Raw genomic sequence first — 55,282 nt, 5'->3', positions numbered from 1 at the left:
TTGTTGACTTAGCTAGGTTTTATGACTTGTGTGTACACGGTAGCAGAATTGGGGGGGACTTAGATTTAAGCCCCCCAGAATTGAGGGATTTAGGGGGCTAGACAACTAGAATTTTAAACAAAATTTCAAGTGTTATGTAATTCTTAAATGGGTTCTTAGAGGATCAACGCATCAAATGCTGCGCGATCTGGCAAAATATCAAAAACCTTATCCATTTTGGTTAATTCCAAGATGATTTTGATCTGATCGTTAAGAGAGCAAAGATATAACTTAGCTCCTTTTGCTCTTACTCGTTGCAGCGTTGCTACCATTGCTCCTAGACCAGAACTATCCATAAAAGAAATACTCGTAAGGTCAAGCAAAATTGACTCAACTCCAGCCTCAAGGCGATCGCTAACATCTTGACGAATTTGACCGCCTCCAGCACTATCGATAATACCTTCTGGCTCAAATACACTGATCGATTCATTCATTGTTTAATCCTCACTAAATCAATTTGCATGAAAACTGTTTATACTTTTGGAGATTCTTCTTTCGGTTGCCACACAGCTGCTTTGACAACGACACTGAGTAAACAAACATTATATATTGCCCAACTGCTATTGAGAAGGTGAACCCAAGGATCTGACAATGTGCCCATCATAAAGCGAATTAAGCTCCATGTCATTCCCACAACAGTGAGAGCAATAATTGTTAATTGTGGCACAACGAGGTAAAGATAATTACCTGATTGCCTTTGTTTAGGAGTGACTTGAAAACTCAGTGGTATTCCTGAAAAAACACTCCAAACTGATTGGATAAACAATGGGAACAGTGCGATCGCATATTGCTCAGAGCGCCATAGCTCTCCCGCAGGAATTCCCCAAGTTGCGGCAAGGAAGGTTAGGCGATTGATCACGAAAGCAGGAAAGAAATGAATCGCAAAGTCTGCGCCATAAGCGCTGACAGGAATGATATCTGTAAAGAAAAAGATGATCGGACAACAAATAAAAATTAGAGTGAAGAATCCAGAGAAGTAGCTATACATGGTCTGGAAATATTGCAAGCGCTGCCAAAAAGATAGTCCAGACTTGGTTAATGGATTTTCTTGTAGGAGTACTTGAATAGTTCCTTGCGCCCAACGCAGCCGTTGCTTCAGCGTCGAAACTAGATCGTCAGGAGCTAACCCTTCAGCTAGTAGCTCATTATGATAAACCGATTGCCAGCCAGCGCTATGCAGACGCATGGCTGTATTCATATCTTCAGTAATACTACTGCTGGACATACCACCAATTAAATTGAATTCGTTAATGCGATCGGAATCTTGCTCTAAAGCGGCAGAAAAGTATTGCAAGCCGACATTCAGCAAAGCTTCTCGGCGCAGAATAGCATTAGTCCCAGTATAAAAAGCTGAGTTCAAGCCATCTTTGCCCTGCTGAATTGGTCCATAAAATAAATGTGCCGAATGTCCGTAAGGATCGCCTTCAGGTAAATTGTAGAAGTCTTGTGGGGTTTGGACAAAAGCGATGCGATTACCTTCATATTTACCAGTCCATTGATTGAAACTATAAAAGTAGGGTAGGACACGCTTGAGAAATTGGGGCTTAGGAATGTGATCGGCATCAAGGGTAAGAATAAATGAACCATGAGTCTCTCCAGAAAAAATAGCATGGTTAATATTGCCAGCTTTAGCATGGTGGGGTTGACCTTTGATCTTAGTTCGTCCAATGTAGCGACATCGAATGAGATCGCTTGATTCTCTCTCCTTTTGCTGAATCTCTTTTTCGAGACGTTTCTGCTCAATTAGAAGCCGATCGCTTACGCTAATGCCCGTTGTCGCCTTACCATTCATAATTACAAAGACATCGCGAAGGGTCAGTAAAAACTTGACCGCAGGATGCGATTCCGCTACATTTTGCAAAAAATCATCAGCTTCTTTGGTGTTGGGAAGAAGTTCTTGCAATTGATATAACCTTGTTTCTAGCTCAGCTCGCTCGTTTTCAATACGAGCAGCTTCTGCTTGATTTTGGGGCGATCGCAAATCTTCGATCGCTAGCATTTGTGACATTGCTCGCATATCATCAGATTTACCATCATCAAGGATATAAACGCGCAATTTATTAACAGGATACTCAATATTAAGAGCCGCTTTAGCTGTTTCTTCGACCATCTCTACAGGTTCGTTGTAGCAAGTGATAAATATATCGACAGTGGGAAAATCATTTACAGCTAAAGATGGACGTAATTGGTCAAGCGATCGCACTTCGCGTTCGAGCGGTCTCCATAGCCCAATAGTGAACATCGCGCCGCCGATAAAACTATAAAGCTCTGCCAGAATTAAAGGAATCGATATCCAGAGCACATTGAAATTTATGGAATGGTTAAACCGCCAGAATATATACCATGCTCCTAAAATAATATTGATTTCGGCAAGGTAGCGAAATAATAAGGTGCGATCCTTTAGGCGCGATCGCATATTGCCGATAAAGCTTGGAGCGTTCTCAAGAATCGTAGTGGGTGAAGTCATAAACTACCTGCCTTTAGTCATCAAAGATGAGTTGATATGTAAGAAGATCGAGAGAATTAAAACTTGATCAACGATTTAAAAAATTGAGGCATATTTTGAGGCTTGATGTATCCATATGTTTGGTCAGCAACGCTCTCCCTATAGTTTCTAGTTGTGGTTTGACTTTGGGAGCTTAAAGCCCAATCACACTCTTTTTGGATATTGAAATAGATGATGGCTTGTACAGATTGAGAAGCAGCAAAATATTTGTAAGTGTCATACAACCAATTGTCTTTGGCTATGTTGTTGGAATTTTGAGGGCTGTAGTAGCTACTAGAAGCCATTTGGGCAATAAAAATTGGTTTGTTCGGGGCAAGCTTCTCCATTCTCTTGATATAAGGCTCATAGGCAAGTTCAGGTTTGTCCCAGAGTTTTCTTTGATTAAGTGGACTAGGGCAATAACCCCAGTTATAGCCACTAAAACCGACGATATCGACTTGAGCATCACTTGGGTAATAGTTCTCGAAGTCGTGATTGCGAACGCGACTAAACCCATTGGGAGCAAATACCCAAAGTACAGATTTTGAAGGAACTCCAGATTCTGCAAAGATTTGCTGAAATCTTTTATAGGCTATTTTGAAATTTGCAGGATCAAGGCTATAAGCCTCACCACTGATATTCATCTCTTGCAATGGAGCAATGAACATCATCCGCCCATCGCCTTTTTTTGTCCAATCGGCAACAGCATTGGCAACTCTTCGCAAGTCTGTATCTAAATCACCTCTAGCGATCGCAGCTGCATTATACGTGGATTTGAGGTTAATGAATGCGGTATAACCATTTTCTCGAAGGAGTTCCAATCGATGCCCAATGTTGTAGTTAGGATTTTCATCTTGAATATCCATAAAGATGCCAGCGATCGCATGTTTTTTGCCAGCCGCTTCTTCTACTTGCCGTAGTTCGCGATCAATTATTTGTTGTTCACCCGCATAACCAGTGGTATATAAGCCAAGTAATATCGGAGGTTTAGTCGCGATCGCCTGATCATTATTACTATTATTATTTGGCAATACTTGAGATGGTTTCTTGAGGGGCAAGTTACCAGAAGGGTTAGCTTGTGAAGTACTTGCACTAAATAAAAACAGACTTAAAATCGGACTCAAAATCGGACTAAATAAAACTGCTGACTTTAATAATCTATTTTGAGATTGCTGCTTTTGACTTCGTGACAATATAGGGCTTGTTGATGATTTGGTCATGATTGTTATCAGAATCTTGTTAAAGACATAGTATGGATTTTTTAATAAAGTTAGGACTTACGCAGAAATTGCTAAGACCCTCACCCCTAGCCCCTCTCCCAAAAAGGGAGAGGGGAACAAGAAAATTTTCTTACTCCCCTTCTCCCGTTCTGGGAGAAGGGGTTGGGGGATGAGGGTCTTAGCAATTTCTGCGTAAGTCCTAAAAGTGTCAGATAACAAGCGGAACACTGCCTCTTGCCTTGAACAATATGCTTTCGAGAACGATCGCATTAGTATTGACATCCATAACGTTATTCACTCCTAAGTTAGAATCTTCAAACTTTCCTGATAGATAACCGCGATCTTTGTCAGCTAGAGAAATTACAGTTTCGCGGAGCTTAATTGCATAATCATCGTTCTTAAGAACACTCCAACCAAAGGCTGCCTTGGTGCTGACAAATTTTAATTCGGGATGGGGATTACCTCTACTATCGATCGCTTGCCAAGGTTGTCCATTCACAAAAGCGCTGTAGTAAAGAAAGTAAGGCGGTCGATTAATTGAATCTTCATTGATACAAGTAACAATTTTGGTGCGTTCATAGCGTTGCTTTTGCAGTTGATAGAGGGTTTCTGCTTGACGCTTACCCATATCATTCCAGCCAATTTCTAAACCCCATAGTACATAAGGATCATTGGTGAGATGATTGCTTGCGCCTGAGTTTTGGAGATCACGGCGATCAACTTCTAAGCTAATGCCATCGACTGTTACAGTTTTTATCGGTGGATTATTCAGGGCATTTACAGCTTCTATTCCCCAAAGTTTGAGGCAGTTTGCAGCATATTGCTCATAGCCAAGTCTCCCTTCTTGAAGATATTGCAAGCGATCGCTAGAGTCAGGATGTCCACCATAGAGCAAACCATCTTTGACTAATTTGGCTAATTCCCAACGCTTGACGATGTTATTAATGCGATCGCGATAGGCGGGATGATGAACCCGAACAACATGTAGCGCTCCCAAGAAGCGGGCTGTATCTAGAGCTGACCAACCACTGATGCCATTAGGATCAGGAGTGTTATCAAGCTGATACATCGCGGCGGAGACAGTGCTATAGGCTTTGTTTGGTAAGCCATGCTTGGGTAATGACAACTTTTCGAGGGTATTCAGAACAGTGTCGAGACGTTGCTGGAAAATTTCTGGCGAAATGATGCCAAGCTGCTGGGCAGCATGTAAGCCGAGTAAAGCACTGCCTTGATCCCAAAGCGTTGTCCATGCATAGCCATTAACCGCATTGACCAGTCCTGTTTGCGGATTAGAGTTATTCTCAAAATATTTCCATGCTTGCCTTGCGGCGATCGCATCGGCTTCTGATAAGGCGATCGGCTGCGCTTTGAGTGGTGGCTCAATTGGCTTAACTACTACTGGAACTGGATCTGGTTGTTTAACAACAGCAGGAATATCTGGGGCTTTCTCTGGTAATTGCGTGGGTAATTTCTCTGGTAATTTCTCTGGAGGTTTGGGAATACTAGCAACTTCAGCATTTAGTGAATCCCAAAAAGTATTAGTTCCATCGGTGACAAGTTTTGCGGTTGGAATTTTGCTAGTTGGTAATCCTCGGCTCATGTCGTCGGAGGCGATCGCTTGCCACCAAGGAGAGTTATTTGATGTAGGACGTAGCAAAGGCTGGCGATTGGTTGCCCGATAGAGCATTGCTTGCAAAATCAGACTATTAGTATTGGCGGTCTGATTGTTTTCGCGATTGCCAGAGCTTTCGTAAAAACCCTCGTAAAAGCCAAGTTGGGGATTATAAAGATCGGTAACAGACTGCCAAAGTTCACGACTATATGGATCGTCAGGAAAAAGCGCATACATTGCAAAAGCTACACCTGTGCTGACAAGGCGATCGCCTTTCACCGATTTACCCTCATCATCAAGGTTTGCCCAGCCCTGACCATTACCAACGATCGTGCTATGCAAAACAAATGGAGGGGTATTGATCGCCGCCGTATTGGCTGCGGTGAATAACTTTGTGCGCCGATAGCGTTCTGCTTGCGCTTTAAAAATCGGCTCTGCTAAAGCCCTCATCTGAGGATCGAACCCAAACTCTAAGCCGTAAAGTAAAAATGGTTCACTAACCGTATAAATTGGTTCCTTTGATTTTGGTGCATCATTTCGTTGCACAGGAACTTCCATACCTTCGATATTAGCTTTGGTATATTGAGTTCCGACTACGGAGCGATCGACATCAAAGCCCCATAGTTGAAATGCTCTAGCAGCATATTCGCTATAGCCTAAACGAGTTTCAGGTAGAGCGCGAGCCAAGCTGCGTCCTGCGTTATCTTTAGTGACCGTACCGCTAACCAGAGCGCGATCGCGAACTACACGCAAATATGACCAATCCAGTAAAGTGCGATCGACAGCATCTGTATATTGAGGGTAGCAGGACTTTAATCCATACAAAGCCGATAGAAATCGCCCCAGATCGGCTGCCGACCAGCCCGTGCCATCGGTAGGATTGCCACCATAGTCTACGGGTTGCAATGACCAAGGGTCGTAAGCGCGGTTAGGTAATTCGCCGCCAACTAAGGGAAGTTGCTTGACCGTTCCCAGCAATTGCCGCACATAGCGATCGAATTCATTTTCAGGAATGATCTCTAAGACCCTTGCCGATCGCAAAGCCGCGAGGTAATCTCCTAAACCCCAGAGCGTTACCCCTTTAAAATCACTGCGATCGTTAATTAAACCCGTTGCTTGGGAATTAGTCCGAAAATATTGCCAAGCAGCGAGGGCATAACGACGTTCAGATATCGACAGAGGCTGGCTGAGCTTTGGGCAGGGTGTGGACTCCGCAGGAACTGGCGCGATTGGCTCTGGTATTGCTGCGGCAATTGCGTCGGCGTTATCAGTTGCTTCTGAACCAGTGGACGCTGGAGTTGCCTTTAAATCATTGCGATCGACGATAGGACGATTTCCCTTAGCTTTGTAATAGAGGATTTCTAAAATCAGCCCGTTCGTATTTCCCGTCAAAGACTTGTTAGGAATCTTTGAGGCTTCATAGAGACCTGCATAAAAACCTTCATCCTTTTCACTGCGTAGTCCTTTGACTGCATCAAAAATCTTTTTTGCATAGGCATTAGTCGGATAGAGATAGTGCCAACCAAATGCAGCCTTTGTACTGATACTCCGAAATTGTGGGATCGGCTTATTCTCATCGGTGATCGCCGCAAAGTTTACCCCATTGGAATAAACCGTGTTGTAAATAAAGTAAGGTGGCGCATCAAGGTTGTCTTCGGTTACAGCAGTTAACTGACCTGTATTGGAATAGCGGCGACGTTGTACTTCCAATACTCTACCCGCATAATCTGCTAGCTCTGAATCCCAACCAAACTCAATCCCATCAAGGATATACGACTCGCTGACCACATAATTATTGGCATTCGTACTTTGGAAGTCACGCAAATCTACAGGGATTTGGATTCCATAAATGTCCACAAATTTAAAGGGTTGAGAAGATTTGGCTTTGTCCGCTTTAAATCCCCAGAGTTCGTAACCACGCACGGCATATTCTTCATAGCCTAGTCTTCCTTCTTGGACTAGCATAGTTTTTCCGTCAGGTGCGATCGTTGCTCCATAAAGTTGATCGTTTAGCAATGATTGTGCTAGTTTCCAATTACCCAAAATCCCCTTCATCCAGTCACCATATTTAGGATGACAGGTACGAATGATATGGAACGCTGCGAGGATTCTGCCAATATCTAAAGCTGACCAACCGATACCGCGAGGAGTGGGGTTATTGCCATAGTCCACCATCGCGCTGTTAGCAGTGTTGTAGACCTTATTGGGCAGAGCGCCATCAAATAGTTTGAGTGAACCTAAAGATCCCAGAAACTTATTGAACTTTTCGTCAAATTCTTTTTGAGAAATTAAGTCCAGCCAACGGGCTGTATTCAGAGCCACTAAATAATTACCAATATCCCAGAGCGTCGCTGAAGGATAGCCCCCCGTCGCATTTACAAATCCTGTAGCAGGTTGATAGTTCTTCGCGAAATATTGCCAAGCGGCTCTAGCATATTCCTTCTCTTCACTATTGAGCGGGGCTGGCAGTACCGCACAAACGTTACCTGAACTACTAGGGATCGCGCGATCGCGATTACGTTGATTTTGCGCGATCGCCATCTCAATTTGTACTTGCGAACATAAGATCGCCAGCATCACACCAATAATAAAACCCGATACTAATCTGACCCAGCGTGGATAGACGCTTAAGGAGAAATTCCTGCCCATACGCTTAACGGTTGTCCCACTTTTTTATAGAGCAAACTTTCTAAAATCACACCGTTGTTATTGGCTGTCAGCGACTTGTTGGGTTCACCTAATGCCTCATAAAAACCGTTGTACCAACCCAGATCAGCCTTGAGATTTGTGACAACAAATCCAAATAGCTTTTGGGTATAAACATTGTCGTAAAGGACATGCCAACCAATCGCTGCCTTGGCACTCAAGAATCGCAAATCATTTCGAGTTTCGCGAGTATCTGTAATCGTCGCCCATGCGTTCCCATTCACAACCAAAGTGCTGTAAACAAAATAGGGAGCGCGATCTAAATTATCTTCAGTAACAGCCGTAAGTATCTTAGTGGCTTTATATCTCCCTTCTTGGGCAGCCAATACGCGATCGGCATAGGCTTTGGGTAGTGACTGAAAACCAGTTTCAATGCCATCAAGGATAAATGGCTCACTCAAAACATAGTTGTTCGCCTCAGAGTTCTTATAGTCCCGCTTGTCATAGGGAACTCCCTGTCCATAGAGATCAACAAAGGCAACCTGAGATTTTGCATCGATAGCCTTAGAAACATCCAGCCCCCAGAGCTTTAACCCATAGGCCGCATAGTTCTCATAACCCAATCGACCTTCTTGGTTATAGGACTCCTTGCCTTTACTAACACTAGTGCCATACATCTGTCCATTTTTGGTTAGGCGTTCTACTTTCCAGCTTTTCCAAACTGCTTCCGCATCTTCAGTGAGATTAGGATATTTAGTCGCAACGATCTTCAACCAAATCGCCATTCTACCGATATCCAGAGCTGACCAGCCAATTTCTTCTGGCTGATCCAACTTTCCATAGTTAACTGGAATCAGCGTTTTAGAGTTATAGACTTTATTGGGTAACTCGCCTTTATATAGTTTTAGTTTAGCTAAAGTTTGCAATGTGCGCCGCATCTTTTTCTCGAAGTCTGCTTCAGTCACAAAGTCAAGCTCTTTAGCGCTAACCAAGGCAGCGATCGCTGCCGCCTGATCCCATAGCGTGACTGCGGGAAACCCATCAGCAGAATTCACTAAGCCCGTGTCTTCATTCCAATTCTTTTCAAAATAACGCCATGCTTGCTTAGCTGTCGCCATTTCTTCGGCGGTGAGTTGACCAACTTTGGGCGCGATATATGGCGGATTGCTAATTTCTTGCTGCTCTACAGCTACGGCTTGCCCCACTAGTTTCACGGATTCATTATCAAATTTCGCGATCGCCTGAATTTCTGATTCTGACAATGGCTTTGAAGCGTTAGTAGGTTTTACAGTCGGTTGCGCTATAGGCTGACTTGTTTTTGGGGTTGGTGTCGCGATCGCGGTTGATTTAGATAGTAAAGGCTGTTTAAGATTGCTGGAAAGTTGTTCCATCCCGAAAATAATTGCGATCGCGGTGGCAACTCCCCCAAAAGTTGCTAGAAAGACCCATTTTTTTGGTGGTGGCTCAAAATCGTTATTCATATTTGAATTCCTGCAATACCCCTTAAGAACATGATAGAGATCGATAAACGTCGCATTGCGTCACTAATTATAATCATAGGACTAAACATCATCAAAGTATCATCAGAATTTCATTCGTAATTGTCCAGTGATGGTTTCGCTATTAGAGCTAAGTCCGGTATCTGGCTTGCGAACATTGCTATGTGCATACCCAAAATCCACCTCAATGCTTGGAGAAATCTTTGCAGTACATTTAGCTTGATAACTCTTTGCAGGTGAAAAATTACCTGCTCCTCTCTGTTCTCCAGCATTAAACGCTAACCGACAATTTAAAAAATTAAATATATCCCCTTGCCAAGATAGTTCACCTGTATACACTAGAAAATCTCTTGGTGAAAAATAAGTGTTTGGTGCAGATTCCCGTTCGTAAAACCAAGTAAATAAATTAGCGGCGATCGCAAATTGTCCCCATTTGCGCTCCAACCGACTGAAAGACTGTTGATCCGTGTTGCCATCGCTGTAATCACCCCATCTATATAAAGAAAATAAAGTTGTATGGGGATCAATTTGCCAATAAACATTAGGTCCAAATCTCCGAATCTTAATTTGGTTTTCAATTGTGTTTACATTCGATTTGTAAGGCTTTTGTTCAAAAAATCCAAATAAAGTCATACCGTCAAAAACTGATAGATTAGCATTCACCTCTATATTTGCTGTGGTTGGTACGCGATTGAAGACATCAATTCCTCCCCGCACATCAAGATTTACTGACCCAATTTTTTTTGCGACTCCGAACTGTAATGGAACATTATATATAGAATCTTTTTTAGCTAACTTAAAAGAATTAAATCCTGTTTGGAAGCTGATGATAGTTCCATCTTTAAATCGCCATTTCCAAGTGGGTTCAAAAATCTGGTTGACTTGTCCAGTTTTATCATCATCACCTTGAAAATTTGTCGTCATGCTATCAAGTACAGCATAATCAGTCATTACTGACTCCAGTTTGGGAGGCGAAATAAATTCTTGCACAGGAATCGTCTCTGGCTCAGGCGTTTGCAAACTAGGATTCAATCGATTAGGTGAAGCTAGAATACGATCCTGACTTCTATTTAGTGATTTTTCAATCTCTTGAAGAGGCAAAAAGTTTGAGCTATCTTTAATAACGAGAAGATTGACCTGATTGTTTTGTTCTTGATATGTTCCTTTTTTGACTTGCTTATCTTCTGCTCTCAATGAAGAAGCTATACTATTAATTGAGACACAAATTATAATTGAGAAAGATAAAAGTTTAGAAGAATTACTCATTACTATTTTGCCAATGCCTTGAGCCTCTCATTCCTTAGCAGTAGCATTCCCTTATAGAAATTAGCTCTCAAAATACAAAAAATTTTTTTAAAGGTCGTGATGAAATACTAGTATTCAATAATCATACTTTCGTAGGTTGCCCCACGAGTAGTTTGAATTCGCTCAATGGGCTTGGCTTTAATCTTATGGACAAATTGCGCTTCCGTCATCTCAGCGTTTACCGCACTATTCTCCACATCGAGATCTAGTTGAGCGAGGTTGCGATCAAGTTCAGCAAGGCGATTGACTATTTGTTGCTGGCGATCGCATACTCTTACCAATTCTTCTTGCAGACGCTCTTTCTCATTGGCGAGTTGATGCATCTGAATATATAACGCTGAAGGTGTTTTACGCAGGGGCATTGAACGTAACTTCGGCTGGATTGGTCTTCTAGATGCACGAGAGATAGTCATAGGAATTAGTCCTGATATTTATTGATTTAAGGAAGTGCGGCGTTTTGCACAGCACTTCCTTTACCTGTTTCGCAGTAAAAAATTTTATGATTTAGTTGGACTAGGCTCAAAGAATACTTTATATAAAATAAATCCGACTAGCGCCATAATGCCAATGGAAATCGCGGCTGTAACTAGTCTAAAGACAAAACTCAGGATTGTAAAGGAAACTAAGCCGATTACCATGATCGCCGCAACTTTGGTTGCTCCAGTCAGGCTATTGACCCAAGTAATTAGGCTGCCTAAGCCAGTTTTAGCTGCATCAACACTTTGACCAATGGCAATACGTTCTGGCTCAGCGCGTTTGTTGGGATCATGTGGTTGACTACTCGCTTGTTGTTTGTTGCCCATCACTTCGCGCTCTAGCTCACGAAAGCGTTCTTCTAGGTTATCGGGTTGACTCATAGCAGCAAATGAATAAAAAACTATGTTTCATTCTACTGCATACCTTAGAAAGCAAAAAAATTTAAGACGTCCCTAAAACTTATACTTTTAGCTGTATAGCTGTAGCTACTTTGTGTTATAACAAAAACAAAACCCAAAAGAGAGTTGCGGCGCTTCGCGCCACAACTCTCTTTTGGGTTTTATATCTTAACTCACTTGGCTATAGCCATAGTGAGTTAAGATGTATCTAAAAATTTAAAGGCTCTATGATTGCAAACATAAGTCTAGAGAGCTATCCCGAATTTTGTTACAAATTGTTAAAATAATATGTAAACTAAAGTCTACAAGATGAGTCTCCCCAAATCCTATGCCTGCAACCAAAAAAGACTTTGAGTTAGATCGTTATGATATCGATGCGATCGCTAACTACTACCGCAACCAACCTTTGCGAGTCTGGTGGCGCTGCATAGTGATTTTTGTACCACTAATCTGGTTGTTTCTGAGACTGCGCCTCAATGCCAAAGCCTCAGCAAAAGAATTAAAAAAATTAGCGATCGAATCACGTAAGTTACTAACCCGCTTGGGTCCAGCATTTATCAAAATTGGTCAAGCCCTTTCGACTCGTCCCGACATCGTGCCACCCGTGTTCATGGACGAACTCGCGGAACTGCAAGACCAATTACCTCCATTTCCCAATGAAATCGCCTTCCAATTTATTCGCGATGCATTGGGAGGGGATCCATTGGAAGTTTATGCGGAAATCTCAGACAACCCGATCGCGGCTGCTTCCCTCGGTCAAGTTTATAAAGGCAAGCTCAAAACAGGTGAACTCGTTGCCATCAAAGTACAGCGTCCTGACATTGCTGCGGGCATTGCCCTTGACATGTATATCCTACGCGGTATTGCCGTATGGCTCAAAAAGACTTTTAAATTCGTGCGCACAAATTTAGCGGCGATCCTTGATGAGTTTGCTAGTCGCATTTTTGAAGAAATGGACTATACCTTTGAAGGTCAAAATGCGGAGAAGTTTGCTAAATATTATGGAGAATTAGAAGGTATTTATGTTCCCAGAATCTATTGGCAGTATACCGCTAGACGTGTATTGACGATGGAATGGATTGAAGGCATAAAATTAACCAATGTGCAGAAGGTCAAAGCAGCAGGCTTTGATAGTCGTCGCATTATCGAAGTTGGCGTACAGTGCTCTTTACGTCAGTTACTTGATTATGGCTATTTTCACGCCGATCCTCATCCAGGCAACTTACTAGTAATGGGTGATGGCAAACTCGCCTATTTAGACTTTGGGATGATGAGCCAAGTTTCGGCTGAACAGCGTTTTGGACTAATCGAAGCGATCGTGCATTTAGTCAATCGTGATTTTACGGCTTTATCTAAAGATTATGTGCGTTTAGGGTTCTTGACAGAAGATTTTGACTTTGGGGAGATCGTGCCAGCTCTATCGGAAGTCTTTAATCCACCTGAAGGTCAGAGCTTGACCCAAATGGATTTTAAAGACATGACCGATCAACTTTCACAGATCATGTATGACTATCCTTTCCAAGTCCCAGCTTATTACGCACTGATCATCCGATCGCTAGTTACTTTAGAAGGAATTGCCTTGAGCGTCGATCCTAACTTCAAGGTCTTAGCTGTCGCCTATCCCTATGTGGCAAACCGTTTACTAAATGACTCTGCTCCAGAATTACGGATGGCTCTGAAGGATTTACTCTTTCGCGATGGTGAGTTTCGTTGGAATCGTTTAGAGAATTTGTTGAGCAATGCTCAAGAGAATCCCGACTATAACTTGAGTGGAACTCTCGACAAAGGAATTGATTTCTTGCTGTCAGATCGCAGTGAATTCATGCACGATCGCATTATTGATGAAATTGTTAAAGGTATTGAAGTTGAGACAACCAAGCGTTTGCCAGAAAGATTTCGCACTTCTCTAATTGGCGATATTGTGATTGATCCTAAAGTCAAAACAACAATATCTACAGCTGAGACACCTTCAAGTTTGGGTTATATTGCCAGACTATGGACAATTCTCCAAAAAGATAAAGCGATCGCACCCACTGACATTCTGCCCTTAGCGACCCGTATCCTCAGCAAGCGACAAACTCTCACCATTGGACGAGATGTTATCTCTAAACTAGCCCAGCGATCTCTAGTGCGAGCAGTCCGTGGAGTTCTATTACGCGACGAGAAGAAATATCAAGATCAGCAGCAGCAGGATTTAGTCAATAATTCTGTTAGCAATCCTCTAAGCGAAGAACGAGAACTAGTTGGCTCTGGTTTAAGACGACCTGTAAATGGTCGTAGTTGGTAAAAACAAAAGGAGCGTTTAACGCTTCTTTTGCCTAGCTCCTTTTCGGTTTAAAAGAAAAGTTCTATTCCTGACTCTGTGCAAGCAGTCTCCAGCAAATCACTTAAACTAAGCTCCCCAGCCCATTTTTGTAAATACTCAAAATCTAAGCGATCGCCTTGAATTTTGAGTACACCTAAAACATCGCGCCATTGCCTCTGCGACTCATTCTTAGTCATCCGATACCAGACTAGCTTTTGCAAAATAATATCTTCGGGAGTGGGCAACACCAGCATTTGATCGGGGTTTTGCCGAACTAGTTGCGATCGCCGACGTTGGAATTCAATTTGAGGGAAAGGATTATCTTTAAGTACAAAAACATCTATTTTCCCTAGAGAGTCATTATCGATGAGATTAAAAGAACGTTTAAGCCTAATTGCATCTCGAACCGCATCTTCAGAAACATAGAATCTCGGTTGAAGAGCTTGCATTAATGGAATTAGTTTCCCTATTTCTAAATCTGCAACAACATCCACATCTTCGGTTGCTCTCGGCTCTCCCATCAATGTACTTGCAACCGAACCACCGACTAAATAGGGAATATCTAAATTATTAAAAATTGCGGCTATATCCAGCGCTAGTGAAATTGGATCGGTAAGCATAAGCGGTTGAGCGTATTCAGAAATATTTTGATAGACAAGATCGGAAAAATTAGATTTTAATGTAGCTTTAGCAAATTCATATCGCAATTTCCATGAGTTTGCATTAGGATCACGTTGTTGAAGACCTATTAAACAAAGTTCTAAGCAGCCTTTTGTCCAACTGGTTACCCTTTCAGCTTTTTGAATTAGAGTTAGTGCTTTCAACCGACTAAACAGATATATCTCTGCATCAATGCTGGTATCAATGGATTGGGTTTTGTATCCCATTGGGGAGCTTAGCATTTGATTTTACTGTCCATCTGAACTATGGCAAACAAGGGTTAATATAAACGAAAAGCACCCTGTAAATTATGCTAACACAAGCCGATCTTAAGAGTGAGCTAGATGCATTGGCTAGTCCAACAAAAGCGATCGCGCTTTCTCGTTTCTTTAAAACGGGTAAAGGCGAATATGGAGAAGGCGATCGCTTTTTAGGTATTACTGTGCCAGAACAACGGCAATTAGCCAAAAAATTTATCAGTCTTGGCTTTGATGAGCTTGAACAACTTCTACAAACAGACATTCATGAATATCGTCTTACCGCCCTGTTGATTTTCACCTATCAATATCCTAAAGCCGATACTTTTAAACGAGAAGAAATCTTTGCGTTCTATCTCAAACATACCAAATGGATTAATAATTGGGATTTAGTGGATGTCACATGTCGTCAGATTTTGGGTGTACATTTGTTGTGTCAAGATCGCAATATTCTATATGAACTAGCCCGATCGCAAAATCTTTGGGAACAGAGAATCGCGATTGTTTCCACTTTGGAATTTATCAAAAATCAACAGTTTGCCGATACTATCCAAATTGCGATCATTCTTTTAAAACATCCCCATGATCTTATACATAAAGCGGTCGGTTGGATGTTGCGCGAAGTTGGCAAGCAAGATCGCCAAGTTTTAGTTGGATTTTTGGATGTCTATTATCAACAAATGCCCCGTACGATGCTGCGCTATGCGATCGAGCATTTTGATGAATCAAAGCGAAAAGCATATTTGTCAAAGCTCAAGAATTGAGTGACGGCACGAAGTGCCGTCACTCAATTCTTGGGCTTTCGTACATCTTGGCAATATTGCTTAATTGCTTCCGTAATTATGCTATTTAAGTCCACATACTTGTGGGCAAAGGGTGGTTGCCAATCGGATAAGCCTAAGACATCGTGAGTTACCAGAATCTGTCCATCACAGCCTTGACCCGCACCAATACCAATTGTAGGAATAGGAATCAGTTCCGTAATCTGGGTCGCTAACTCCGCAGGAATATTTTCTAATATAAGTGCAAAAATACCAGCTTCGACTAAAGCTTTAGATTGACGTAAAATTTCTGCGGCTGCATCAGGTGTGCTACCCTGAACTCGATAGCCAATCCGATGTACCGATTGCGGTGTTAATCCTACATGCCCCATCACAGGCATTCCCGCCTGTACCAATTTGCGAATAGTTGCAACCATATCGGGATAGCCACCTTCGAGTTTAATCCCGCGTGCATCGGTCTCTTTAAAAATACGCCCAGCAGATCGCATTGCCTCTTCAGTACTAACTTGATAGCTAAGAAATGGCATATCGACAATTAGAAAAGCATTCTCGACCCCACGTCCCACTGCTTGGGCATGATGGATCATTGCATCGAGAGTAACAGGCAAAGTGTTTTTATATCCAAGCGTCACCATCGCTAAAGAATCCCCCACCAAAATTATATCCACGCCTGCTTTGTCGAGCAGTTTAGCGATCGCATAGTCACTTGCTGTCAGCGCCGCGATCGGCTTTTTTTGCTGTTTCCATTTTTGCAATTGGGCGATCGTTACTGACATCGGGGCATTCCTCGTGAGTGTTAATAAAGAACCAATTTGTTGTGGCGCGGCTTCGCCGCGCCACAACAAATTGGTTCTTTATTTTATAGAGCTAACATCTAATGTAAACTTTTTAAAGCAAACGCAAAAGATTTATCGAGTTCGGTACGAGAAGCAAACATTATGCAAGTTGGTCAAAAAGTTCGTGTTCGTAGTTTCAAAGATGGCAGTGGCAAGGCGATCGCTAACAAAGTCGGCGAGATCGGAGTCATTAAAGAAGAAAAAATTCTAGATGGTAGCAAATGGGGCTTCGTTGTCAAATTCCCTGACAGTACCAAGTCTTGGTTTTTTGCGGATGAGTTAGAATCAGTAGTCTAAATCAGTCATGATGTCGCGCATTGCGCGACATCATCTCATCATTATTACCAAGCCCTATGGCAGATATTAACCGTCAAGATATCATTCGGGGCATGATGGCGGAGGTTGATGGACTAAGCTATAGCATAGCTTCAGCTAGCCTTGAAGCAGTTTTAGTTTGTGTCACCAAGGCTCTAGCTAACCACCAATCAGTCACGTTAAGTGATTTTGGTAAGTTTGGAGTACGTCATCGTCGTGCCCGTTTGGGAAGTCATCCTCGAACACATCAGCCAATTAAGATTCCCGAAGTTACTGTTCCCTATTTCAGCCCCAGTCCTCATCTAAAAAAACTGGTGCAAATGTCTAATGAGAAAATCCAATGAGCCTAATTCTGACATTTATTGGTAAAGGCGGCGTTGGCAAAACGACAACCGCGATCGCTGCTGCGCGTGCTTTGGCAACCCAGAACAAAAAAGTTTTATATGTGGGGCAACAAGCTGGTGACACCCTCAGCATGAGACTAGGTGCAGAGCTAAGCAGTGAGCCGCAATTAGTCGCACCAAATTTTGCGGCTGTACATTTGCAATCAACGATTTTGCTGGAAAGGTATTGGGACAAGATGAAAGGGCTAGAAAGCCAATTTCTGCGTACTCCTTTTTTTAAAGAAGTTTATGGTCAAGAGCTTGGCATTTTACCAGGTATGGATTCGGCTCTAGGATTGAGCTTTTTGCGTGAACGTGATGCTGAAGGCAAGTATGACGTAATCATTTACGATGGCATGGGCGATATCGAAACCCTGCGAATGCTGGGGATGCCAGAAATTTTAGGCTGGTATTTGCGACGGTTTAAGAAGGTCTTAACAGGTTCGGCGCTTGGACAAGCGATTTCGCCTTTTGTGGAACCAATTTTAAGAAGTATTCTGCAAGTTTCTAGCACCGATGATATTTCGCAACAGGCCGGTGAGATGTCCTCGGTACTAACACGCGGTCAAAAAGCTGTTAACGATCCGAGTCGCGTGGCGGCTTATCTGGTCACGACTGGCGATCCCTATGCGATCGCTACAGCCAAATATCTATGGGGCAGTGCTCAACAGGTTGGGTTAACTGTTGGTGGCGTATTTTCTAGAGATCAGATTTCTGATTCTGATTTTGAGCCTCTATCCATATGTCAAATCCCCGATCAAGTAACTGAGTTAACAATTCCTGAGCAGCTTGCTAATCTTGCTCCCAAACCAATTGAAATAAATACGATAACTAAGCAAGTCAAGTTATTTTTACCAACATTCAATAAAAAACAGGTCAAACTAATCCAGCTAGGGCCAGAAGTAACCATCGAAGCAGGCGATCAACGCCGTAATATCTTCTTGCCGACTGAACTTGCTGGAAAACAAGCCACAGGTGCAAAGTTTCAAGATTCTTATCTCATTATTTCCTTTGGCTAAATTATCTGTTAACTATGCAAATTAGCCCTCGCTTTAAATTATTTTCTCAGCCACTTGATCGCTATGCAATTGGGCTAGCAGCTTTTTTGGCTGTGGCGATCGCCATACTTTTGTGGGTGGGCGATCGAACCTTACCGCAGGTAAGAGAGTTTAGTTGGCAAGGCCAGAAGATTGATGCCACAAATATCTCTTTTGGTTTAACTTTTAATCGTCCGATGGATCGTGACAGCGTTGAAAAAAATCTTAAGTTTGACCCACCCCTTGCTGGAAAAATCAGTTGGTCATCACGACGGATGTCTTATACGCCCTTAGCACCAGCCATCTATGGCAAATCCTATACGGTCAAGCTAGAAAATGCTTACGATCGCTTTGCTAGTGAATCTGGCGATAAAAAAGCGATCGAACCATTTACTGGTAGTTTTACGACACCAAATCCTTATTTTGCATATATTGGCTCACAGGGGGAAGAAAAAGGTCGCCTAATACTTTTCGATGTGCTACAAAAGAACAAGCGTGTTTTAACATCCGCTAATCTGGCTGTCCTAGATTTTCGGATTTATCCTGATCGCCAAAAGATTCTCTTTGGGGCGATTGAAACGGTGGGGCAAAGCTTACTTGATCAAAAACTTTATCTGGTAACGACGTTAATCGATCGCAAAGATCGGTTAACGTCAAATCCGCCAGAAATCAAACCTATACTTGGTAGTGATGACTTTCAAAATTTTAAATTCGATCTCTCGCCCGATGGCAAAAACATCTTGGTACAGCGACTCAGCCGTCAGCAAGTCGGACGCTATGGACTCTGGCTCATCAAAGATAATCAACCGCCAAGATCGCTTGATAATCAGCCAGGAGGCGATTTTATGTTCACGCCCGACAGCGCATCGGTGGCGATCGCTCAAGGCGAAGGAGTTGCGATTTTGCCTCTTGAGCCGCAAGCCCCACCGTTGGACTTTCTCCCAAGATTCGGCACAGTTCTAAATTTTGGTAGAAGCGGTACACAAGCTGCAACGATTAAATTTAATAAGGACTATACGCGATCGCTATATTTGGTAAATAACCAAGGATTGCAGAAGGAACTCACTAAAATTAATGGGTCTATTCTTGGCGCTCAGTTCGATCCTCAAGAAAAGACTCTATATTGCTTACTCACCGATGTTGAACAAGATACTGCCAAAAATATATTTCGTGAGAAGCCATATCTCGCTGCGATCAATCTAGAAACGGCTGAATTGCGAAGACTTTTAGAACTTCCACCACAAAGAGAAGTTCGATTTAATATTGCTCCCGATGGTCAATCAATTCTTTTGAATTCTGCAATTCCCAGTGACAAAAGCACCTCTAATTCGCCACCTATTTCCGGAGATTCTGCCCAAGCTTCTAGAAATTCTCGCGCTCCCCAAGTGCCAACCCAATTAATTATGTTGCCGATTAATAATAATCAAGCTACAAATTCTCCACAACCCGAAGTATTACCCATGTTCGGCACAGTTCCGCGATGGTTGCCATAGACTACGGCAATTTTCTGAACGAAACACAAGAAAATCCTATAAAGTGTTGTGAAGCAACACTTTATAGGATTTTCTTGTTTCTGGGTTGAGCGCAAAGCGTTGTAACAGCATAATTTAAGGTTAAAATAAAATCATTTCCACGGAGGTAAATATATGCCAACTACATTAGTACTTAAGCGTCTCTTCACCGTGAAAGAATATGATCGGATGTCTGAATCTGGAGTGCTAGCTGATGGTGAGCGCGTAGAACTAATTAGAGGAGAAATAATTAAAATGTCACCCATTGGGAGAAGACATGCAGCTTGTGTAATTCGATTGTCTGATGTTTTCACAAGAAAATTAGGTGATCGCATTTTACTTAGTGTGCAAAACCCTTTAGCTTTAGATAACACTTCTAAGCCTGAACCAGATGTAGTGTTGTTAAAGCGTAAATCTGATTGCTATGAGTCTGAACTACCACAGCCTGCTGATGTATTTCTTTTAATTGAAGTTGCTGATAGTACAATTGATAGCGATCGCGAATTAAAAATCCCTCTCTATACTGAAGATGGAATTACTGAAGTCTGGTTAATTGATATTAATAGCGCTTGTATAGAAGTTTATCGATACCCAACTGCGAATGGTTATCAAGATATCCAGAAATTCTATCGTGGTCAAAACTTATCTGTCCTTGCTTTTCCTGATGTAAGTATTACTGTCGATGAAATCTTGGGATAGAGTCGCTGATAGAACCATAGTCGTTGTGACAGGTATTGGCATGATCACTGCGATCGCATCTGATCGCGAAAATACATGGCAAAGGCTTTTAGATGGTAAATCAGGGATTAAGTTTGACGATCAAATCCAACTTCCTGTTGCGAGAGTTGATTATTTAGAGGATTCTCATTCATCGCGATCGCAAAATTTATTAGAAAAAGCTACTTTAGAAGCGATTGTTGATGCGAGTCTGGAAGTTCCATTACTGAACTGCGGCGTAGTCATTGGTTCTAGTCGTAGTAATCAGAGAGAATTAGAATTACTTCTAGATGCGCCTAAAAAAGGCTTGGTTGAGCGTAAATGGTGGCAATATCAGCCAGCGAATTTATCAGCACAAATTGCTAATTTATTGCAAACTCAAGCCCCAGTCCTTGCACCGATGGCAGCCTGTGCAACTGCAAACTGGGCGATCGCTCAAGCTGTTGAATTAATCCGTTCAGGACAATGCAACATGGCGATCGCAGGTGCAACCGATGCGGCGATTACTCCATTAACGATCGCAGGATTTCAAAAAATTAATGTATTAGCCAAATCAGGCGTGCATCCATTCAGTCAGGAGCGCGAAGGTTTTGCGCTAGGAGAAGGTGCGGCGGTGCTAGTACTAGAGTCATTGGATTCCGCAAGACGGCGAGGTTGTCAAATTTATGGCAGGGTTTTAAGCTGGGGAATTACGAATGATGCTTATCATGCCACTAGTCCCAATCCTGACAATAGAATGGCGGCGATCGCAATTAAAGATAGTTTGAGGCGATCGCAAATTAATGCTGCTGATATTGGTTATATCAATGTGCATGGCACGGCAACTCAAATGAATGATGCCCGTGAAGCAGAATTAATCCAAAGAATTTTTCCTGACAGTAAAGTTAGTGCAACCAAAGGTGCAACAGGGCATACGCTGGGGGCAACAGGGATGATCGAGGCAGCATTCTGTCTGTTATCTTTACGCGATCGCATTTTGCCGCCTACTGTAGGACTGAAAACTCCTGCTTTTGATTTGAAAATGGTTCAACAAGCCGAGCGATCGCCCAATCTTCAATATGCGCTTAATTTCAGCTTTGGCTTTGGCGGTCAAAATGCGATCGTCGCCTTCGGTCAAAGACTATCTCTATAGCGGTTTGTTTCCCCGCCTTCGGCGGGGAAACATTGCTTGCTTGAAAAGCGCTATATACTGGTGAATGATATATTTGACCAGCATTGCTTGAGCATCATCGTGTTCCTATGGGCTATGAGCCACTACACCACAAATATCGACCGCAAATCTTTGCCGACCTCGTTGGGCAAGAGGCGATCACGCATACTCTTAGCAATGCCTTAAACACTAAGCGCATCGCACCTGCATACCTATTTACAGGCGCAAGAGGGACAGGCAAAACGTCTAGTGCGCGGATCATGGCAAAGTCGCTCAATTGCCTAAGCTCTGACCAACCTACACCCCACCCCTGCGGTAAATGTGAACTATGTCTTAGCATTGCTAATGGTAATGCGCTAGATATTACTGAAATTGATGCAGCAAGCAATACGGGTGTCGATAATATTCGGGAATTAATCGAACGCGCCCAGTTTGCGCCAGTTAAGGCAAGGTTTAAGGTTTATATAATTGACGAGTGTCATATGTTGAGCACAGCAGCGTTTAACGCATTGCTGAAAACTCTTGAAGAACCTCCTGATCGCGTTACTTTTATTCTTGCGACTACTGATCCACAGCGCGTATTACCAACGATTATTTCGCGATGCCAGCGGTTTGACTTTCGGAGGATTCCTCTTGATGCAATGGTGAAGCATTTAGGGAAGATTGCCGCAAATGAGAATATTAATATTCATACTGAAGCGATTACCTTGGTTTCTCAAATTGCACAGGGTGGGCTACGTGATGCAGAATCTTTACTGGATCAATTGAGCTTATTGGATGGAGAGATTACGATTGAAGCAGTATGGGATTTGGTGGGATCTGTTCCTGAGCAGGATTTGCTATCACTGATTGAAGCGATCGCATCCGATAATTCCATCCAATTAATTGACTATGTACGGCGAATTATGGATCGGGGGCGCGAACCCTTGATCGTGTTGCAGAACTTGGCGAATGTATACCGTGATCTATTAATTGCGAAAACAGCTAGCGATCGCAGTGATCTTGTTGCCATGACTAGTTCTGGTTGGGAGAGATTGAGTCAACTAGCTCAAGGTTTAGCAATCTCAAATATTTTACTGGGTCAACAACATTTGCGATCTGCCGAGCTACAAATCCGTAACACCACACAGCCTCGCCTATGGCTAGAAGTTACGCTCATGGGTTTACTGCCATCAGCACAGGGCGCGATCGCGCAGTCACAATCGCCTCTTCCTTCTTCGGCGCAACCATTTATTCCATCGCGCATTACACCCATTACTCAGCAAGTTGCACCTCAACCACCGAGGACTAATCCTGCTGCACAAGCTCCATCAATTCCAACACCAGAATCACCTCCAATCCCTCCAATCCCTCAAATAGCGAAGGTAGCTGAACCATCTACACCATCGATATCATCTCTCCCAATTGTTGAAACTCCAATATCATCTGGAAGTGATGATATTGAGAACTTTGCTTCAGTTGGATATGATCTAGAGCAGATGTGGCAAAGTATTTTGTCAATGTTGCCAACGCCAACAAAATGGGTTTTTATCCAGATACAGGCTCATATTCTAGCGATCGATAGTAGTAGTGTCAAAATTGGCTTAGGGGGGAAGCGTGATGAAACCACAAAAAATATTGTGGTTCAGAAGCGACCAGAACTAGAGGAGGTTTTCGCTAAGCATTTGCAGCGCCCGATTAAGGTAATGTTTTCATTTGTGACTACACCGCCTCAAGCTGAAACAGTAAAAGTTACGGCTCCTCTTCCTGTTAGTCCTGCGATCGCACCTCCGCCCGTCACTTATCAAAGTCCAAGCCCCCCTTTAGCTTCTAATTCCCCACCTATACCGCCATCAACAGTTCCACCAGCAAACACAGCACCTAATCAAGCCAGTCAACCTCAGACTCAACTTAAAGGTTATGTTGGGATGTCGGAAGATGACAGGGTGATCAAAAATTTAGCTGACTTGTTTAATGGACAGATTGTTGATCTTGATGAAGAGTCTAGCAATGAATCTATTAATCAGGATGCTTAGAGCGTGTTTGAGAAGTCAATACACACAAGATTTTTAGCTGAAGCCAATGTTTTTGCCCCCTAAATCCCCCAATTCTGGGGGACTTTAATCTTGTTCCCCCCAGAATTGGGGGGCTAGGGGGGCTAAAGCAAAACTTCTCAAACACGCTCTTAGGATATAGGGTAGTGTCGCAAAGTAATCTTTTTTGGTAAGTCCCTCGGCACAATTACGGTGTTTTGCGCTCAAAACTGAACCAATAATTTTTCTGAAAATGTTTTAAAGCAATACCTTTAGAAAAATTATTGTGGTAAGTTTAGTTAGTATGTAATCCAAACCCTTATGGTTACGGGTTTCTGTATTCTGCACAAGTACTCATGTATCATTGCCACTTAATACAGTTGCTTGACTTCTGTTTAAGTCCGATCATAGTTTTGACTTCATCTTAATGAGTATTCCTCAACAGCGATCGCCATTTCTCAACATCTCCCTGCAATCGGCGATAGTTGTGCCATTTGTGTCGCTAATTGTAGGCGCGGTTGGTGTCGTTGGCTATTTGTCCTATCGTAGTGGGCAAGAGGCTACTCAAAATTTAGCTAATCAATTACTACTGCAAACTTCAGCAAGGGTAAGCGATCGCCTTGACAGTTATTTGCAAACGCCACAATCAGCTATTGCTAACAATAGTTTTTTGGTGAAACAAGGAAAATTAAATCTCGAAGACCAAGAACAATTACGGCAACAATTTTGGCAACAGATGCTATTAACCCCATCACTAGCCGCAAGCAGTTTTTGGGGCGAAGATGGGAAATCCATTGGCTATTTGCGCGTTGAATCCAAGGAAATACTGGCTCTTGCGGAAAAAGCCACAGGTAAAAGCATTCCCATCGGCTCAATTTTTCTTAACGAAGTTATTCCCAATCAGCGCCGATATTATAGTGTCGATCTTCAGGGTAAGTCACGCGAGCTATTTCTCCAAATAAATGACGATTTTCGCACTACTGAATGGTATGGAGAAGCAAAAAATATTGGTAAACAATCATGGACATCTATCTCTTTAGCAAAAGTATTACCTGTTTTACAAACATTCGCGATTACGCCCGTCTATGATGCCAGTGGCAAATTCTCTGGAGTTTTTACAGCTAATTATTTTCTCTCGACAATTAGCCTGTTTCTCAGCCAATTGAAATTTACTGCTACTGGACAGGTATTTATCATCGAGCGATCTGGGGCTATTGTCGCGACATCTGTGCAAGAGGAAGCAACAGGTATTAGAAAAATTGATGGCAAATTTGATCGTCTAAATGCCATCGATAGTCAAGATAAAATAACGAGAGAAGTATCTCGACAGTTAATTCAGCAATATAGGGATTTACGAAACTTCAAAGAGTTGAAACAGCTAACTGTGAATGTCAATGGTCAGAACAATTTTGTCCAGATCACGCCTTATCAAGATGAATATGGGTTGGATTGGCTAACGATCATGGTGATTCCTGAGTCTGACCTTATGGGAGAGATTCAGGCAAACTTACGGAAAACATTTTTGTTGTGTGGCTTAGCTCTAATTTCTTCTATTAGCATAGGATTTTGGATATCTCGCCGTATTGCACGATCGCTATCTCGCCTCACTCAAGCAACTGAAACTTTTGCCAAAAATAGACTCGATCAAGATCTTTCCCAGTGTCGCATTAACGAAGTGGAGATTTTGACTAAATCTTTTCGGCAGATGATCGCCGAACTTCAGTCGTCGGATCAATTACGCTTGAACTATGAGCATGATTTAAAACGACAAGTTACCGAAAAAACGGCATCTCTAAACGAATCCCAACGGATTGCGCGAATTGGTAGTTGGATCTTTGATGTTGCAACTGGCGAGAGTACTTGGTCAGAACAACAATTCCGTATTCTAGGATTCGATCCAAATGTGCCATTACCTCTCTATGCCGACTTCCTCGATATTCTTCCTTTAGAAGATCAACCGAAACTTCAGGCAGCAGTAGAAGAGGCGATTGCCAATGGTACTCCCTATGAGATCGAGCATGGCATTATCCGTCCCGATGGCTCGATCTGTCATATTGTCAGTCGAGGTGAGGCGATCTGCGATGAACAAGGAAAGGTAATTAAACTGGTTGGTACGATTACGGATATTAGCGATCGCAAACAATTAGAACTTGATCTACAGGTATCAGAAAGCAAACTGAATGACGTTTTAAACAGTGCCAGTGCTGCTATTACAAGGATACAGTTCACAGTCGATGGCACATGGGATATCAGCTATGTTTCCAAGGGATGTGAAACAATTTCGGGTTATAGCCCTGCCGAATTAATTGCTGATCAATTCCTTTGGTTTAGTTGTATAAATTTCGAGGATTTTGCAAATCTTCAGGCTCAAATTTATGCAGATATTTTTGCTCAACGCACTGGAACTTATGTCTATCGATTTAAACATAAAGATGGATCTCAGTGTTGGATTTCGCAAACAAATCATTCGCGCTGGGATGAGAATCAAAATGTTTATGTGGTCACGGTTGTCACTACAGATGTTAGCGATCGCAAACAAGCAGAAATTGCTTTAACAGCCAGCGAAAAAACTCTATCAACGTTGATCAGCAATCTCCCTGGTTATGTCTATCGGGTTCTTAATGATCGCGACTATACGCCAATATTCATCAGTCATGGAGTTACCGCAATCACAGGATATAGACAGGATGAATATCTAGTCGAACGTTCTATTTCCTGTGGTCAAGAGATTCATCATGATGATGCAGACAGAGTTTGGGAGGTTTTACAAAAATCCCTTAACGAGAGCCAATCATTTGAATGTGAATACCGAATTATTACCAAAACAGGTGAGCAAAAATGGGTGTGGGAAAGAAGTCAAGGCATCTATGATGATAGTGGTAATCTGATGTATCTAGAGGGATTCGTCACTGATATTAGCGATCGCAAACAAGTCGAAGAGTTATTACGAAAAAGCGAATTTGCCCTAATTGAGGCACAGTGCGTTGCTCATATTGGTAATTGGGAATTTGATATCCAAAGCCAAAAAATTACTTGGTCTAAAGAACTTTTCCTTATGTTTGGGCTTGATTCTAATCAATCAGAGCCAATCTTTACAGACTATCTTCAAATGATTCATGCCGATGATCGCTTAATTCTGCAACAGAAAGTAGAACAGGCGATCACTGAGGGTATATCCTATAAAATTGATTACCGTATCATTCAATCCGATGGAACAATCCGCTACCATGAAGGACGCGCCGAAGTAGAAAGGAACTTGCAGGGACAGGTCATACGACTTTACGGAACTGCTTTGGATATTAGCGATCGCAAAGAAATCGAAATAGAGTTGAGCCAAGCCAAGCAAAAAGCTGAAGCCGCTAATAGAGCCAAAGGCGCGTTTTTATCCACCATGAGCCATGAAATCCGCACGCCGATGAATGGAGTGTTGGGCATGGCGCAACTTCTAGAAATGACAAATCTAGACGAAGAACAAACGGATTTTGTACAGACAATTAAGGAGAGTGGTGATGCGCTGTTGAGCATTATCAATGACATTCTGGATTTTTCAAAAATTGAATCAGGAATGTTAGAGATTGAAGAAAAAGTGTTTGTTTTGGAAGATACGGTAATTGCAGTTATCAAATTGATGGAAAGTCTCGCGATCGCTAAGCAAATTGAACTTAAATATGCGATCGCGTCCCATGTTCCTGATACAGTCATTGGCGATCGCGCTCGTCTGCGCCAAATCTTACTAAATCTGGTGGGCAATGCCATTAAATTTACACCACGGGGACTGGTGATGATTACGATCAATGGTGAGTTTAAGCCGATTACAAGTAAATATGAACTAAAGTTTGCGATCGCGGATACAGGAATTGGCATTAAAAAAGAACAAATCGACAAACTATTTCAATCCTTCACCCAAGCTGATACCTCGATTAGTCGTAAATATGGTGGAACTGGACTCGGTTTAGCAATCAGTAAGCGCCTTGTCGAGTTAATGGGCGGCACGATTTGGGTAGAGAGTTTGGGAAATACTGGCGGTCTACCTCCCTTAGACTGGCAATCAGATGGACTAGTAATTGATCAAGGCTCAATATTTCATTTTGCGATCGTGGTATCCATCTCTGCATCCAAAACTGAAATGATCAAACAATCTCAAGACTCTTCTTTTGTAACCCAAAATTTAATCGACCCTCAATTAGCCACAAATTTTCCTTTACGGGTTTTGTTAGTAGAAGACAATCCCGTTAATCAAATGGTTGCCAGACTATTGCTGAAAAGACTGGGTTATCAAATTGATATAGCCGAAAATGGATTTGATGCGATACAGGCTAGCCAAGAGCAAACCTACGATCTGATCTTGATGGATGTTCAAATGCCGAAGATGGATGGATTGACCGCCACAAAGTTGATTAGATCTCGACCTCTCAATTCTCAAATGAAGATTGTCGCTATGACCGCCGATGCTATGCCCGAAGATCGCCAAGCTTGTTTTGACGCAGGTATGGATGATTACATCAGCAAACCCGTTACTATGGCAGAAATTATTCGGCTAGTCAGTAATATAAAGGTTTTCAAATGACTCATGTACAAAGAGTTCCAAAGAATGTAGGAGCAATTCATGAATTGCTTCTACATTCTTTATGTCCCACGCAACTAAACAGAATTCCCAAATCGTGTCGGCGACAGCAAAGGAATAATAGAATCAATTTGTCCTGAGGCATGAGCAGCAAAACGTCTCGATAGAGTTGGCACATAGACAGTTGGGCTTGTAAATCCTGAGAATAGATGTAGGTTTTCGTATTCTTTTAATGAACCAACTAGGGGTAAATTATCTCTACTAAAAGAGACCAGACAATTTCTCCATTTCCCCTTTAAATCACCAATTTTTGGCAGGATTTTACTCACATATTCACGAATAACGGCTTCACTTTGAATTGGATCGATCGCTGCATATGGATCAGTTAAAACACGGCTGAGTTGACCAAACCTGATGCGGCGATCGCCAAATTGAATTGCTCCTGCATCCACTGAGGGTGGCAAGAGTTCATGTCCTGCAATATCCCAAATTGAGTCTTGGTCAATATTTGTTGCTCTTTCTAGTTGATAGCGCTTAGTATCCGCAGGCATCACCATCGATCGCAATTCCAGATCAACTGGTTCTGTATCGATCGCTTCGGCATGGGTGTAATAGATTCTAGATCGAATTCCCGACGCTCTAAGTAAAGCGCGAGACATAGCTCCCGCACAAACAGCAACCTTATTACTCCGAAATTCTCCCTGCTCTGTAGCCACACCGACTAAGCGATCGCCTTCAATTAACAATCTATCAACTTTTGCATAGATAATTTCACCGCCTAACTTTTGCATTGCTTGGCTATGGGCAGCTACAAAACTATCGAGATTGATATGGGCATGAGGAAATAACAGAGCACCGCCGATTCCTTTGGGATTTAACTGAGGTTCTCGATCGCAAGCCTCTTGAGCACTGAGTAAAGTTGGCGCGATCACGCAATTAGTATATTGCGCGAGAATCGCCTCAGGATCTGCATCATGTTCAAGCGTCAATAGTAAATCAATCTCGCGAAACTCTGTATCCATCCCCAACTCATTAGACAGTTCTCTTTGTCGAGCGATTCCCTCTTGACAAAGCTGCTGCGTGACTGGAGTTGTGCCACACCAGTAGGAGATGCCGCCATAGCCAAGACTGCTACCACCCTGAAGATGTTGATGTTGCTCGATTAGCAATACCGAAAAGCCTGCCTTTTGCAATTCATAGCTCAACGATATACCTGTGATACCTCCACCAATTACAATCCAATCATGCATTACTTTCTATCTCTTTAAGTGCTAAGTAGACTACAAACCCAAAGTGTAAGGTTGCGCCCCGAAGGGGCGCAACCTTACACTTTGGGTTTTATTTTGTACAAGTAATTATGTCTTCTAATATATTTTCTCCAGCGCCTTGGTGCTGGGTTTTAACCCATTTTAAACGCTTCGGCAGAACGCACATTCTTAGAGCAACACTGGCAATTACAGGAATCCAGTGCAGCATATAAATCATGCCTGAAATAGTCTGCCAGATTGCCGATCGCCACGACATTTGGTAGGAACGTCTAAGTCCGAAAGCCATAGTTACAGAGCTTAATGCAAGAGAAAAGCCCGCGATCGCAGGCAGCATTGGGTTATGTCTCAACACAATTGCTGCGATCGTGTCGGGAATAAAGGCAACTGTTAACAAATACTGATTGATATAAAACAGGGAAACATCAAAGGTTTTGAGAAACCCCATGCGCCCACTTATGAGCAGATCCCAATAGTCAAGATAGCGCTGAAAACCTCCCTCTGCCCAACGATTGCGCTGATGCCATAGCTGTTTTGCTGTAACTACACCTTCTTCTTGTACAGCAGGAGAATTCAGACAGGCAATATCCCATTGACACAAATGTAGACAGATTGTGAGATCGAGATCATCGGTAATAGTTTGTTCGTTCCAGCCACCACAATCTTTAAGAGCTGAGAGACGAACAAATTGACCATTACCGCGCAATTCCCCCACGCCACCAACCCGAATCCGTAAATCTTGCAAGCACCAATCAAGAGCCATTTCAGCGGACTGTCCTGCTGTCCACCAGTTCTCTGAGGCATTGGCGATCGCCTTGCGTAACTGCACCGCACCAATTTTCGGTTGTTGGAATAATGGTACTAGCGATCGCAACACATCGGCAGGTACTTGAGCATCGGCATCAAATACGCCAATGATATCGCCCTTAGTTAAAGCTAAAACTTGATTTAATGCACCCGACTTCCCCCCTTGAGCATCATCCCCACGTCGCAGGGTCTTTAATTGGGGATATTTTTGTTTTAGCAAGGCAAGTACTTCAGACGTGCGATCGCTACTATTGTCATCAACGATCCAGACCTCGAAGTGATCGCTCGGGTAGTCTATCTGACACAAATTTTTAACTAAATTACCAATTACAGTTTCTTCGTTTTTCGCAGATGCTAATAGAGAGAAAAATGGGAAATCTTGGGAATAAGTTTGATCTGACTCGTTTTCTGGATCATTTTTGAAATTAGCATCTGGATTGATCGCTGGCGGCGCAAATATTAACCGCAAAGCCTGAATACTAAATAACCCTAACAGCACCCATCGACTCCAAGGGGCAAAATGTAACCCAATCGTCAATCCATAGACAATTGCCATCAAAATGATCGTTTTGAGTCTGCGGCGATCGCCCTCTGTCTGAAGGCAGCTACGAAAGTCCGTCTCGTGCATTTGGGGTTTTAATATATTGCGAAATGTTTAGTTTGAATATACTCAGGATACAGCTTTTGATCATTGGTTTTTAGCAATTCTCAAAAGCAAAAAATAGAGTCATAATGAATAGACAACTCTATTTTTTGTAACTTAAGCTACTTTATATCATCAGAAATCCATTGCAGACAATCATTTTCGGTAAGAGGCTAAGATGGTAAAAGTCAATTCAAAATTAAAACTAATAATTTAATGTTCGGCTTTCTAAAACGCAAATTTCGCAAAAAAATCGCACGTATTGAAATCACAGGAGCGATCGGGTCAGGCACAAGGACTCGCGTACTTGAAGCCCTTGAGTTTGTGGAAGAGCAAAAATTTCCCGCCCTACTACTTCGCATCGATAGCCCTGGGGGAACCGTTGGCGACTCTCAAGAAATATACGCCGCACTCAAGCGCCTACGTGAAAAAGTAAAAGTAGTCGCTAGTTTTGGCAATATTTCCGCCAGTGGTGGAGTATATATCGGCGTTGGTGCAGATTATATCGTCTCTAATGCTGGCACAATCACAGGTAGCATCGGCGTAATTTTGCGCGGCAACAATATCGAAAAGTTACTCGATAAAATTGGGGTCTCTTTTAAAGTGATCAAATCTGGGGCTTACAAAGATATTCTCTCCTTCGATCGCGAAATCACCCCCGAGGAAAGAGTAATTCTACAATCTTTAATCGACAGCAGCTACAACCAGTTTGTCGAAACCGTTGCCGAAGGTCGTAAACTCAGCCCCGCGACAGTGCGATCGTTTGCGGATGGTAGAGTATTTACTGGTGAGCAAGCCGTCCAGCTTGGTTTAGTCGATCGCATTGGCACTGAAGAAGATGCAAGATGCTATGCTGCCGAACTTGTGGGACTTGATCCCAAAACCACTAAAGTTTTCACGATTAAGCCTCCCAAATCCTTTGTGAGTAAATTCTTACCAGGAGGATCGGAGAATGCGATCGCGCGTCTGCAATTTGAAGCTGAAACAAGTGGAATGCCCCTCTGGATGTGGCAATAAGAAGATAGGGGCGGCGCTAATCACCGCCCCTGATTTTGTTTTAGCGAAACTCCTCAGAAGCTTTCCAGATCAATCTCCCGATCTGCTCAGCATTCTGTTTCATGCCTACATCAGCATGAGCACAATCAATCTTATATAGTTCAACCTTTCCAGTTAGTAACTTTTCCCATCCATAATAGGGAAATAGCCATGACAGATCAGTCCAAGTTATTTCGATCGTTCTCGATTTCAGACCACTTTTAGTAGGCGAAGTTAGTATAACTTTACCCGCATAACCTTTAGATTGATGGTTTTCGCATACTTGGTCAATCGAATCCCATGCTTGAGGTAATATTCGGTCATATTCATTCAGGATTCTCTTGGGCTTTTGTGGAGATTGCTCACTCAGAGATTGGCTAAAATCTCGCTCACCTTCAGTCTTACGGATCTCTTCCTCAGCATTGAAAGAAAACAGCCTCTCAAGGATATACTTCCATTTGTCAATTAGAGACAATGGGAAGAGTTGAAAAAGATGAAACTTCAGCATACAAAGTTTGAGATCGATTTGACGTAATTTATAGTAGGCACTAGATGGACCTGGCTTATCAATTATCGCTAGGAAAGTAACTTCTTTACCCTTTTTCTGTAATTGATGAGCTACTTCCATTGCTACTGTTCCTTCGTAGCAATTTCCTCCAATCAGGTAAGGCTCATCTTGAGGGACTGATAATAATTCATCAACTATTACGGATGCGATCGCTTCAATATAGTTTTCAGTGGAATGTAAAGGTGTCCAACTACCACCAGGTATCGCATATACAGGCTGAGGCAATCCCAAATTCCTACTAAAATCAGTATAGCCAATCCAAATAAATGGCTTAGATGATTTCAACTCAGCTGGCGGAACTTCCACGATTAAGCCTCGCTTGCCAATATGCTTACCTATACGACCACCACAAAGAGATAAAAAAGCTCGATAGTCTTCTAAATCAAGACCAGCAGGAATCTCATCAAGTGAGATTGTCTCAGATGGCTTTTCGCGCATCCATTTTGCAATGTCTGCGATTGTCCCCATCTGAAAAAATGATGACAGAGGGAAATGGTAGTTAAATATTTTTTCTATCTCAGCAACCAAACGTACTGAAATAAGCGAGTTACCTCCCAACTCGAAAAAGTTGGCATGAATGCTAATTTCTTGAATACCCAAGAGCTTTTGCCATATAACTGCTAGCTGCTGCTCAAGTTCATCGCGAGGAGCAATCAATTCTCCATCTCGTTGTTTGGCGACATCTAGATCGAGTAAAGCACGACGATCTACCTTTCCATTTGGGGTTAATGGTAATGCATCTAAGACTATAAAACTAGAAGGTAGCATATAGGCTGGCAGTTTTTGATGTAAGAACTCCCCTAGGGCTTCAATATCAAGAGTCGGGCCCTGTCCTGTACTTACGTAGGCAACAAGGAGATTTTTCCCATTCGGGGCTTCGTGACATAGGACAACAGCTTGCTTAACAGCAGAATACTTTTCTAATTGGGTTTCAATTTCGATTGGCTCAACACGGAAGCCACGAATTTTGATTTGGAAGTCTGATCGACCAATAAATTCTATATTACCATCAGGCAAATAACGAGCGACATCACCTGTCTTGTAAAGACGATCCTCTGAATTATTTGAGAAAGGGTTAGGGATAAATCGTTTTACCGTAATATCTGGACGATTTAAATAACCTCGACTGAGACCGACTCCCCCAATGTACAATTCACCAGCAGCCCCAATAGGAGATGGCTGTAGGTTACGATCTAGAACGTAGGTCTGAGTATTGGCGATTGCACGACCAATGGGGATTTCAGCGTCAGGATGGAGGCTCTCATCTGGCTCGAAGACTGTCACAGTCACAGTTGCCTCGCTCAGTCCATAGGCATTTAGCCAACGTGGAAAATTACCAACTAGCGATCGCCATTTCTGGTATGCCGATTTAGAAACTTTCTCTCCGCCCACAATTACTAGACGCAGACTTTTAGGAAGTGAATGTTTGGAGATAGACATCCCATCAACCAGTTTATGCCAGAAATCTGTTGGCAAATTTATCGCTGTAATTGCATTTTGGTCAATACTATCAAGGAAATAGCTAATTGATGTGTAGGTTTCAGATGGAGCCAAGACTAACGTACCACCACTGAGTAAAGTGGGAAAGATCTCTTCAACAGCAGTATCAACACTGATATTAGAGAACTGCAAAACGCGATCGCGACTGTTTAGTTCGTATAACCTGCCAACTGCTAGGCTATGGTTGACCATACTACGATGGGAAATGGTAACTCCAATTGGTTCTCCTATCGAGCTTGACGTGTAAATAACATATGCCAAATTCTCTGTCGTTACGGAACTTGATGGATTGTCTTGACTGTGTTGGGTGATCGCTTCCCATTCTGCATCTAGAGACACAACTTTAGCACCACAATCCGCAAGAGGATAACTCAGATTAGATTTGGTCAAAATCATGGCAACATGAGCATTCCATAATTTAGATGCACGACGTTCGTGCGGACAGCTAGGATCGAGAGGTATATAGGTTCCACCCGCTTTTAGGATGCCAAGTATGCCAACCAACATTTGTACTGATCTTTCTACACAGATGGCTACTAGAGTTTCAGTCCCAACTCCCAAGGCTTGTAGATAGTGAGACAGTTGATTGGCTCGGCTATTTAGTTCTTGGTAAGTTAATTTCTCATCTTTGCTGACAACTGCGATCGCGTCTGGAGATTGCTCTACTTGGGATTCAAACAATTGGTGAATACAAGCTTCTGGAATTGGGACTTGATTCTTATTCCACTCATACAAGATTTTTTCTCGTTCTTGAGTTGTTAAAAGTGGAAGCTCGGAGATTTTCTGATCAGGATTAGCGACAATCCCTTCAAGAAGATTCTCAAGATGTACTAACATTCGCGCAATTGTACTAGCCTCAAATAAATCGGCATTATAATCAAACACCATGCCCAGTCCTTCGTCTTGCTCGCGCATGACTAAAATTAAATCGTACTTTGTCTTGCCATGATAGATATAACCAAATAAAGAGGTAATGGTTAGGTCGGGAAGCTTTACGGATGCCATGCCTCGTCCGTTTGACCAAGGTGGATTGAGCGCAAATTTCACTTGAAATAAAGGCGATCGGCTATGGCTTAGTTCAGGGGGCAATTCTTCTACCAGTTTCTCAAAGGGTAAATCCTGATGGGCATTAGCTTCTAGAGATGCTTCACATACTCGGCTAAAAAGTTCTCTAAAGGTCGGATTGCCATCAAAGTTAATGCGCTGGATTAAGGTGTTTGAGAAAAATCCAACCACTCCTTCAGTTTCCACTTCCCCTCGCCCTGCACTAGCAAAACTAATAAGAATATCGTTTTGCTGCGAATACCGATGGAGAAGCGTCTCAAAAGCCGCGATCAGAATCATAAATAGAGTTCCACCCAACTTCTGACTTAAGTTGCTGAGGCTGTCATTTAAAGATTTTGGCAACATTCGCGCACGGCGATCGCCTCGATAAGTTTGAACTATCCGAGGACGTGGATGATCGATAGGTAACGGGATGACCGACAAAGATCCCTCTAATTTCTGCTTCCAATAATTAATTTGTAATTCTAAAACTTCGCCTTGAAGCCACTGACGTTGCCAATGCGCGAAATCAACATATTGAATTGATAGTTCTTTTAAAGGGGAAGGCTTGCCATCAATAAAAGCAGTATAGATTGCGGTGAGATCTTGATAGAAAACGTCCGAGGAAGCACCATCACAAATAATACAGTGCATATTCCAAACTAGAAGATATTCATCATCACTCAACTGGAGGAGCAGCACCCTTAATATTGGTCCTCGCGCTAGGTTGAATGGGCGACGAGCCTCTTCAGTTGCCAGTCGCAGTGCTTCTTCATCTCGCAGCTCAGCAGGGACTTTTCGTAGGTCAATCACTGGTAAGGTGAGATCGACATCAGGTTCAATCACTTGCGTAGGTTGATCGCCCAATGATGGGAATCGAGTTCTCAGTACCTCATGGCGACGAGCCACTGCTTGCAGACTTTGCTCTAGCACTGGAATATTGAGAACTCCATTAAATCTAACTACAACAGGGACGTTGTTAGAGGAGCTATCAGGCTCAAACTGATGTAAATACCAAAGACGCTGCTGCCCAAAAGATAGAAGTAAAGATCCGCTGCGATCGATCTTGATGATGGGGGGAAGCTGAGAGTTACTATTTCCCGTGGCTTGACGCAGAAACTTAACGATTTCGGCTTTACGTTTTTTAATCTCAGTTAACAGTTCAGGTGTAATTGCGTCTTTAGCCGCACGATAGCGTAAGCGATCGCCTTCTAACCAAAGATGTACATCTTTCTGACTCAATTCAAACAGTAATGCATCAAGTGTCTTCATAGTTCTCCCTCCTCGTAAAGATCCGACAGATTATCTTGGGCAGCTTGAGCGCTTTGTTTTGCCCAATTCAATGTCACTATTCTCTCTCCCAAATCTCCTATAGTAGGAGCTTCAAAGAAAGTACGAAGGGTTAGTTCAACTGTAAAAACTTTCCGCAGTCGTGCAATTATTTGAGTTGCCAATAGAGAATGCCCACCTAACTCAAAGAAATTATCGTGGATACCTACTCGTTCTAAACTGAGTACCTGTGCCCAAACATCCGCAATCTGTTGCTCTGTTTGGTTTCGAGGAGGTACATAGCTCTCTTGAAGACTAAGTGTTCCATCAGGAGCTGGTAGTTCTTTTCGAGCAATCTTACCATTAGGCGATAAGGGTAATGATTCTAAACTGACAAAAGCGTTGGGAATCATATAATCAGGCAGCTTTTGTTTAAAAAAGCTACGTAACTCAGTATTCGTAGGCTCTTGCCCTGATATTGGCACAAAATAAGCCACTATGCGCTTATCGGCAGGTATATCTTCTCGAACGATGACAACTGACTTTTGGATGGTTGGATATTGGCTGAGTACTGCCTCAACCTCGCCTAGTTCAATCCGAAATCCTCGAATTTTTACCTGATTATCAATGCGTCCAAGAAACTCAATATTGCCATCTGGGAAATAGCGAGCTAAGTCTCCAGTTTTATATAGTTTTGCACCTGATTGACTACTAAAGGGATTAGAAACAAATCTCTCGGTTGTCAACTCAGGTCGATTAAAGTAACCCGATGCTAATCCATCTCCGCCAATATATATTTCCCCGATCGCACCAATTGGCATCGGTTGCAACTGAGGATTCAGTATATAAACCTGTGTATTGGCAATGGGGCGACCTATCGGTACGGAACTGCCTATATTCTTGGCATCTTCAATAGTGTAACAGCAGGTAAAGGTTGTACTTTCAGTTGGACCATATCCATTAATTAACCGACAGTTGGGCAACGCTTCACGAAACCTTTGGACATGGTTTACTGAAAGTACATCTCCGCCTGCTAACAATTGTTGTAATGGACGTAGCGATTCAAGCTGTTCATCCACCATTAGATGAAATAGCCCTGCGGTGAGCCAAATAATGGTGACGTTATAACGGTCAATGATCTGCCCTAATTCGTCAAGAGAAGGTTTGTCGGATGGGAACAGGACTAACCTCGCTCCATTCAGTAATGCGCCCCAAACCTCAAATGTTGAAGCGTCAAAGGCAAGTGGTGCAAGTTGGAGAAAAACTTGACTGGCGCTAAAATCAGCATAGTTAGAATTTTTTACAAGTCGCACGACTCCACGATGGACGACACTTACACCCTTGGGAATCCCTGTTGAGCCAGAGGTGTAGATCACATAGGCTAGATTGTCTGGGGTAACATTACAGACTGGATTTGCTTGACTTTCTAAGGCGATCGCTTCCCAATCCGTGTCTAAGCAAACAATGCGAGCATTGCTAGGTAGCAGTTGTTCGACTAATCTTTGTTGTGTAAGCAGCACAGACACCTGCGTGTCTGTTACCATAAACTCTAAACGTTCTGGAGGATAAGATGGATCGAGTGGGACATATGCGCCTCCCGCTTTTAGAATACCGAGAATGCCAATAACAGTCTCTAGCGATCGCTCAATGTAAATGCCGACTAAACTATCAGCACCAATTCCTAAGCCTCTCAAGTAGTGAGCCAGTTGGTTAGCCCGACAATTTAATTCCTGAAAGCTAATTTGCTCATTCTCAAAAATCAGGGCGATCGCATCGGGAGTGGCGACTACTTGTGCTTCAAATACTTCTTGAATTGAAGAATTACTAGGATAGTCTATTTGAGTTTGGTTCCACTTCGTAAGTAACTGCTGCTCGATGTCTGGTAAAAGCGGTAATCGGTCAATAGCTGTATCAGGAGCCTCGACAATACCCAGCAGCAAAGTCTCGAATTCCGCTAAGCGAAGGCGAATCGTTGCTGCATCAAATAAATTTGTGTTGTATTGGCACTCTAGAGTAACTTTGCCCCGCAACTCTGTGGCATTAATAAACATTTCAAAATTTTCATAACTGCGGGGATTTGTTGAAAATTCTACTTTTAGATCTTCAAACAATAGGCGATCGTTATCTAGCCCTTGATCGAGGTTAAATGTAATCGGTACAAGTGGAATTCGACTGGTATCGCGAGGGATTGCTAATTTTTCTATTAAACTACCAAAGGTAAATAATTGATGATCGTAGGCATCCAAAATAATTGGTCGTCGCAGTTGCAAATAATCGCTGAATGCTTGATGTCCGTCAACCCAACTGCGTAAAGGGAGCAAATTTACACAATGACTGACTAACTGATAGTTGCCCGTAGCCGCTTGACCAGCAGCAGGGGTTCCAACAATAATCTCGTTACTTCCAGTTAAACGATGTAGGAATACTTCAAAACTTGTAAGTAGCGTAGTTGTAAAACTGCATCCTAGCTTAGTTCCCAATTGCTTTAAGTTACTAACTAGAACAGGACTTAGATCCCAGTCTTCGCGAGCAGCTTCAAACGTTCGTACTGATGGACGAGGGCGATCAGTGGGGAAATCTAAAACAGGAATGGAATCGAAAAACTGGTTTAACCAATATGCTTCAGTAGCGATCTCTTCCTCATCACCTTTAGCTTCTTGTTGCGCGATCGCATATTCACTAAAATGTTCTGGTTCCTCTAAATCAGGTGTTTCTCCATTTTTTAAGGCGGTATATAATTTGCCGAGATCGGTCATTAGCACTGCCCAAGACCAGCCATCACAAATAATATGATGAGCAGTCAAAAGCAGAAGATGTTCCTGATCTTGAGTCTTAATGAGCTGTACCCGAATCAATGGTCCATGCTCAAGGTCAAACGGAGTCTCTACAGCCAGCTTTAGCAAATCTGCTAATTTAGTCTCTCGTTCCTGCAAATCCAATCCAAAAAGATCGATTTCTGGGATTTCAAGATTGAGTGAAGCCACAATACAAAGGTTAATTCCATCTGGGCTAAAGGTTGTTCTCAAAGCCTCATGGCGAAGAACAAGCTCTTGTAAAGCTAACCGCAAAGCAGCAACATTCAGGATTCCCCTTAACCATAACTTTTGGGATTCATTATAGGCACAATTAGCATCACTGCCCATTTGTACTGAAGCCCAAATCTCTTTTTGAGATTCAGTTGCAGGTGCTGTTAAAAGCAGTTCTCCATCAGCAAAAGGATTAAAGTCAACAGCAGTGAATTCGGATTGCGAGCCAGATGGATAATTCATGATTTAATATGTCCTATCAATAATTGAATGTGGCTAGAATTAGAGTTTACTGCTACATTTTCTTACTGTAAATTTTTCTGTTGATGTTCAACTAAGTTATTCTGAAAAACAAGTTTGTTGCCTCTGTTTGTTAGAGGTAATGACTTTATTGATAAAGATACAATCCATCACCATTTTTCATATTTGATATTGTATTGTAGAGTGCAAAGGAAAATTTGCATAACTAAATTATAAAATCTTCATTGTAAAATTTGATTTCATCATTAGAATTGATAACGGATAGCAATCCTAAATAGTTGGTGAGAGTTGATCCCTTTGGGGCAAACTCTCATCAACTATCTAATCTCACAAATGACTCAGGATTGTTATGTAAATGTAATCCTTAGTCGAGATTGATTTAGTCAATTCAGTTTTCTCTCACTATGCGTGCGGATCGAGAAATATTTTCACCTAGACTATTGAATGCTGATACTGTATAGATATCGTTTTCCCCAGCCGCTTTATCTCGAAACTCAAGCACAACATGTGGATAGATGGGAGTATCATCACCACCGCGTTCTTGACCTTGTAGGGTCACAATCAGAGAGTTGTTGCGATAAACCCGAAATTTTGGCAATCCGTTTTCAAGATCTGGAGTAAAATCCCAAGTTAAGCCAACCTCAGTTGTACTAACTCTTACCACACGTAGATTAGTAGGCGCTTCAGGTATAAGTGTTGGAGAAACTCTGTCTGGATAGCAACTTTCGGTTAAATATGCCGCACCTAAGAGAGCTAAAAGCTTGTGGCTTGAACAAAAACGATATCTCACTTTATCCCATAAATTTGGATTAGCAACATAGGCTTGCCATTTATATGCAGTTTTTCTGTCTGGCAACCACGCTGCTTGCAGGGGATCTCCTTTGTACTGGCTGATTGGGGCAATTTCATGGGTGCTGGGATTAGCCAGCCAACCTTTAGATTCGTCAAGTTGACGGAGTTTTGTACTATCCTTTGCAAGCCGAGCGGTTAAGATCGAATCTAAGTAAGGAATGGCGAGTAGCCTTGTATCAGTAGATCCATGTCCCATATCTGTTTCTACTGCGATCGCCCAAGGCGCACCAGCTTTTCTAAACCGCGTGAAAACTTGTTTGGGTAAGTCATAGCCTTCATCGAAATAGACTGTATTAGGCGTTTCCGCTCCGCCCAACGCATACAATGCTGGCACTCCCAGAACGGCAGGGTTGATGTCCGCGGTGAGGAGTTTAGGTGGTTCTGTGGAAGATATCTTCGCGCCACCTCCTCGCATAGCGACCAAGGCAATCGTGCGATCAGGGTACTTTTGAGACATTTGTATTGACCAATCTGCTCCACCAGAGTATCCCCATAGCACCCAAGGCAGCTTATTTAATTCTGGATGACGGCTTTTCTGCCCAAATTCATCAAGGGCTTTTAAAAAAGCATCTTCAGAACCACGATCAATTACACCCCAGTAATTGCATGGATCGTCAAGAGAACCTCCAACTGTCTGATCAGTCGTGTATTTAGAACCAAGAAGGGCAAATTGATACTTAAGTGCTAGAGCTTGCCATTGTAGATCGTTAGCATATGACAGTCCCGTTGCACCAGCACCACATCCATGTTGCCTTACAATCACACCGCGAACTGGTTCCACTCCATTTGGTATCCAAAGACGGTAATTGGCTGACAAATGTGGAAATAAGTCAGTTGATAGAATAGATACTGCGTAATAACTTCCCCGTTGCAGATTATCGAGTTGAACTAGGGGAATAGTTGATTTTTGTGATAATGGTTGAGGAATTGACAATAACCACTTTGACCATCCTAAATGCATTAGAAAGACAGTTAACGCGGCGATTAGGAAGATGCATAGAAATTTCCATCTCACATTAATCCTAAATGGTATTATCATAATACTATTTCTTTGCCCTCACAATAAAAGCCAAATATAACCATTTGAACTTCCCTCTAATCACCCTATCTAAAATTTTGCTTATCTTTATTCTCAATTGCTCTGGGATTCTCCATTCTAAGAAAGATGGATATATATTTAACCCAAAATGTACAGTCTCGATATTGCTTAATTGCTTTGAACCTAACAAAGCACGAATAGCATTTTCCTCAAATGGCTTGCTCAAAAGTTCATCAGAGCTTTCAGGTTGCACATCACGACCCTTAATTTTCTTTAAAATTCTTTTTCTCAGCCTTCTTTGCCATTTATAAAAACTCTTTTTGTTTATCAATGACATGATGAGCAGTCCATCTGGTCTAAGAACTCTGATCATTTCTGAAAGTGCATCTTCAATCTCATCTTGTTCAACATATTCTAAGGCTCCCATACAAAGAACTACATCGAAGAAAGCATCTGGAAATTCAAGTTTTTGGAGCTTGCCAACAGAAAAATGGGTAGAACTGGCATGTCCAAAATTATTAACACACTCTTCTATCATCTTCTCTGATATATCAATCCCGAAAAACTCAAATCCTTTTTCTATACAGTACTCTGCCATCATCCCTGGACCACAACCAACATCTAAGATTGTGGCACGATCATACTTGTTTAACGAGTCAAAAATTATTTCCAATCGCTGATTAAAAAAGTAGGAAAAAAACGAACCATCTTTATAAGCGGTCGAGTAATATCTTGCGGATTCATCAAAATGTTGAGCAACTATTTGGTCAGTATTAGAATTAGTCATTGTTCTCCAATTTAAAACTTAAAATAAGAAAGTTACAGTTTTTAAGTAATCATAGAAAATAGAATCTTTAGAAACTTAAAATTAATGCTACTACGACTTTTCGATCTTCTTAAATATCTTTTTGCCGAGTTTTAAGGGAGCACCAAGCCATGCCACAAGTGAGCGAATTCTCTCAATTCCAGATCGAAGTACATCATTCTTGTTTTCAGGCTTCTGTTTTGAGAATAAACCTACTGTATGAATTTTTATGTTGTCAATCAATACGGATTTGCCAGGAGGGGTTGGATTCAATCCTAATTTTCTGAGGTAATGGTTGACTTGATACACCCGCGCTCGTAAGTCGAACTGACGCATGTAGAAGAGAACAGTCAATGAAACGGTATAAGTATTTCCATTTCTAACCCAATGAGGGTCGTTAACAGGATGATAGATACCTGTTCCTTGGGTTAAATGATAAACAGTAGCTTTACATTGATTTTCTTCTTGATAGTTTAAACATTCGCGATCGCCAATATAAAACCTTTCAATTTCACTTTCGGTTAATACCGAGCGATCGCGACGGTCAAATAGATTATCTTCTTTTTCTCCGCGAATTTGGAATATAAAATTTTGTTCGCTATCCATGTGATAAGGTGTCGCTGTATGCGGAGACGCAATAAAGATAAACGCTTCAAGCCATGTAATCTCTTTGCGTAAAGGAATACCTGTATGATTCTCGGCTTCGGTGATAATCTGTTCCATTAGAGCTTTATACTCAGGATCGAGTTGTGTATCTTGAAGCAACAACCATGAGTTAGATGTTTCAATATTTTCGATTACTACCGCAACTTGCTCCACCTTATTCGGTCTGACAGACCATTTTTGATCAATTGGGAAATTTCCGATTTTACACATTACATGGCTTTCCTTGTCTGCAATCAAGGTGTTTGCAAGTTTTGCCAAGCGAGGCAGCTCAAATAAAGGATGTCCTGCCAAATTGTGAGAGAACATAAACGGGGAATTATTAAATTTTTTGCGAAAATCCAAAAAATCTCCCTTAATAATGGGATTGGGGATATCAGACTTTGCAATACTTTCTTCAAGAGGAAATGAGTTCATAGGTGACATAGTTTTAACTTCCATTTTTTGATTGTTTGCACTAGATTCAAGAAATACCATCCATCATTAAGTAGACATAATCTTTTTAACTTCGCGCCTGAATTTTCTCCATATTCTCTGGGGAAGTGATTGTCGATAGCCCGACCAACTTGTTAGCTTAAGATACCTGAAGAAAGAGTCTTTTGCTGGAAATTCCTCTAGAGCAACCCATGGTTTTGGAGGTGTTGCAAAGTGAAGAATGAACGAATTGTCTACTTCTTCCTGTTTCATTTGCGGAGTGTTCATGCAATTCCACCTAGGATCGAGTTCTCCCCAGCTACCAACGACTATTGCATTTAAAACGTCTTGATCGCCCCATCGAATATATTCTTGATTGAGTTTTATATATTCTAAAGACTTGCTAGACATATCGTTAATCCGCCATTTTTCAAGATTAAAGACTAAAATCCCAGAATTGAAATATAGGTTGTCTTCTGAAAAACCTAGTTCTTTCCAGTTTTTGAGAAAGAATGGAATTGTACGATACTCGTACGATTTAAGCCTAGCAACAGCAAGTAAATAATTGCTTGCAATGTCTATATCCCATAGTTTTCCAAGATCTCCTACTACTACCAGATCGCAATCTAAATAGATTGCTTTTTTGATGTGTTGCGGAAGAAGTTTTGGTATGAGCAGGCGATACCATGCAGCAATTGTGATGTGAGATATCTCAGGCAATCCAGAAGTTATGCTAGTAGGAATAACATCTTCATTGATAATCTTGTCAGGTTTGGGTATCCATCTAACTTCACAGCGTTCTAGATTGATCGACCTTAAGAACCGTTGTTTACTGCGTTCCTTAATATCTCCATCAATTATAAATAGAAGTATTCTTCGATCCTTTCCTAGATTCTCAAGAGCGGAACGAATTGTAACTGCTAGCGGCATCATATAGTTATCATCTGCAGCACAGGTAACAACAATTGGTTCTTTTTTTGAGTCTAAGCTAGTGCTTTCAAGCTCTAGAGCGACAAGATTAACGTCTTTCATAATTTATCAAACACTAAATGTTTTCTGTCAACAACTATACAACTTTTACGCGACTTATTCTTGAGGTTCTTAATTAATGTTGATTTACGAGAGATTCCCTAATTGTAGGTACTTTCCAGGACGTTCGAGATCAGGAACATACCAAGCAGGGTTGCCTTCTGGATCTCTTCCCAAACGAGCGCTGGGTTGCGGTGGACGATTGCGATCGAATCCTCCAACAGCATTGCCATTAGAGCTATTCGTAGGTTGAGGTAAAAATCCAATCATCTGCATTTCGGCAACACTGTCTTTAAAAGCTCTGATTACAAATTCGATATCGGCATCAGAGTGAGATAGGGTAAAGAAGCAAGGACGATGATCCCAAACATGGACACCTTTTTCGCGCAGCAAATAAAATATTAAGCTGGCATAGGGACTTTCATGAGGGTAGTTAATATAGAAATAAGAGCTGAAGTGGGCAATCTCAATTGGCGCTTCAATTTGCTTGAAGTACTGGTTCAAATGGGTTGCGAATTTACTGACTTTATCGGCAAGCGATCGCTGCAATTCTGGACCACCAGCCTTGAGCTTATTTAGAACAGCTTCGGCTGCGGCTAACGCCATGGGATGACGCACAAAAGTTCCTGCAAAGAAGGTAACTCCGACTTCGGGGATGGAGTTGTCGCCATACTGCCAGAACCCGCCATCAAGGGCATCCATATACTCAGCCTTACCTGCGACAATCCCAATCGGTAAGCCACCGCCGACAACTTTTCCATAAGTTGCCATGTCAGCTTGAATATTAAAATAAGCTTGAGCGCCACCAGGATGGACACGGAAACCTGTCACAACTTCATCAAAGATATAAGCGGTTCCAGACTGCTCAGTTAAACTACGCAAATCCTGTAAAAACTCTTTGGGCTGTAAGTTTGGATCGCGGCTACGAACTGGTTCCACTAAGATTGCGGCTAAATCATCTGCGCGATCGCGCAGAATCTGTAAAGATTCAGGCGTATTGTAATCGAGTACCAGTAGATTTTCAAACATTGAAGGCAGAATACCAGGGGCAGCTGGCAAAGTTTTCAGCTTGGGGCCTTGACGATAAAGCACCTCGTCAAACGTACCATGGTAATCTCCCGCAAAGGTAGCTACTAGATCCCGTCCTGTGACTGTCCGAGCTAGACGTAATGTTGCCATCACCGCCTCTGAACCCGTGTTACAAAAAGCTACTCGTTCCATTCCCGTAAATTCGGCAATAAGCTTGGCAACTTTACCTGCTAGAGGAGTTTGTGGTCCAATCTCAATACCTTTATCTAGCTGTGCTTTTACGGCTTCTGTTACAAAATCTGGTGACCAACCAAAAAAGTTTAGCCCGAAGCCATTGGTTATATCCACATATTCGTTACCATCGACATCCCATAGTTTGGAGCCTGATGCGCGATCGGTAACGATCGGATAAACCATTTCCTTTAGCAGTGGCGTAAAGCCAGAAACTGTACGCGGATCGGCAAGATACTTGCGATGCTCCTGCGTCTGCCGTTTTGACTCTTGAGTCCGAGCGATATAGCGAGCCATGATGCGATCGAGAGATTTTTGCTGTTCTGCCGTCAAGGTAGCACTGACAGACTTTTCGATCTTAGCTCCAGGACCAAAGGATTTTTTGGGTTTGGGGTCTTCGATCTCAGGAGTGGTTGCGGCTGCGATCGGCACAGATATTTCAGGCTGGATGACAGGCTGAGTCTCAGGTAATACTGGTGCTACTGCAAAAGGGGCGGCTGCAACTGCTCCCCCAGTTTGACCGAGCAATTGCAATTGTTGCGCCATAATTTGTAGTTGCTGAGCAACCACAGCTTGCATTGTACCAGCCAATTCGGGGCTGATTGAAGGCAATACAGCTCCATTGTTATATACAGGATTAGGTTGTCCGATGGGATTAGACATGGCTGGAGTATAGGTAGAGGGAGGTGTTGGAGTAGCAACTAAGGTCGCTGTAAGTAAAGTGGGAGATACTGCAGTTGGGATAGCTGCTACTGAAGTTGCTACTTGTGTGGAGAAAGCATCTGGGGGAAGCGATCGCAGCACAAAGTCAGACAAAGTATCGAGATTTGGATAATCTTCTAACAAATGACGAAAAGTAATTTTGACCTTGAACTTCTTTTTCAGAGCCATAGCAACTTGAGTTAGCGATAACGAATCTAAGCCCATTTCCAAGAATGTGATTGTTCCATCACTACCATCAATTTCTAGTCCTGAGGTGGTTTCTAGAACCTCTTGAAGTTGGGGGATTAGTTGTTGTTTGCGAGCTTCAGTCATGGTATGCGCTTTTACTTCTAGTTTGGGCTGAGAGTTGAGATTAGTTTGAGAGATTGGGAGTGATTGGGTTTCGGTAGTCTGAATTGAGATTGATTCAGTATTTTGTTGTAGAGCAAGTGTTTGTTCAATAGCAGGCTTCGGATCGATCCAGTAGCGCTTTCGTTCAAACGGATAGGTGGGTAATGGGATGCGATGTCGATATTCATCAGCATAAAACTGTTGCCTTTCGAGATCAACTCCTGCCAGCCAAAGTTGACCAACAGCTTGCAATATTGCTGCCCATTCGGCATCGTCATCGGCGGTGCTGCTCAAGGAGGAAATCGCAATTTGACGTTTGATGTCTTTTGCCTGTTGTCGCGCTAATGTTGCGGTTGTGGTACGAGGACCAACTTCGAGCAGCACCCGTTCAGGTCGTTCCCATAGTTTCTTGGCTCCCTCAGCAAAACGAACGGTAGCTCGTAAATGACTAGCCCAATACATCGGGTCAGTTGCTTGAGCATCAGTGATCCATTCGGTCGTTACAGTTGATACAAATGGAATCTGGGGTGGTGATAACTGAATGGTTTTGACTATTTCAGCGAATGGTTCGATAATCGGGTCCATCATTGGCGAATGGAAAGCGTGAGAAGTATGCAGTGTCCGACAAACGATCTCTTCGGATTCTAGTTGTTTCTGCAAATTATCAACCTGCTCAGTTGGGCCAGCTACGACACAGAGCGAGGAACCATTCACTGCTGCGATCGCTAGGTCGGCACTCAGCCGCTTTTGCAAGACATCTGCGGGCAAGCGCACTGAGAGCATGGAGCCACTGGGTAATGCGCCCATCATCCGAGCACGAGTCGCTACTAGTCTCAACCCATCTTCTAAAGAAAATACACCCGATAAACATGCTGCAACAAATTCGCCAATACTATGCCCAATCATCGCTGCGGGGCGAACACCCCAACTCTGCCAGAGCAGGGCAAGCGCATATTCAATCGTGAACAAAGCAGGTTGAGTGTATTGGGTCTGGCGGAGCAAAGCCGTATCAGCCTCATCACCATCGTTGCTTTGGGGCGGATAAATGATTTGAAGCAGCTCTAGATCCAGTAACGGTTTAAGAATCTCTGCACAGCGATCAACTGCATCTCGAAACACTTTTTCATGCTCGTAGAAATACTTGCCCATGTGCAGGTATTGCGAACCCTGACCAGGAAACATGAACACTACATCTGGATTGCGAATTTCACTTAGTCGAGTGGCACTACGTTTTACATCCAGAGATTCTAGCGTTGCGATCGCTTCTAAGCGATCGCGACAAACGACAAAACGGCGATGATTGTACGCTTTCCTGCCATGGTCAAGGGTATAAGCAACATCTGCCAAGTTCGTCTCAACATTTTGAGTGAAGTATTCCTTGAGGCTTGTCGTGGTCTGCTCTAGAGCCGTACTAGTTTTTGCTGACAATCGCAACAATTGATAGGGGCGAGAAGGGCTTGATTCATGCACTGATGGAGCTTCTTCTAAGACCACATGAGCATTTGTGCCACCCACACCAAAGGAACTAACTCCAGCGCGTCTTGGAGTCTCACGAGCGCTCCAATCTACGAGTTTATTGTTGACATAAAAAGGACTATTCGCAAAGTCAATTTCTGGATTAGGTGCTTCAAAGTTAAGACTAGGTGGAATTTTTTTATAATAAAGCGCTAGTGAGGTTTTGATCAGTCCCGTCACACCAGCAGCAGCAACTAAATGACCGACGTTACTCTTAATGGAGCCGATCGCACAGAACTGAGTCGCATCGGTTTGAGTGCGAAAAGCCTGAGTTAGAGCTTCAATTTCGATCGGGTCTCCCAGCGGAGTCGCAGTTCCGTGCGTTTCGATATAAGTGATGGTTTCGGGAGGGATACCAGCTGAAGCTTGCGCCATAGCGATCGCGCCAGCCTGTCCATTGACGCTGGGTGCAGTGAAGCTCACCTTGTCAGTACCATCATTATTCATTCCTACGCCTTTAATCACGGCATAGATGCGATCGCCATCATCTAATGCTTCCTCCAATCGTTTCAGTACAACAATACCTGCCCCACTGTTAAACATGGTTCCTTGAGCGTTAGCATCAAAGGGACGGCAACGCCCATCAGGGGAAAGCATACTACCTTCTTGATGGAGATAGCCGCGATTTTGGGGAGTGGTAATAGAAATACCACCAGCTAAGGCAATATCACATTGATTACTCATCAACCCCTGAAACGCTTGAATTACAGCAACCAGAGATGTTGAGCAAGCTGTATTAATGCTGAGACTTGGTCCAGTCAGCCCAAGTTTATAGGAGGTGCGAGTAGTTACAAATTCCTTCTCATTCGCTAGCATCGTCTGAAATTCACCCAGTCGATTGATAATTTCGGGACGACCGCAGATGTGATGCTCAAAGTAGGTATTTTGCCCAGAGCCAGCATATAAACCGATCGCACCATCATAAGATTCAGGCATATAGCCCGAATTTTCCAAGGCTGTATAAGCTAGTTCTAGAAATACTCTTGCCTGTGGATCCATAACTTCAGCTTCTCTAGGACTAATTCCAAAGAACCCTGCGTCAAAGGTTTCGGCTCCTTCAACAATACCCCTGACACGAACATAGTTGGGGTCAGTACGCAATTCGACATCAACACTAGGATCGATTTCTGCATCAGTAAAAGCAGTGCAGGATTCTATGCCATTACAGAGATTCTGCCAAAGAGCTTCGACACTATCAGCACCAGGGAAACGCCCAACCATACCAATAATTGCGATGCCATCCGAGTTAAGCTTTGGCGATTTCTGAAGAAGGCGATCGCGTTGGTTAATTTTCGGCAGATGAGGCTCTGACTGTTTGAGATCTTCGCGATCGAGATATTGGGCTAACGTGCGGATGGTTGGATACTGGTAAAGCTTGACAGCGCGAAATTCAGAACCTAATTGTTTTTGAACTCTCGTAACCATCTGTAAGCCCAGCAGTGAAGTCCCGCCAATATCAAAAAAGTTATCTTCAATGCCAACCTGCTCCAAGCCCAACACACTACACCAGATTTCAGCAAGTACCCGTTCTTTAGGTGTATTGGGAGCAATAAAGTTTGCGCCAGCACCTGTAACTACAGGCGCTGGTAAAGCACGGCGATCGGCTTTACCATTGGGTGTTAGGGGGATTTTATCTAAAACAATAATCGCCGCAGGAATCATGTAATCAGCTAACTGATCTTGCAAAAAAGACTTAATTAGATTGATATTAGGCGAATGCTCCGCTCTCGGTGTTATATAAGCAACCAGTCTCTTGCTGCCAGGAATATCTTCACGTACTATCACTACAGCATCCCGAACACTTTCATGCTGACTCAAAGCTGCTTCAATTTCACCTAGTTCAATGCGGAAGCCGCGAATTTTTACCTGATTATCTAGTCGCTCTACAAACTCAATCGTGCCACCTGGTAGCCACCTCACCCGATCGCCTGTTTTATAAAGCCGTTTGGTAGAATCAGCACTGAATGGATCGGGAATAAATTTCTCTGCGGTCAGGTCAGGACGATTGATATACTCACGAGCTAGTCCGTCACCGCCAACATGCAGCTCTCCCAATACGCCAATGGGAACTGGTTGACCGTTGTTATCTAGAATGTAAACCTGAGTATTAGCGATCGGTTTACCAATAGGAATCGAGGTTACACGTTCTGCTAAAGCGCAAGGAATGCGATAACAACAAGTAAAGGTCGTATTTTCAGTTGGTCCATATCCATTAATTAACTGGGTAGCAGGTAGATGTTTTTGCGCCAGACGAATAAAGCTAGGAGAGAGAGCTTCGCCACCTGTAAGTAGTTCTTTGACCCCCGTAAGGGCTTCAGGTGATTCAGCTACGATCGCATTAAACAGCGCTGCGGTCAACCACATAGTTGTAACGCCGTGAGTTTGAATAACTGTTCTCAAGTCTTGCGGATCGGGAATGCCATCATTTGGAAATAAAACGCAGCACCCACCATGAAGCAATGCGCCCCAAATCTCTAAAGTGGCAGCATCAAAAGAAATAGGCGCTAGTTGCAGCAAGGTTTGATTGCCATCTAGATCTGTAAAGTTTGTGCCAAAGACCAGTCTTGCAACTGCTCGGTGAGGAATAGCAACCCCTTTCGGGCGACCTGTTGAACCAGAGGTATAGTTGATATACGCTAAGCTATCGGCATTGATAGTTGTTCCAATTGGAATACCTGCTGTGCTCCCATCACCCCAATTCGCTTTTAGACAAATAATATGCGATTGAGTAGGCGGTATGCGATCGCGCAGACGTGTCTGCGTAATCAATACTGGAGCTTGAGTATCCTCTAACATAAATGCAAGGCGCTCTTGCGGATATGCTGGATCGAGGGGAACATAGACTCCACCAGCTTTGAGAATTCCTAGAATGGCTACAATTGTCTCGATTGACCTTTCTATACACATTGCCACAAATGTCTCTGCGCCTACTCCGAGCTGTTGTAGTTCGCAAGCAAGCATATTAGCGCGATTGTCCAACTCTTTATAAGTAAGACTTGTTTCAGATCCTGAGCCTAAGGATGGAAGGATGATTGCAATCTTGTCGGGCGTTTTCGCTACCTGATCAGCAAATATCTCATGAATTGTTCGATCTGAAGGATAGTCTACTTGTGTATTATTCCACTCTACCAGAATCTGATGGCGTTCGGCGGTCGTTAGGATTGGCAAATTTGCAATGTTCTGATCGGGATTCGAGATTAGGCCTTCTAGCAAAGTTTGTAAATGCCCCAAAAGGCGAATGATCGTAGCTTCTTGAAAACGGTTGCGATCGTATCTAACTTGAAAAGTGAATTCTGGTTCTACCTTAACACCAATAGTTATTGGATAATTAGCTAATGGAGTAGCTCCTTGCTCTATGTTATCAAGTATCAACAAAGTCTCAAACATCAACATTCCTGAAGGGATATCGATCCATTCTTGGATTTGACTTAATGGAACTTGTCTGTATGTTTGTATAACTTTCCACTGCTCCTGAATCTGATGCAGCCAAGGTAAAAGAAGAGTTTCAGGACTAGTCTTGATGCGTAAAGGGATGAGGTGACTATTGTTATCGAAGTTTTCTATCACCTTAGAAACAAACTGAAATCCAAAAACAACGTCTTCATCACCACTATATCGATTGAGGAGCAAAGACCAAATTCCTTGCAGTACAGCACCAACCTCTAGATCGTTTTCGCGAATAAAATTGTTAAAGATAAAAGTTAAAGGTTCATCAAGGCAACCATAAGCCATCTGATAATCGGCTACTGAAGTATTCTCTTTAGCCCGTACAGAATCACAACCTAAAAATGTGTTTGCATTAATTTCCTTTAGAAAGTGCTTCCAAAAATTCTCTTGGCTAGTAAAAGTAGCTTTCGTTATAGATTCTGTATGTTCAACACCAATTTCAACGCTTGTTTTCATCAGAAGTCAGCATATTAAGGTTATGTAAAGATGAGTACGCCTAATAATTTCGCAATACTCTCAATTTAAAATTAGAATTTAGCATTTTGCACCACATTTGTAAATCCATAGTAATTAAGAAACTAAGAAAAAGATGGTATAACAAAGTTATAGAAAAGTTATACATTGGTTACTTAGTTGCTTTTTTATTAACTCCAGCTTCCTGCTTGGAAAAGGTAACCGTCCAATACCCAAAGGAAAAATCAGGGTTCTAGGGTTTGAGCCAGTAGGTTGCTGAATAACAGGAATTAATGAAGGCGGCTTCATGCCGAGCCGAGCCGCAACACAAGATTTTGTCAGGAAATCTAAGATAGAACGCCCTTGTGATTTCAATGAATGGTTCACAGTCAAGATTCTCGCCACAAATTCGCTCCCAGCCTCTGATTGAGAGCCGAAACTGAGGTTACACCAAATTACTGCTAGCCGCAACGCTCGCTCTGCCGAATTATTGGTTGCCTCAACTGCATCGTGATATGTAAAAGTCCACAACGCTTCTTCCACTTTCAGTAGTTTTCGGCATGTCCGCACCGTTTTAGCTAGAGGTGTTTTTTCTCGGACTCCTATTTGAGGTATTCACAAAAAGTATTTGTATCTGTATGTAGCCATGTTTGAGTGGGCATACAATCTACGTTGGATTGATTTTGACTTCCTTCGTCGTCTTCTTATGCCTCCTTCCACCTATTTACCTAGATGAGCGATAGTTTTTCATTGCCTCGATAAACCTCATAGCCATAAGATGTAATCAAAGCTGCATCAAAATCTAACTCTTCTCTCATTCGCAATCGAATATTCCCTAAAAAACACACCTCACCTTCGGCAGTCCCTGTATATGGACTATTTCCCACATCAACCATCGATCGCCCCTCTCACCACCCATAAAACCTGATCGCCTAAGTCTCAACATCAAACTGCGATCGCCCCTCAACACCCAACACCCGATCGCCAATTTTCCAACATTAACCAGCGATCGCCCCTCTCACCACCCATAAAACCCGATCGCCTAAATCTCAAAATCAAACAGCGATCGCCCCTAATCAACCTACAAACCCGATCGCCTATTCCCTCAAATCAAACAGCGATCGCCCCTCAACACCCAAAACCCGATCGCCTATTTCATCATCATCAAAACAGCGATCGCCTAATCTTAATCGGATCTCTAAACTTACATACTACAGAATACAATTAAGCTAGTAAAGTTCAAATAATGGATATGCTAAAAACTCTTTGGGCTACTGTTCAAAAAGGAAAAATTGAGTTATTGGAGGCTTCAGAACTGGCAGAAGGGACAAAGGTATTGGTAACTGTATTGACTGATGACTATGAGTCTGAGTTTTGGCTTCGGGCGAGTCAGACATCACTTGATACAGTTTGGAATAATACTGAGGATGATATCTATGCCGAATTACTCTAAAAATGTCATCATTTTAGTTCGATACCCATTTTCAGATTTGTCTAATGCGAAGGTTCGTCCTGCGGTAATTGTGAATGCGCCACATAGTTCTCAAGATATTCTAATAGTGCCGCTAACTAGTAAAACAGGATCATTGCTTGATGGGGAGTTTGTGCTTTCTAATTGGGCGGCGGCAGGGCTGAATGTTGTTACGGCAGTCAAGCGTGGTATCTATACTGTAAATAGAAGTCTAGTTATCAAGATTGTTGGGAAGTTACCTGATGTTGATATTGATAGACTTGAGCAATCTTTAAGAGGTTGGCTAGGTTTATGATTACAACCCGATCGCCAATTTTCAACATTAACAAGCGATCGCCCCTCTCACCACCCATAAAACCCGATCGCCTAAATATCAATATCAAACTGTGATCGCACCCTCATCACCCACAAACCCGATCGCCTATTTCCCAACATCAAACGGCGATCGCCCCTCATCCCCCATAAATCCGATCGCCTATTTCCCACATCAACCAACAATAATTTAGTAGTGAAAGCGGCAGGCGAGAATTCTGATTTTATCGTCTAAAACTTCATAAACTAGACGATGTTCTTGATTAATCCGCCGTGACCAACAGCCAGATAGATCATGTTTTAGTGCTTCAGGTTGTCCTGTGCCTTCAAATGGATTACGTTAGACTTCACGAATCAGTTTGATGATTTTTAAAGCTTTTTTACGATCATTTTCAACCCACCAAGCTAAGTCCTCAAAAGAATCTGCATCAAATTCCAAGTTTTTCACAGGCTGATTCCAAAGAGATTCCATCTTGACGTTTTCTGGCTGCAAGCAGTCTTTCTTTCATGGCTGAACTACTGAGTAAATAGTCGGTTTCTCTTTCTGCCATTAGTTCTTGCCAAAAGGCAACGGGGACAACTACAGAAACTGTTTGCCCTTCTGAATCACAGATGTATTGTAATGCGTTAGTCATAGCAGTCAATATAACTTACTTGATTAATCATAATTATAACTGATCGCCCCTCACAACCCCAAACCCGATCGCCTATTTCCCACATCAAACAGAGATCGCCTCTTCACCACCCACAAAGCCAGATCGCCTATTTCCCCAATATCAAAATAGCGACCACCTCTCAGTAAATATGTTAATCTGAATTAGGTTGATGCTTTAAGCAAAGGTAAAAATGGATACTTTAGCGCAAACATTAAATGTAAAATTAGCCAGATGGCAACCAGATGTTGCTAAATTGGTGAGACAGTTCATCTTGGAAATAATTGATTTAGCTGATCGAGATGCTTTAGATATTTTGCGATCGCGTTCTGTGGAACAAGAGGTATTGGATTTGCTGGATCAATATTAAGCAGGGTGAAGTTTGGTTAGCGGATTTAGGCATAGCTGCGAAGACTCGTCCTGTTGTCATTGTTTCTCGTTATGATGCAAATCCTCCAAGAGTTTTAGTGATTTATGTTCCTCTGACGACTCAGTATAGAAATAGTGAGTATGAGGTCGTACTTCCTAACTTGAAGTTTCTCAATCAATCATCCATAGCTAATGTTCAGGGTATTGCTTCTATTCCTACTGCAAGGTTAGAACGCAAATTGGGAGAGTTGCCAAGTGATGTGATGTTACAAATCAAGCAAGCGATTATTTTTGCATTGGATTTAAGTTTGTAAGACAG

At 42.5% G+C, this 55,282-nt stretch carries 36 protein-coding genes and 2 pseudogenes; 15 read left to right on the top strand and 23 right to left on the bottom strand.

Going from position 1 to position 55,282, the window contains the following annotated elements; translation table 11 throughout:
- Positions 1 to 155: 155 nt before the first annotated feature.
- The 8 genes from APA_RS01290 to APA_RS01255 all read right to left on the bottom strand — a co-directional run bounded on the left by APA_RS01290 (position 156) and on the right by APA_RS01255 (position 11,663).
- Positions 156 to 473, bottom strand: coding sequence for an STAS domain-containing protein (locus tag APA_RS01290; RefSeq protein WP_201320516.1), 318 nt, complete (start codon positions 471 to 473; stop codon positions 156 to 158).
- A 38-nt stretch (positions 474 to 511) separates the two neighbouring features.
- Complete coding sequence (locus tag APA_RS01285) at positions 512 to 2,506, bottom strand: glycosyltransferase family 2 protein (RefSeq protein WP_201320515.1); 1,995 nt, start codon at positions 2,504 to 2,506, stop codon at positions 512 to 514.
- Between the two features lie 56 nt (positions 2,507 to 2,562).
- The gene (locus tag APA_RS01280; protein ID WP_201320514.1) at positions 2,563 to 3,744 is read right to left on the bottom strand and encodes a hypothetical protein; all 1,182 of its coding nucleotides are present in this window, start codon (positions 3,742 to 3,744) and stop codon (positions 2,563 to 2,565) included.
- 208 nt (positions 3,745 to 3,952) lie between these two features.
- Positions 3,953 to 8,005, bottom strand: a complete 4,053-nt coding sequence (locus APA_RS01275; protein WP_201320513.1) for a DUF3131 domain-containing protein — start codon at positions 8,003 to 8,005, stop codon at positions 3,953 to 3,955.
- Positions 7,984 to 9,483, bottom strand: coding sequence for a DUF3131 domain-containing protein (locus APA_RS01270; RefSeq protein ID WP_201320512.1), 1,500 nt, complete (start codon positions 9,481 to 9,483; stop codon positions 7,984 to 7,986). Before APA_RS01270 ends, APA_RS01275 begins: the two co-directional genes overlap by 22 nt.
- Positions 9,484 to 9,585: 102 nt before the next feature.
- Positions 9,586 to 10,767, bottom strand: coding sequence for a hypothetical protein (locus tag APA_RS01265; RefSeq protein ID WP_201320511.1), 1,182 nt, complete (start codon positions 10,765 to 10,767; stop codon positions 9,586 to 9,588).
- Between the two features lie 107 nt (positions 10,768 to 10,874).
- On the bottom strand, positions 10,875 to 11,219 hold the full coding sequence (locus tag APA_RS01260; protein WP_201320510.1) for a hypothetical protein: 345 nt from the start codon (positions 11,217 to 11,219) through the stop codon (positions 10,875 to 10,877).
- An 84-nt stretch (positions 11,220 to 11,303) separates the two neighbouring features.
- The gene (locus APA_RS01255) at positions 11,304 to 11,663 is read right to left on the bottom strand and encodes a hypothetical protein (protein ID WP_201320509.1); all 360 of its coding nucleotides are present in this window, start codon (positions 11,661 to 11,663) and stop codon (positions 11,304 to 11,306) included.
- Positions 11,664 to 12,009: 346 nt separating this feature from the next.
- Between APA_RS01255 and APA_RS01250 the strand changes: the two genes are divergently transcribed.
- Complete coding sequence (locus APA_RS01250; protein ID WP_201320508.1) at positions 12,010 to 13,968, top strand: AarF/ABC1/UbiB kinase family protein; 1,959 nt, start codon at positions 12,010 to 12,012, stop codon at positions 13,966 to 13,968.
- A 47-nt stretch (positions 13,969 to 14,015) separates the two neighbouring features.
- Here APA_RS01250 and APA_RS01245 read toward each other — a convergent pair whose 3' ends face one another.
- A complete protein-coding gene (locus APA_RS01245; protein WP_201320507.1) occupies positions 14,016 to 14,888 on the bottom strand; it encodes a hypothetical protein in 873 nt (290 codons plus the stop codon).
- 68 nt (positions 14,889 to 14,956) lie between these two features.
- Here APA_RS01245 and APA_RS01240 point away from each other — a divergent pair, with 68 nt between their 5' ends.
- Entirely contained in the window at positions 14,957 to 15,667 is a 711-nt protein-coding gene (locus tag APA_RS01240; RefSeq protein WP_201320506.1) for a DNA alkylation repair protein, read from the top strand.
- A 23-nt stretch (positions 15,668 to 15,690) separates the two neighbouring features.
- On the opposite strand, the gene panB is transcribed toward APA_RS01240, so the two are convergent.
- A complete protein-coding gene (gene panB / locus APA_RS01235; protein WP_201320505.1) occupies positions 15,691 to 16,461 on the bottom strand; it encodes a 3-methyl-2-oxobutanoate hydroxymethyltransferase in 771 nt (256 codons plus the stop codon).
- 162 nt (positions 16,462 to 16,623) lie between these two features.
- On the opposite strand from panB, the gene APA_RS01230 reads away from it, so the two are divergent.
- The 8 genes from APA_RS01230 to APA_RS01195 all read left to right on the top strand — a co-directional run bounded on the left by APA_RS01230 (position 16,624) and on the right by APA_RS01195 (position 28,213).
- Positions 16,624 to 16,818 (top strand): DUF2862 domain-containing protein, encoded by a 195-nt coding sequence (locus tag APA_RS01230; protein ID WP_201320504.1) that lies wholly within the window; start codon positions 16,624 to 16,626, stop codon positions 16,816 to 16,818.
- A 56-nt stretch (positions 16,819 to 16,874) separates the two neighbouring features.
- Complete coding sequence (locus APA_RS01225) at positions 16,875 to 17,180, top strand: HU family DNA-binding protein (RefSeq protein ID WP_201320503.1); 306 nt, start codon at positions 16,875 to 16,877, stop codon at positions 17,178 to 17,180.
- Positions 17,177 to 18,238 carry an ArsA family ATPase gene (locus APA_RS01220; RefSeq protein WP_201320502.1) on the top strand — a complete coding sequence of 354 codons (1,062 nt, stop codon included), beginning with the start codon at positions 17,177 to 17,179 and terminating at the stop codon, positions 18,236 to 18,238. The genes APA_RS01225 and APA_RS01220 overlap by 4 nt, the downstream gene beginning before the upstream one ends.
- Positions 18,239 to 18,252: 14 nt before the next feature.
- Complete coding sequence (locus APA_RS01215; protein WP_201320501.1) at positions 18,253 to 19,749, top strand: Ig-like domain-containing protein; 1,497 nt, start codon at positions 18,253 to 18,255, stop codon at positions 19,747 to 19,749.
- A 153-nt stretch (positions 19,750 to 19,902) separates the two neighbouring features.
- Entirely contained in the window at positions 19,903 to 20,466 is a 564-nt protein-coding gene (locus tag APA_RS01210) for a Uma2 family endonuclease (RefSeq protein WP_201320500.1), read from the top strand.
- Positions 20,450 to 21,616, top strand: a complete 1,167-nt coding sequence (locus tag APA_RS01205; RefSeq protein ID WP_201320499.1) for a beta-ketoacyl-ACP synthase — start codon at positions 20,450 to 20,452, stop codon at positions 21,614 to 21,616. Before APA_RS01210 ends, APA_RS01205 begins: the two co-directional genes overlap by 17 nt.
- Before the next feature lie 107 nt (positions 21,617 to 21,723).
- Complete coding sequence (locus APA_RS01200) at positions 21,724 to 23,649, top strand: DNA polymerase III subunit gamma/tau (RefSeq protein WP_201320519.1); 1,926 nt, start codon at positions 21,724 to 21,726, stop codon at positions 23,647 to 23,649.
- Between the two features lie 424 nt (positions 23,650 to 24,073).
- A complete protein-coding gene (locus APA_RS01195) occupies positions 24,074 to 28,213 on the top strand; it encodes a PAS domain-containing protein (RefSeq protein WP_201320498.1) in 4,140 nt (1,379 codons plus the stop codon).
- Between the two features lie 74 nt (positions 28,214 to 28,287).
- Here the strand turns inward: APA_RS01195 and APA_RS01190 are convergent, their stop codons facing one another.
- Together APA_RS01190 and APA_RS01185 are read right to left on the bottom strand one after the other, a co-directional pair.
- Positions 28,288 to 29,460 (bottom strand): FAD-binding oxidoreductase, encoded by a 1,173-nt coding sequence (locus tag APA_RS01190; RefSeq protein ID WP_201320497.1) that lies wholly within the window; start codon positions 29,458 to 29,460, stop codon positions 28,288 to 28,290.
- An 88-nt stretch (positions 29,461 to 29,548) separates the two neighbouring features.
- Positions 29,549 to 30,910 (bottom strand): glycosyltransferase family 2 protein, encoded by a 1,362-nt coding sequence (locus APA_RS01185; RefSeq protein WP_201320496.1) that lies wholly within the window; start codon positions 30,908 to 30,910, stop codon positions 29,549 to 29,551.
- A 231-nt stretch (positions 30,911 to 31,141) separates the two neighbouring features.
- On the opposite strand from APA_RS01185, the gene sppA reads away from it, so the two are divergent.
- Entirely contained in the window at positions 31,142 to 31,942 is an 801-nt protein-coding gene (gene sppA, locus APA_RS01180) for a signal peptide peptidase SppA (RefSeq protein ID WP_201320495.1), read from the top strand.
- Positions 31,943 to 31,982: 40 nt separating this feature from the next.
- Here sppA and APA_RS01175 read toward each other — a convergent pair whose 3' ends face one another.
- The 9 genes and pseudogenes from APA_RS01175 to APA_RS01135 all read right to left on the bottom strand — a co-directional run bounded on the left by APA_RS01175 (position 31,983) and on the right by APA_RS01135 (position 53,045).
- The gene (locus APA_RS01175; protein WP_201320494.1) at positions 31,983 to 36,344 is read right to left on the bottom strand and encodes a non-ribosomal peptide synthetase; all 4,362 of its coding nucleotides are present in this window, start codon (positions 36,342 to 36,344) and stop codon (positions 31,983 to 31,985) included.
- A complete protein-coding gene (locus tag APA_RS01170; protein ID WP_201320493.1) occupies positions 36,341 to 39,610 on the bottom strand; it encodes a non-ribosomal peptide synthetase in 3,270 nt (1,089 codons plus the stop codon). The genes APA_RS01175 and APA_RS01170 overlap by 4 nt, the downstream gene beginning before the upstream one ends.
- Before the next feature lie 406 nt (positions 39,611 to 40,016).
- Positions 40,017 to 41,519, bottom strand: coding sequence for a hypothetical protein (locus tag APA_RS01165; protein WP_201320492.1), 1,503 nt, complete (start codon positions 41,517 to 41,519; stop codon positions 40,017 to 40,019).
- A 4-nt stretch (positions 41,520 to 41,523) separates the two neighbouring features.
- Positions 41,524 to 42,306 carry a class I SAM-dependent methyltransferase gene (locus tag APA_RS01160; protein ID WP_201320491.1) on the bottom strand — a complete coding sequence of 261 codons (783 nt, stop codon included), beginning with the start codon at positions 42,304 to 42,306 and terminating at the stop codon, positions 41,524 to 41,526.
- Between the two features lie 90 nt (positions 42,307 to 42,396).
- On the bottom strand, positions 42,397 to 43,413 hold the full coding sequence (locus tag APA_RS01155; protein WP_201320490.1) for a cupin-like domain-containing protein: 1,017 nt from the start codon (positions 43,411 to 43,413) through the stop codon (positions 42,397 to 42,399).
- Between the two features lie 57 nt (positions 43,414 to 43,470).
- Positions 43,471 to 44,433 (bottom strand): glycosyltransferase family 8 protein, encoded by a 963-nt coding sequence (locus APA_RS01150; RefSeq protein ID WP_201320489.1) that lies wholly within the window; start codon positions 44,431 to 44,433, stop codon positions 43,471 to 43,473.
- Positions 44,434 to 44,517: 84 nt separating this feature from the next.
- Positions 44,518 to 52,161 (bottom strand): non-ribosomal peptide synthetase/type I polyketide synthase, encoded by a 7,644-nt coding sequence (locus APA_RS01145; protein WP_236579356.1) that lies wholly within the window; start codon positions 52,159 to 52,161, stop codon positions 44,518 to 44,520.
- Positions 52,162 to 52,440: 279 nt separating this feature from the next.
- Positions 52,441 to 52,767, bottom strand: a pseudogene (locus APA_RS01140) (IS66 family transposase); the annotation flags it as partial.
- Positions 52,768 to 52,886: 119 nt separating this feature from the next.
- Positions 52,887 to 53,045 (bottom strand): hypothetical protein, encoded by a 159-nt coding sequence (locus APA_RS01135; protein WP_201320487.1) that lies wholly within the window; start codon positions 53,043 to 53,045, stop codon positions 52,887 to 52,889.
- A gap of 365 nt (positions 53,046 to 53,410) precedes the next feature.
- Here APA_RS01135 and APA_RS01130 point away from each other — a divergent pair, with 365 nt between their 5' ends.
- On the top strand, positions 53,411 to 53,611 hold the full coding sequence (locus APA_RS01130) for a hypothetical protein (protein WP_201320486.1): 201 nt from the start codon (positions 53,411 to 53,413) through the stop codon (positions 53,609 to 53,611).
- Positions 53,595 to 53,924 carry a type II toxin-antitoxin system PemK/MazF family toxin gene (locus tag APA_RS01125; RefSeq protein WP_201320485.1) on the top strand — a complete coding sequence of 110 codons (330 nt, stop codon included), beginning with the start codon at positions 53,595 to 53,597 and terminating at the stop codon, positions 53,922 to 53,924. Before APA_RS01130 ends, APA_RS01125 begins: the two co-directional genes overlap by 17 nt.
- 207 nt (positions 53,925 to 54,131) lie before the next feature.
- On the opposite strand, the pseudogene APA_RS25635 reads toward APA_RS01125, so the two are convergent.
- Both APA_RS25635 and APA_RS01115 read right to left on the bottom strand, forming a co-directional pair.
- Positions 54,132 to 54,413: pseudogene (locus APA_RS25635) on the bottom strand (Txe/YoeB family addiction module toxin).
- The gene (locus APA_RS01115) at positions 54,370 to 54,576 is read right to left on the bottom strand and encodes a prevent-host-death protein (protein ID WP_201320484.1); all 207 of its coding nucleotides are present in this window, start codon (positions 54,574 to 54,576) and stop codon (positions 54,370 to 54,372) included. Before APA_RS01115 ends, APA_RS25635 begins: the two are co-directional and overlap by 44 nt.
- Positions 54,577 to 54,787: 211 nt before the next feature.
- On the opposite strand from APA_RS01115, the gene APA_RS01110 reads away from it, so the two are divergent.
- The gene (locus APA_RS01110) at positions 54,788 to 54,964 is read left to right on the top strand and encodes a hypothetical protein (protein ID WP_201320483.1); all 177 of its coding nucleotides are present in this window, start codon (positions 54,788 to 54,790) and stop codon (positions 54,962 to 54,964) included.
- Complete coding sequence (locus APA_RS01105; RefSeq protein WP_201320517.1) at positions 54,954 to 55,277, top strand: type II toxin-antitoxin system PemK/MazF family toxin; 324 nt, start codon at positions 54,954 to 54,956, stop codon at positions 55,275 to 55,277. The genes APA_RS01110 and APA_RS01105 overlap by 11 nt, the downstream gene beginning before the upstream one ends.
- Positions 55,278 to 55,282 lie beyond the last annotated feature (5 nt).

The organism is Pseudanabaena sp. lw0831 (genome assembly GCF_016584665.1).
Lineage (GTDB): Bacteria > Cyanobacteriota > Cyanobacteriia > Pseudanabaenales > Pseudanabaenaceae > Pseudanabaena.
Note: the sequence above shows the minus strand (reverse complement) of the source record. Positions and strands in the feature narration are given on the sequence as shown.

Coding starts and splice junctions, on each gene's coding strand:
- APA_RS01250 (WP_201320508.1), top strand. CDS start 12,010: ATGCCTGCAACCAAAAAAGACTTTGAGTTAGATCGTTATGATATCGAT.
- panB (WP_201320505.1), bottom strand. CDS start 16,461: ATGTCAGTAACGATCGCCCAATTGCAAAAATGGAAACAGCAAAAAAAG.
- APA_RS01165 (WP_201320492.1), bottom strand. CDS start 41,519: ATGATAATACCATTTAGGATTAATGTGAGATGGAAATTTCTATGCATC.
- APA_RS01285 (WP_201320515.1), bottom strand. CDS start 2,506: ATGACTTCACCCACTACGATTCTTGAGAACGCTCCAAGCTTTATCGGC.
- APA_RS01290 (WP_201320516.1), bottom strand. CDS start 473: ATGAATGAATCGATCAGTGTATTTGAGCCAGAAGGTATTATCGATAGT.
- APA_RS01280 (WP_201320514.1), bottom strand. CDS start 3,744: ATGACCAAATCATCAACAAGCCCTATATTGTCACGAAGTCAAAAGCAG.
- APA_RS01130 (WP_201320486.1), top strand. CDS start 53,411: ATGCTAAAAACTCTTTGGGCTACTGTTCAAAAAGGAAAAATTGAGTTA.
- APA_RS01190 (WP_201320497.1), bottom strand. CDS start 29,460: ATGCATGATTGGATTGTAATTGGTGGAGGTATCACAGGTATATCGTTG.
- APA_RS01220 (WP_201320502.1), top strand. CDS start 17,177: ATGAGCCTAATTCTGACATTTATTGGTAAAGGCGGCGTTGGCAAAACG.
- APA_RS01215 (WP_201320501.1), top strand. CDS start 18,253: ATGCAAATTAGCCCTCGCTTTAAATTATTTTCTCAGCCACTTGATCGC.
- APA_RS01125 (WP_201320485.1), top strand. CDS start 53,595: ATGCCGAATTACTCTAAAAATGTCATCATTTTAGTTCGATACCCATTT.
- APA_RS01200 (WP_201320519.1), top strand. CDS start 21,724: ATGGGCTATGAGCCACTACACCACAAATATCGACCGCAAATCTTTGCC.
- APA_RS01275 (WP_201320513.1), bottom strand. CDS start 8,005: ATGGGCAGGAATTTCTCCTTAAGCGTCTATCCACGCTGGGTCAGATTA.
- APA_RS01110 (WP_201320483.1), top strand. CDS start 54,788: ATGGATACTTTAGCGCAAACATTAAATGTAAAATTAGCCAGATGGCAA.
- APA_RS01115 (WP_201320484.1), bottom strand. CDS start 54,576: ATGACTAACGCATTACAATACATCTGTGATTCAGAAGGGCAAACAGTT.
- APA_RS01210 (WP_201320500.1), top strand. CDS start 19,903: ATGCCAACTACATTAGTACTTAAGCGTCTCTTCACCGTGAAAGAATAT.
- sppA (WP_201320495.1), top strand. CDS start 31,142: ATGTTCGGCTTTCTAAAACGCAAATTTCGCAAAAAAATCGCACGTATT.
- APA_RS01260 (WP_201320510.1), bottom strand. CDS start 11,219: ATGACTATCTCTCGTGCATCTAGAAGACCAATCCAGCCGAAGTTACGT.
- APA_RS01160 (WP_201320491.1), bottom strand. CDS start 42,306: ATGACTAATTCTAATACTGACCAAATAGTTGCTCAACATTTTGATGAA.
- APA_RS01205 (WP_201320499.1), top strand. CDS start 20,450: ATGAAATCTTGGGATAGAGTCGCTGATAGAACCATAGTCGTTGTGACA.
- APA_RS01240 (WP_201320506.1), top strand. CDS start 14,957: ATGCTAACACAAGCCGATCTTAAGAGTGAGCTAGATGCATTGGCTAGT.
- APA_RS01245 (WP_201320507.1), bottom strand. CDS start 14,888: ATGCTAAGCTCCCCAATGGGATACAAAACCCAATCCATTGATACCAGC.
- APA_RS01195 (WP_201320498.1), top strand. CDS start 24,074: ATGAGTATTCCTCAACAGCGATCGCCATTTCTCAACATCTCCCTGCAA.
- APA_RS01145 (WP_236579356.1), bottom strand. CDS start 52,161: ATGAAAACAAGCGTTGAAATTGGTGTTGAACATACAGAATCTATAACG.
- APA_RS01170 (WP_201320493.1), bottom strand. CDS start 39,610: ATGAATTATCCATCTGGCTCGCAATCCGAATTCACTGCTGTTGACTTT.
- APA_RS01225 (WP_201320503.1), top strand. CDS start 16,875: ATGGCAGATATTAACCGTCAAGATATCATTCGGGGCATGATGGCGGAG.
- APA_RS01270 (WP_201320512.1), bottom strand. CDS start 9,483: ATGAATAACGATTTTGAGCCACCACCAAAAAAATGGGTCTTTCTAGCA.
- APA_RS01175 (WP_201320494.1), bottom strand. CDS start 36,344: ATGAAGACACTTGATGCATTACTGTTTGAATTGAGTCAGAAAGATGTA.
- APA_RS01230 (WP_201320504.1), top strand. CDS start 16,624: ATGCAAGTTGGTCAAAAAGTTCGTGTTCGTAGTTTCAAAGATGGCAGT.
- APA_RS01155 (WP_201320490.1), bottom strand. CDS start 43,413: ATGTCACCTATGAACTCATTTCCTCTTGAAGAAAGTATTGCAAAGTCT.
- APA_RS01255 (WP_201320509.1), bottom strand. CDS start 11,663: ATGAGTCAACCCGATAACCTAGAAGAACGCTTTCGTGAGCTAGAGCGC.
- APA_RS01150 (WP_201320489.1), bottom strand. CDS start 44,433: ATGAAAGACGTTAATCTTGTCGCTCTAGAGCTTGAAAGCACTAGCTTA.
- APA_RS01185 (WP_201320496.1), bottom strand. CDS start 30,910: ATGCACGAGACGGACTTTCGTAGCTGCCTTCAGACAGAGGGCGATCGC.
- APA_RS01265 (WP_201320511.1), bottom strand. CDS start 10,767: ATGAGTAATTCTTCTAAACTTTTATCTTTCTCAATTATAATTTGTGTC.